This is a genomic window from Microbispora sp. ZYX-F-249 (genome assembly GCF_039649665.1).
Classification (GTDB): Bacteria; Actinomycetota; Actinomycetes; order Streptosporangiales; family Streptosporangiaceae; genus Microbispora; species Microbispora maris.
In genome coordinates this window covers 57,672-112,510 of sequence record NZ_JBDJAW010000017.1, presented here as the reverse complement: position 1 = coordinate 112,510, position 54,839 = coordinate 57,672, and the positions used below count along the sequence as shown (strand labels likewise).

The following is a 54,839-nucleotide window of genomic DNA, read 5'->3' as shown; positions in this document are numbered from 1 at the left end:
CGTCGGGCGACGCGGCGGCGCGCAGCAGCGGCAGGAAGCGGCGGGTGAGGAAGAACACGCCCTTGACGTTGATGTCCCAGAGCTTGTCGAAGGCGTGCTCGGGGTACTCCTCCAGCGGCGCGCCCCAGCTCGCCCCCGCGTTGTTGACGAGCACGTCGAGGCTGCTGTCCCGCTCCGACACGGCATGCGCCAGCGCCTCGACGCCGTCGGGGGTGGACAGGTCCGCCTGTACGGCGTGGCAGCCCAGCTCGGCGGCCGTGGCCTCCAGCTCGTCCTTCTTCCGTGAGGAGATGTAGACGGTGGCGCCCGCGTCGAGGAACCCCCGCGCGATCATCTTCCCGATGCCCCGGGACCCGCCCGTGACGACGACCGTCTTGCCTTCCACCGAGAACAGAGTCATGCGGGCAGCATACCGACCGGTCGGTTCCGGCGTCAGGAGCGGAACCCCCCGTACGCGCCCCGGAAGAACACCAGAGGGCCGCCGTCGTCGTGCCGGTCCAGTCCGGTGACCCGGGCGACGACGATCACGTGGTCGCCGGCGGGGTGCTCCACGTCCACGACGCAGTCGATCCAGGCGAGCGCGCCGTCCAGGACGGGGGCGCCGCCGGGGGACAGGGCCCACGACAGATTCGCGAACTTGTCCCCGCCCGGGGCGGCGAGCCGCTCGCACGCCTCCCGCTGCTGTTCGGCGAGCACGTTGACGCACACGCTCGCGGCGGCCCTCAGCCGCGGCCAGCTCGTGCTGTCGCCCGAGACGCAGAACGCCACCAGCGGCGGGTCGAGGCTCACCGACGTGAAGGAGTTGACGGCCAGGCCGCACGGTTCCCCGGTCAGCGTGTCGATCGCGGTGACGGCCACGACGCCCGTGGCGTACCTGCCGAGGACGTTCCTGAAGTGCTGGGCATTGACGGCCGGAATCCTCCTGGCGCCGTCATGGCCGACCCTCCGGGACACAGGGATGCTCATCGCGCGGGCGCCTCCTCAGCCGGAACTCCCCATGAGACTCAAGGAGGGCCGGAGGCGATGCATTCCCCTGAGCTAGGGGTTCGCGTAGCGGGCGGCCATCGTGTGGAAGACCTCTCTGGGCTTCCAGGTGGTCGGGTCCAGCATCTCGACGACGCCGTAGGAGCCGAGGGCGGCACGTCCCGTGCGGTTGTAGCCGGCGAAGGTGAACCAGAAGGAGGCGTCGACGCCCGCCTCCTCGAAGGCGTCCGTCAGCTCGGTGAAATAGCGGACCTGCTCGGTCTCGTCGCGGACGGCGCCCGCGGGGACCGTCCAGGCCATGCCGCCGAGGTCGCCGGCTCCCGCGTAGGGACAGGTGCCGAACTCCGTCACGGCCACCGGCTTGCCGTGGCTGAAGAGGCCGCGCAGCTCGTCGGTGAAGTGGGCGGCGTTGTACGCGGCGCGGTAGGCGTCCACGCCGACCAGATCGAACGGGGCCCAGTCGACGAACTCCCAGGGGCCCGCGGCATACGTCACCCGGCCGCCGAAGTGCCTCCTGGACACCGCGGCCGCCTCGCCCAGGAAGGCGTTGAAGCGCTCCATCACCGGGGCGATCGCCTGCCACCAGGTCAGGTCCGCGCCGGTCATGGCGGCGAGCCGGTCCTCGTAGGTGGCCCCGGGCAGGAACCCGTGGCCGAAGGCACTGGTCTCGCAGCCGGGAACGAAGACGACCTCGGCGCCGGCCCGCCGCACGGCCTCGGCCCGCTGGGCGCAGTCGGCGTACAGGGCGAGCATGTCGGAAGCGCCCAGGTCGACGGGGAAGGGCGAGAACCACACCTCGAGACCCGCCTCGGCGGCCAGTTCGGCGGCGAGCGAGAGCCGCTCGGGCGTGCCGCCGGTGATGCGCACGGCGGTGCAGTGCAGCTCGCCGGCGATGACCCGGATGTCGCGCTCGACCGCCTCCGGGTGCCACTGCGGCCGGCTGGCGTCGCCGGGCAGGAAGCCGGTGTCGTAGGTGACTCCTCGTACGCGCATCAGTTCTCCTCTCCGCCGAAGGCCCGCTCCAGCAGGTCGAACGCGAGATCGAGGTCACCGCCGACGAGCCTGCCCGCCGCCGGCGGGGGCATGCCGTCCGTCAGGCGCTGGAAGAACGTCTCCTGGACGGTGCCGACCGCGGTGACGATGTGCGCGGCCATCAGCCGGACGCGCATGTCGTCCGGTTCGCCGGCCTCTATGAGGGCCTTGACCAGGGCCGCCACCTGCTCGCCGCGGAAGCGGCTGACGCCGGCGATGAGCGCGGGGCTCTGCTGGATGACCCGCACCATGGTGCGCAGCCCGGGGACGTGGGAGTCCGCGGGCTCGGCGACGGCTTCGCGATAGTGCTCGCGCAGTGCGCGCAGCGGCGTGCGGTCCGGCGCGCGCTCGGCGACGACCCGCGCGAGGTCGTCGTCGAGCACGTGCAAGACCAGGGATTCCTTGGTCGGGAAGTAGTTGAACAGGGTCGCCTTAGCGACCCCGGCCGCCTCGGCGACCTCGTTGACGGTCACCGCGTCGAACCCCCGCTCGGCGAACAGCCGCATCGCCGCGTCCGCGATGTGGGCTCTGCGCCGGGCTCGTTTCTCTTCGGCGATCACATGGGGAGCATACATGGACCAGGTTCAGAAATGAACCCGGTTCAAAATTGCTGCCGGCGAGGTCGGCACGCCATCGCACCATCTAACGGTGGCGCGTCCTGGCGGGCGTGGGGGACCCGCCAGGACGCGCTCCGCCCCGGCGCGAGACCTCGACCCCGGCGAGGGTTGGGGTCGAGACCTCGTTCATTCGCACGGAGTCCGTGGGGAGCGGCCGTCCTCGTCCGGCCGCTCGGGGGTGCGGTGGTACCGCGCGTTCGGGCACGTCACGCCATTTCCGCGCAAGGCGGTCATGCCGGTGGATACCGACAGCTCTGACATGTCGTTCCCGTCGCTCTGATAGGTCTGGTCTCTGGCAGGTCCGGGCTCGGGGTCGCGGCAGAGCGAGTTCGGCGTTCTCGCACGGGCCGCCCTCACGGGCCCACCTCCATTGGATGGATTTGTACCAACGTTTGGATAATGCGCGGCTGGGTGGGCTCAGGTCAAGGGGTTGTTTCCCGGTAGACCGAGATCCTCTAGATTTGTTGGAACAAAAGGGTGGATTGAGGAAAGATGGCACGATCGTCGCTCTACCAGCAGGTGGCCGCTGAGGTGCGCAGGGCCATCTACGCGGGCGAACTCGCGCCGGGCGACCAGATCCCGACCGAGGCCGACCTCATGGAGGCGCACGGCGTCAGCCGCAACACCGTACGGCTGGCACTGGGCGAGCTGGAGAACGAGGGTCTCATCCTGCGGATGCGCCGGCGTGGAACGTTCGTACGCGAGCGCCGCCCCCTCCTCATGCGCCCCCAGGACGAGTTCCTCCCGTACGACCAGGAGGAGCCGCGGTTCGACACGTTCGTCCACGCGGTCCGCTCCGAGGGCCGTACGGCGGACCAGAGGATCGAGGTCTCGATCGTCGAGCCGCCCGAGGACGTGGCCACCCGCCTCGCCCTCGCCGACGGCGCCCTGGCCGTCGTGCGCCGGCGGCTGCGCTTCGTGGACGGCCAGCCGTACAACACGCTGGACTCCTACTTCCCCCTGGAGATCGTGGGGGACTCCGAGATCGCCCGGCCCGGCGACATCACGCGCGGGGCCAACCGGGTGCTGGAGGAGCTGGGACACCTCCAGGTCCGCGTGATCGACGACCTCTCGGCGCGCATGCCGACCTCGGACGAGTCGTCACGGCTCCAGCTGGAGCCCGGCACACCGGTCGTCGTCCACACCCGGGTCGGCTACGACGCCGACGACACGCCCGTACGCGTCGCCGTGTCCGTGCTGCCCGCAGACAAGCATCTGATCCGATACGAGCTGGAACGTCATTGACGAGGCCCGGACGCCCCCTCGGCTGAGCGGGTGTCCCAGGCCGCCGGGCCCTCCTCCGGGGGGCCGTTCCCGCGATTCCCGTCCTGACCCCGGCAGGGGACCGCGCCGGACCCGCGCGCCCTGACGCGGCCCGCCGTCTCCGGACGGACGCTGTACGGCATCCCGCCGTCACTCACAGTGATCGAATCGCCGCCGTCGGCACGAAAGGAATCAGGCATGCCCGCGAACACCCTGGATCTTGTTACGGAACTCACGCTGCGTCGCGCCGCCCCCGCCGATCTGCAGGGCGTCCTCACCCTGCTGGCGCGCACCGCCGGGTGGCTGAACGGCCTCGGCGTGCGACAGTGGCCCGCCGGGGGCTTCCCGGCCGGGCGCATCGAACCGCTCATCGGCGAGGGGGTCATGTACGTCCTGGACGCCGGTGAGGACGCCGAAGACGACTCCGGCGTCCGGGTGCCGGCGGCCACGATCGCCGTGGACGGCCACGCCGACCCGGAGTTCTGGGCCCCCGCGGACCGGCCCGGCGACGCGCTCTACGTCCACAAGCTCGCCGTGAGCAGGCTCTACTCGGGACAGGGCCTGGGGGAGGCGCTGCTCGACTGGGCCGCCCTGCGGGCCGCCGTCCACGGCCGGCCCTACCTCCGGCTCGACTGCGCCAAGGACAACGCCCGCCTGCAGTCGTACTACCGGAGGGCGGGCTTCCGGCACGTCCGCACCGTCGACCTGCCGCACCGCGCCTCAGGCGCGCTGTTCGAGCGGGACGCCCCCGGAACGCTCCCGGCGGAGTCGTCCCACTCCCGCACGCCGGCGGTGCCGGTGGTGCCGGCCCCCCGTGAGGGACATGCCGCACAAGCCCGGAGAGTTCTTGACATCACTGCCCACAACGAGTTGATCGAGTGCTGAACAGGGCGGATGCCGTGAGGCGCCGCAAAGGGACCGGATACTGTTCACTTCATGACGGGATCCCTCCTTGAAGTGATCGCGCTCGACCTGCGTGACGCCGTGGCCGCCGAGGAGGGCGGGGCGGACCGCCTGGAAATCGTGTCCGACATGGACGCGGGCGGGCTCACCCCCTCGGCGGACCTCGTCGCGGCGATCGCGCGCGAGTGCGGGCTGCCGCAGATGGTCATGCTCCGCTGCAACGCCGGGTTCACCGTGACTCCGGACGAGCTCGACCGGCTGCGCGGCCACGTCAAGGAGCTCGCCGAGGCCGGCGCGGCGGGCTTCGTCTTCGGGTTCCTGTCCGAGGACGGGTCGGTCGACCGGGACGCGACGGACGCGCTGATCCACGCGGTCTCGCCGCTGCCCTGGACCTTCCACCGCGCCGTGGACCACGCCGCCGACGTGCGGGCCGCCTGGCGTGCCGTACGGCTGCTGCCGAACCTGGCGACCGTCCTCACGTCCGGTTCGCCCGAGGGCGTCGGCAGCGGCCTGGGGGTGTTACGCGCGCGGGCCGAGGCGGGCGACGCCTCGCTGATGCTCGCGGGCGGCGGCCTGCGCGAGGAGCACGTCCCGGTGCTGCTCGACTACGGCGTCCGGGCCTTCCACGTGGGCACCGCCGTACGGGGCTCGTGGCGGGAGCCGGTCGACCCGGACCGGGTCAGGCGCTGGCGCGGCATCGTGGACCGGTTCTGACGCTCTTCACACGCGGCGGCGGGCGACGAGGACGGCGTCGCGGATCGTGACCTCGCGCCCCTCCTGGTCGGTGGCCGTGCGCGGCCGGGCGTCGGCCGCCGCGACCTCCCAATGGGCCGGGTCGAGCGAGGCCGCGACCTCCTCGGCGGTGAACATCATCTGCGGGAAGTGCATCCGCCGGGCCGTGGTCAGCAGGTCGGACGGGTGGTGCCCGACGATCAGCAGGGTGCCGCCCGGAGCCACCGCGGCGGCCAGCCGGGCGAACAGCTCCCGCCTGTCCTCGCCCGGCAGGTGCATGTACTGCGCCGAGACCAGGTCGTAGGCGCCCTCGGGAAGGGCGTGGTCGCGCAGGTCCGCGTGCAGCCACTCGACGCGGCCCGCCACGTCCGCACCCGCCTCGGCGGCGTGGGCGGCGGCCCGCTCCAGCGCCGTGGCGGAGATGTCGGCCCCCGTCACCCGCCAGCCCCTCGCGGCGAGCCAGACCGCGTCGGCGCCCTCGCCGCTGCCGACGTCGAGGGCCCGGCCCGGCGGCAGCCCGGCGGCCTCGGCGACGAGCTGGGGATTCGGCTGCCCGCTCCAGACCGCCGGCCGGGAGCGGTAGCGCTCCTCCCAGGCGGCCTCCTCGACCATCGTGCTCATCTGGTCCCGGTAGGCGTCGACGGCCTCCCGGGTCTCCTCCGCGATGAGATCCATGTTGATCGCCGCACCGGCGGCCAGGCCCGCCGCGGCGGACGCGACGACCACGGCACGCACGTCCGTCACGTTCCCCGCCACGTAGACGCCGGGTACGGCGGTCGCCCCGGTCGGCTCCGCGGCGATCCGGGTGCCGGCCACGTGTCCGCCGATCTCCACCTCGACCGGCTTGAGCCCGAGCGACTCCAGCACCCCGGATCGCGCGGTGAGCGGCGCGGCGACGACGAGCGCGTCGAGCGCGACGACCTCGCCCGAGGCCAGCCGCGCCCCGGTGAGCGCGTCGCCGGTCACCTCGATCGCCGTGACCGGGCCCTCGGCGACGGGGATCCGGCGCGCGGCGAGCCGCTCGGCCTCCTCGTCGGACAGCGCGGGGAGCCGGTGGGCCAGGAACACCACGTCCTGGCTCCACTGCCGCCACAGCAGCGCCTGTTCGACGGAGAGCGGCCCGGTGGCCAGCACCCCGATCCGCCGGTCGCGGACCTCCCAGCCGTGGCAGTACGGGCAGTGCAGCACGTCGCGGCCCCACCGCCCGGCCAGCCCGGGCACGCCGGGCAACTCGTCGACGGCTCCGGTCGCCACCAGTAGCCGCCGGGCCCGTACGGCGCGGCCGTCGTCCAGCGTCACGAGGAAGCCGTCGTCCTCCCGCGCAGCGGTCTCGGCCCGCCCCGCGACGACCTCGACGCCGTACCGGATCACCTCCTCCCGCCCGGCCGCCAGCAGCTCGGCGGGCGGCGTGCCGTCCCGGCCGAGGAAGTTGTGCATGTGCCCGGCAGGCGCGTTGCGCGGCTCTCCGGCGTCCACCACCAGCACCGACCGCCGTGCCCGCCCGAGCGCCAGGGCGCCGCTGAGCCCGGCGGCGCCGCCGCCCACCACGACCACGTCGTACTTCTCGCTCACCTGTGCCTCCCGTTTTCGGCTTGTGCGCAACAGTGCGGCACGGCCGGTGAACACGGCAAGCAATATTGCCGATACGGCAAATCTCAGCAGAGCGCCCGGTCGGCCCGGGCCAGCGCCGCGACGAGCGTCCTGATCGTCGCGGGCTCGTCGAGCACGCCCCCCGCGGCCGTACGCCGCTCCTGCCAGGCGCGCACCCGGTCGGCGTACTTCTCGTAGCAGGCGAGGTGGAACGCGTACACCGTCGTGAAGCGGCTGACGAGGTGCGCGGGATGCATGTCCCAGCCCTGGTAGAAGCCGTGAGCCAGCGAGTGCGACACCAGCGCCGAGTGCCTGCGCAGCAGGGCGTGCACGTCGGCAGCCGCGTCCGAGGCCGGGGCCGCGGCCAGGGAGCCGTCCGACAGCTCCACGCCCGTCCCCGACAGCGCCGTCTGCATGACGTGCCGCGCGTGGTCGCAGGCCGGATGGTCGAGCCGCTGCTCGTCCGGCGGCAGCCCGAGCGCGGCGGTGTAGTCGAACACCCCGAAGTGGGCGGCCGCCAGCCGCCCGCCCAGCGAGGGCACGAGGCCGGCCGAGCGCTGGAGCATGAGCACGGTCTGCGGAGCCTCCACCTGCATCTCGAAGCGCAGCGTGCCGGCGGGCAGGTGCAACGCCCGCTCCAGCGCCTCCAGGCAGCCGGCGAACTGGCGCAGGTAGTCCTCCATCAGGACCTTGGGGAACGTGACCGTGAACCCGCCGGGCAGTTCGCCGGCGCGCCGCACGACCCCGGTCAGGAACCCGTCGAGCGTGCGCACCGAGCGCAGGGGGTCGCCGTCGGCGAACGACTTCACCCGCAGCCCCCACCTGCGGGGCAGCGTGCCCGCCGCGTGCATCGCGGCCACCGCCGCCGCCGCCGACTCGGTGTGCCGGTCCTCCTCCTCCGGGGAGCGCGGGCCGTACCCGTCCTCGAAGTCGATCCGCAGGTCCTCGATGGGCTCGGCGTGCAGCTTCCTGCGTACGCGGTCGTGCACGGGCTGGGCCAGGTCGGGGTCGAGCCCGAACAACGCGGCCAGCTCGGCGGGGGTGAACAGGAGCCGGTGGAGCAGGTCGGTCGCGGCGTGCCGCCACTGCTGGACGATCTCCGCCGTCACCCGGTCCGCGGGCACGTACACGGTGTGCACCGGCTGCCACGCGGGTTCCCGTACGGGGAACCGGGCGAGCTGCTCGTCATAGGTGCCCGCGAAGCCGTCGAGCGGCCCGGCGAGCGATCCGTCTGGGCCGGTCAGCGTCGTCTCCATGGGGACGATCCTCGCAGACGCCTCCGCCACGGCGACGTCATCACGCAACGTCGCTGCACGACCACGTTCGGTTGGCTATTCTTTTCCTCGAACAGCCGATCGAACAGGTGAGCGGAAAAGAAACGGCCCCCTGCCGGGGGCCGTAGAGCCCTGGGACGTAACCCCGGGCGCGGTGACTCCATGTTAGGAGATGATGGCGGTGCGCGACAACCCCGTTCCCCAGGTCCTGCGTGTCGGGGTCTACGTGGACGGGTTCAACCTCTACTACGGGCTGCGCTCCCTGCGGGGACGCCGTTATCTCTGGCTCGATCTCCACGCGTTGGCGTGCCGGCTGCTGAGGCCCGGGCAGACGCTGGCGGCCGTCCGCTACTTCAGTGCGCACGTGCGCGGCGAACCGGCCGCGCTGCTACGGCAGAAGACCTACCTCGCGGTCCTGGAGACCCTCGGGGTCGAGGTGGTGCTCGGGCGTTTCCAGGAGCAGCGGGCCTCCTGCCGGGCCTGCGGCGTCTCCTGGAAGACCTACGAGGAGAAGCAGTCCGACGTCGCGCTGGCCGCCGCGATGGTCGGCGACGTCGCCCTCGACCGGGTGGACATGGTGCTGCTGCTGTCGGCCGACTCCGACCTGTGCGCGGCCATCGAGGCGGTGCGCCGGGTGGACGCCAGGCGCGGCGGCAAGACCAGGGTCGTCGCCGTCTTCCCGCCCGGCAGACGCTCCGACGGCCTGCGCCTCGCCAGTGACGCATGGTTCCCCCTCGGCGAGGCGCTCATCCGGCAGTCGCAGCTTCCCGAGCTCGTGCCCGGCCGCGACGGCGCGCGCTACCACCGGCCGGCCCACTGGTCCTGACCGGGACGACCGTCAGGAGGTGCTGCCCGGCCGGGCGAGCCTGCCGCACGCGCCCAGCATCGCGTCCCTGCCCACCAGCTTCACCCGCTCGCCTCTCCGCAGGCTGCCGGCCAGCGAGGTCTCCGCGGCCTCGATAGCGAGCCAGTCCTCGTACGTCACCGGGCTCAGCCCGCGCGCGGCGAGCAGATCGTCCAGCCGTGCGGTCGCGGTGCCCGGCACCGCCTCGGCGAGCAGCGTGCGCACGGTCTCGGCCGCGTCGGACTTGTTGGTCCCGATCACGCCCGTCGGCCCCCGCTTGAGCCAGCCCGCGACGTACTGCCGGTCCGCCACTCTGCCGGCGACGTTCGGCACCGTCATCGTCCCCGGGTCGAACGGCACCCCGGGCAGCGCCACGCTCTGGTAGCCCACCGAGCGCATCACCATGTCCGCCGGGATCGTCTCGTACTCGCCCGTCCCGACGACCCGGCCGTCCTCCAGCCGGGTCCGCTCCAGCCGTACGCCCTCGACCCGGGACACGCCGAGGATCTCCACCGGACGCAGCCAGAACCGCACCTCAAGGCGCCGGGGCCGGTCGGCCGGCTTGCGCTCCGACCACGACCGCAGGACGTCCACATTGCCCTTGACCTGCCGCGACAGCGTGGTCAGGTCGGCGACCGCGATCTCGTCGGGAAAGGTGAGGACGTCGGCGTTCAGCAGCTCGCCGAGCTCGCGCAGCTCCTTCAGGGTGAACTTCGCGTGCTCGGGGCCGCGCCGGCCGACCATGTGGATGCGCTTGACCCGCGAGGCGGCCAGCCGGTCGAGCACCTCCTCGGGCACATCGGTGCCGCGCAGCTCGTCCGCGCTCTTGGCCATGATCCGCACCACGTCCACGGCGACGTTGCCGACGCCGATGACGACGACGTCCTCCACGTCGAGGGAGAAGGCGTCCGGCGGCACGTCCGGGTGGCCGCAGTACCAGTTGACGAAGTCGGTCGCGGCGACGCTGCCCGGCAGCTCCTCGCCGGGGACGCCGAGGTGCCTGTCCACCATCGCCCCGGTGCAGTACACGACGGCGTCGTAGCAGGACAGCAGGTCGTCCGCGGACAGGTCCGCGCCCAGCTCGACGCCGCCGAGGAAGCGGACCCCCGGGGTCTCCAGCACCCTGCGCAGGTAGCCGGCGATCGACTTGATCGACGTGTGGTCGGGCGCGACGCCGTACCTGACGAGCCCGTACGGCGTGGGCAGGCGTTCGAGGACGTCCACCTCGACGGGATCGTGCGACTGCTTGACCAGCGCCTCGGCCGTGTAGATGCCGGCCGGGCCCGACCCGACGATCGCGACGCGCAGTGTCACCATGGCCTCCAGGCACAGGCGGAGCTTCTACCTGTGATTCTTTATCATCGCGAGCACGCCCTGCCAGGGGTACGCCATGCCGTGCACCTCATGCGGATCCGTGTTGTGATGATTCGCGGGGTTGCGGGGGAGCGGCGGCCGCGATCAAAGTGATGGCCGTGGGCTCTGGGGCTAAAAGACGGGGAAACCCGCGGACGAGAAGGCCGGGCGGTGGCACCCTCCCTGACATGAGGGGACTCCGCGGGGGGCGGGACGAGCCCGGGGCCTCACCGGCCACGGCCTACGGCCCGCAGAACGGTCATGACGACGACGGCGGCGACGCGCCGCCGTACGGCTCCGGCCCGGACGGGCTCAGGTACGAGGCGCTGGGACGGGTCATGGCCGCCCTGTCCGGGGAGGCCGAGACGCTCGAGGCGTGCCGCGACCTCACCTGGTGGCGGGGCACCGGCCTGTCCTGGCACATCGAGTGGCGGGACGGCCCGTACGCCGCCGAGGTGGCGGCGCTGCTCATGGAGCGGATCGGCGACCCGGGGCCGCAGAGCGTGCCGGCGGCCCCCGCGGGCCCGGCGACCACCTCGACGGCGATGCTGAACGTGATGGGCGTGACCTTCGTGCTGCGGGCCATCGACCCGTCCGGCATGGAACGGCACCGGACCAGGGCCGGTCTGTGGCGGCTGTCGGCGGCGCTGGACGGCGGCCCGGTCGGCACGGGAGGGCGGTCGCGCCGGCACTGGGAGGAACTGCTCGGAGGCTGAGCCGGCCCCGCCGTCGTTTACGTGAGGCGCTGAGGGTCCCGGAGTCGATAGCCTTGAGAGCACATCGTCTTCGTCTCGTCTCTCAGGTCGTCTCCGAGGATCCGCGAGGAGTTCCGCGTCGCGGGCCCCGAGGAGGCGCCCCCCGGCGAGACCTCTCACGAGCAAGGAGTAGCCGTGCTGCTGCGTATGTCGACCCTGTTCCTGCGCACCCTGCGTGAGGATCCGGCGGACGCGGAAGTGCCGAGCCACAAGCTGCTCGTCCGCGCCGGCTACATCCGCCGGGTCGCGCCCGGCATCTACTCCTGGCTGCCGCTCGGCAAGATCGTGCTCGAGAACGTCGCGCGGGTCGTGCGCGAGGAGATGGACCGGATGGGCGCGCAGGAGGTGCTCTTCCCCGCGCTGCTGCCCAGGGACTTCTACGAGCCCACGGGCCGCTGGACCGAGTACGGCGACACGCTGTTCCGGCTGAAGGACCGCAAGGGCGCCGACTATCTCCTGGGGCCGACCCACGAGGAGATGTTCACCGACATGGTGAAGGGGGAGTACTCCTCCTACAAGGACTATCCCGTCACCCTCTACCAGATCCAGACGAAGTACCGCGACGAGGCCCGGCCCCGGGCCGGCATCCTGCGGGGCCGCGAGTTCGTCATGAAGGACTCCTACTCCTTCGACCTCGACGACGACGGTCTCAAGCGGTCCTACGAGATGCACCGCGAGGCGTACATCCGCATCTTCGAGCGCCTCGGCATCGACTACAAGATCTGCTTCGCGATGTCGGGAGCCATGGGCGGGTCGGCCTCCGAGGAGTTCCTCGCCCCCTGCCCGACCGGTGAGGACACCTTCGTGGCCTGCCACAACTGCGGATACGCGGCCAACGCCGAAGCCGTCGTCACGCCCGCGCCGCCCGCCGTCACCGCCGCGCATCCGCCCATGCAGGTGCTGGACACGCCCGACACCCCGACGATCGAGTCGCTGGTGACGTACGTCAACGAGCACCACGGCCTCGGCATCACCGCCGCGGACACGCTGAAGAACCTCGTCGTCAAGGTCCGCACGCCGGGCTCCGACGAGGTCAAGACGGTGATCATCGGGGTGCCCGGCGACCGCGAGGTCGACTTCAAGCGCCTGGAGGCGGCGCTCTCACCCGGCGTGCCGGAGATCTTCGAAGCCGAGGACTTCGCCCGCCACCCCGGCCTGGTGCGCGGCTACATCGGCCCGCAGGTGCTCAGGGACCTCGGGATCACCTACCTGGTCGACCCGCGCGTGGTGGAGGGCTCGGCCTGGGTGACGGGCGCCAACGAGCCGGGCAGGCACGCCGCGCACGTGGTCGCGGGCCGCGACTTCCGGCCCGACGGCACGATCGAGGCCGCCGAGGTGCGGGCGGGCGACGCCTGCCCCCGCTGCGCCCAGCCGCTGTCGATCGACCGCGGAATCGAGATCGGCCACATCTTCCAGCTCGGCCGCAAGTACGCCGACGCCGCCCAGCTCGACGCGCTCGGGCCCGACGGCAAGCCGATCCGCATCACGATGGGCTCGTACGGCGTCGGCGTCTCCCGGGCGGTGGCCGTGCTCGCCGAGCAGCGCCACGACCAGCTGGGCCTGGTCTGGCCCAGGGAGGTGGCGCCCGCCGACGTGCACATCGTCGGCACCGGCAAGGAGAACCAGATCGAGGTCGCCAGCCGGCTCGCCGAGACCCTCGAGGCGCGGGGCCTGCGGGTGCTCGTGGACGACCGTCCCGGGGTGTCGCCCGGCGTCAAGTTCAAGGACTCCGAGCTGCTCGGCCTGCCCACCGTCCTGATCGTCGGCCGGGGGCTGGCCAACGGCGTGGTCGAGCTGCGCGACCGGGTCACCGGCACCAAGGAGGAGATCCCGCTGGACGAGGCCGTCGACCGGGTCCTGACCGCCTGCCACCCCCACCCCGCGTGATCTTGTAGTTTGTCGCAGTGAGCCTGCCTGAGCTGGCCATAGTGCCCCCGTGATCTTGCATAAGGTCACCTCTTCATGGGGTTTGCCTGCGGCTTCTTCTTCCGTGATCTTGCAATTGCAAGATCACGGAAGGGGTTTGCGCGGGCAGGAGGCTCGGGTGCGTGTTATCTGCATGATCACCGAGGCTGGACGCCCTGGTCAAAGGCTCGAGTGCGACAAACTGCAAGATCACGGGCCGGAGGGGGTGGGGGGGTCGGTTTCTGCGGAGCTGTCCGCCGCGGCGGATTCGGCCTCCTGTGTGGGGATGGCGGCGTCGAAGTCGGCGCCGTCCCTGCCCATGCCCGGGAACGGGTCGCCGATCTTCGGCTGCCAGCCGTACGCCCGGGTCGCGCACTCCTGCGCGGTCAGCGCGGCGATCCGCCGCAGGGCGGGGTCGGGCTCGGCGGCAAGCTCCAGGTAGGCCGTGATCATCCGCTGCTCCACGAGCACGGCCAGGCGCACCGCGTCGGCCGGTTTGCGCACCTCGAAGGGCAGGCGGTAGGTCGGGCCCGGTTCGGCGGGGGTGCCGCCCCGCTGGGTGATCAGCGCGCGGAGCTGGTCGCGCCGCGCCCGGTGGGCGTCGAACCCCGCCATGGCGCGCCTGAGCAGCGCACCGCTCGTCTTTCCGCCGATCACTCCGTACGCGAACACGGCGGCGTGCTCGGCGGACAGGACGCGGCCGAGCACGTCGCCGGCCGGCGGCCCGGTCGGGCTCTCAGTCACGCACCCTCCCCAGGGCGACGACGTGGACGGCCTCGCAGGCCCCGATGCTCGCCAGGAGCTGGGAGAGGGCGGGGGAGGCCGCGGCCATCTGCGCCGGGCGCCCCGACGCGGCGCGCCGCTCGGCGTCCCTCAGCGCCTTCACCGAGACCGCCGGCTGCCCTTCCGTCGGCGACCCGGAGGGCGAGGGCGAGGCCGGGGACGGCGGCGCGGAACTCGCGGGGAACGTTCCCGTGCCGTTCGCGGCGGGCAGGAGCACGCGCAGGGCCTGCAGATGGGCCACGTGGCGCTGACGGAACGGCTCCAGCGCCGCGGCCCGGTCCGGCAGAGCGGCGACCGCGCGCCCGTACAACGACACCAGCTGCTCCTTGCCGGCGATCAGCAAGGTGAGCAGCACGGCCTGCGGGTCCGGCGACGCCGGCGCTGCCGGTCGCCGCGGGCTCGACGAGCAGCCGGCCGCGGCCAGGCCCGCCGCGGCGGCGGAGCCCAGCAACACGCGTCTCGTCACCCGTGCCCCGCCGCTGTGTCTCACGACACAGCATCGTACGGCGCGCCGCCCAGTGGTCATCGCCCCGTGACCACGATGATCGTGCACGTGTCGGAGCGCCGCTCGGGTGTGGCGCTGTTTCCACCTCCCGGTGTCGATAGGCTGTTGGCACATCGGGCTAGGCACACGGTCACAGCCACACGGTCATTGGGAGGTCGGCATGGGCAGCGACGCTCGACGCGGCCGCCTGGTTGAGCTGCTCGGCCCGGTGGTCGCCGCCGAGGGTTTCGACCTGGAGGACGTGACGGTAACGCCGGCGGGCCGCCGGCGGCTGGTGCGCGTCGTGGTGGACCGGGACGGCGGCGTGAGCCTGGACGACGTGGCCGACGTGAGTCAGTCGGTCTCCAAGCGGCTCGACGAGGAGGACGTCCTCGGCGGCAGCCCGTACGTCCTCGAGGTCACCTCTCCCGGCGTCGACAGGCCGCTCACCGAGCCGCGTCACTGGCGCCGGGCGCGCGGGCGGCTGGTGAAGGCGGAGCTGCGGGACGGCACCTCCGCGGAGGGCCGCGTGACCGAGGCCGACGAGACCGGCGTGGAGCTGGACGGCACGCGCCGCCTCGCGTACGGCGAGCTGGTGCGCGGCCGGGTGCAGGTCGAGTTCAACCGGCGCGACGCCGGGCTCGACGACGAACTTGACGAGGACCTCGATGTCGACGAAGACATCGACGACGCCGACGACGAGGGCTAGGGGGAGCCTTGTGGACATTGACATGAGCGTCCTGCGCAGCCTGGAGCGGGAGAAGGACATCTCCTTCGACCTGGTCGTCAAGGCGATCGAGGACGCATTGCTCATCGCGTACTTCCGGACGGAGGGCGCGGCGCAGAAGGCGCGCGCCGAGCTGGACCGCGACACGGGCCACGTGATCATCTGGGCGGCCGAGCTGGACGAGAACGGCGACGTCGTGCGGGAGTACGACGACACCCCGTCCAACTTCAGCCGGATCGCCGCCACCACGGCCAAGCAGGTGATCCTGCAGCAGCTGCGCGACGCCGAGGACGAGATCAACTTCGGCGAGTTCGCCAGCCGTGAGGGCGAGCTGGTCGCGGGCGTCATCCAGCAGGGCAAGGACCCGCGGGTGGTGCTGGTCGACCTGGGCAAGATCGAGGCGATCCTGCCGCACAACGAGCAGGTCCCGGGCGAGGAGTACGCGCACGGCGAGCGCATCCGCTGCTACGTCGTGCAGGTGAAGAAGGGGCCCAAGGGCCCGTCGGTCACCCTGTCGCGCACTCATCCCAACCTCGTGAAGAAGCTCTTCGCGCTGGAGGTCCCGGAGATCGCCGACGGCACGGTGGAGATCGCGGCGATCGCGCGCGAGGCCGGGCACCGCACCAAGATCGCGGTGAGGTCGCGCAAGCCCGGCGTCAACGCCAAGGGCGCCTGCATCGGCCCGATGGGCTCGCGCGTGCGCAACGTCATGACGGAGTTGCACGGCGAGAAGATCGACATTATCGACTGGTCGGACGATCCGGCCGAGTTCGTCGGGAATGCCCTGTCGCCGGCGCGCGTTTCCCGTGTCGAGGTGGTCGACGCCGACAGCCGCACCGCGCGGGTGATCGTGCCCGACTACCAGTTGTCCCTGGCGATCGGCAAGGAAGGGCAGAACGCCCGCCTCGCCAACCGTCTGACGGGCTGGCGGATCGACATCCGGCCGGACACCGAGCAGGCACCTGCTGATCCCGCTGATGCGTCGGCAAGGTAAGCTGGAATATGGTTACCAGGCAGCCCCGCTGAGAACGTGTGTGGGCTGCCGGGTTCGCACGGTAAAGTCCGAGTTGCTCCGCCTGGTCGTGGCCGAGGGCGTGATCGTCCCCGACACGGCAGGACGGCTTCCGGGACGCGGTGCGTCGCTGCATCCGTCCCCGCGCTGTCTGGAGCTCGCCGAGCATCGCCGGGCGTTCCCTCGCGCGTTCCGCGCGGAGGGGCCGCTCGACACGTCGCTCTTGCGGGCTCACGTGGAGGGGTTGACGCCGGGGCGGTCCGGGTGAATGGTTACCGCTGGCCCTCGGTATCGGCTCCGGGAGCCAGGGCACGACGAAATTGTCATGTAGGACGCCGAGTTGATGGGCGGAGTCAGATTGCTATGAGCGCCTGATGAGCACGCGGCGATGAGTACGTTCAGGTAGCGACGGTCCGGCGGCACTGCAAGCCTCCCGGGCCGAGTTAGGGAGTGCAGTGGCGAAGGTCCGCGTATACGAGCTCGCCAAGGAGTTCGGGGTCGAGAGCAAGGTCGTCATGGCCAAGCTCACCGAAATGGGCGAGTTCGTGAGGTCGGCGTCCTCGACGATAGAGGCGCCGGTCGTCCGCAAACTGACCGAGGCGTTCAAGGGTGACGCCTCCAAGGGCGGGGGTAGGCCCGCCCGTCCGGCGCAGCCGAAGCCTGCGCCGAGGCCGGCTGAGAGCCAGGCCAACGGGGGCGCCCCGCAGGCGCCCGTTTCCCAGTCCACCGGCGCGGTGGCCAAGCCGGGCCCGAAGCCCGGCCCGCGGCCCGCTCCGCGTCCGGTCCCGATGCCTCACCCGCCGGTGTCCCAGCCGGACACGGCGCGCCCCGAGGCCGCCCGTCCGCAGACGCCGCGTCCGGAGGGTGGCGCGCGTCCGGAGGCCCCGCGTCCTGCGGCCGCGGGTCCCAGGCCGGGTGCTCCCGGCGCCGGCGCGCCGAAGCCCGGTCCCAGGCCGGCCTCGGCCCCGCGCCCGGGCGGCGCACCCGCCGGTCCCGGTGCGCCCACCGGCGGCGCTCCGCGTCCCGGCGGGCCCAAGCCGGGCCCGCGTGGCCCGCGTCCGGGCAACAACCCGTTCTCCTCGAACGCCAGCGGCATGGGCCAGCGCCCGGCGCGTCCCGGCGGTCGCGACGGCGGTCGTCCCGACCGCGGTGACCGTCCCGAGCGTGCGGACGGCGGTCCGCGTGAGCCGCGCCGTGACGGCGGCCGTGACGGCGCCATGCCGCGTCCGCCCGCCGCGCGTTCCGGCGCTCCGGGCGCCGGTGGTCCGCGTCCCGGGCCCGCGGGCCCGCGTCCCGGACCGGGCATGGGCGGTCCGCGCCCCGGCCCCGGCGCCGGTGGCCCGCGTCCGGGCGGTCCGCGTCCGAATCCGATGATGATGCCGCAGGGTCGTCCGGCCGCGCCGGGCGGCGGTGGTCGCCCCGGTGGTCCCGGTGGCGGCGGCGGTCGCCCCGGTGGCGGCGGCGGCCGTCCGGGTGGCGGCGGCGGTCGTCCCGGTGGCTTCGGCGGTCCGCGTCCCGGTGGCGCCACGGGCGCCGGTCGCCCCGGCGGTCCCGGTGGCGGTCCGGGCGGTGGCGGCGGCGGCTTCGCCGGCCGTCCGGGTGGCGGCGGCGGCCGTGGCCGCGGTGGCGGCACGGCGGGCGCGTTCGGGCGTCCTGGCGGCCGTCCGACCCGTGGCCGCAAGTCCAAGCGCCAGAGGCGCCAGGAGTTCGACAACATGCAGGCCCCGGCGATCGGTGGCGTGCAGGTTCCGCGCGGCGGCGGGCAGACCATCCGTCTTCCGCGGGGCGCGTCCCTGTCGGACTTCGCCGACCGGATCGGCGCCAACCCCGCGTCGCTGGTGCAGATCATGCTGCACCTCGGCGAGATGGTGACGGCGACGCAGTCGGTCAACGAGGAGACGCTGCAGCTTCTCGGCGCCGAGCTGGACTACGACGTCCAGGTCGTCAGCCCGGAGGAGGAGGACCGCGAGCTCCTCGAGTCCTTCAAGATCGAGTTCGGCGAGGACGAGGGCGACGAGGCCGACCTCGCGCCGCGTCCGCCGGTCGTGACCGTCATGGGTCACGTCGACCACGGTAAGACGAAGCTGCTCGACGCGATCCGTCACACCAACGTGGTGGCCCGCGAGGCCGGCGGCATCACCCAGCACATCGGCGCCTACCAGGTGGGCACGACGCACGAGGGTGAGCCGCGGAAGATCACCTTCATCGACACCCCGGGTCACGAGGCGTTCACCGCCATGCGTGCCCGTGGTGCGCAGGCCACCGACATCGCGGTGCTGGTGGTCGCGGCCGACGACGGTGTGAAGCCGCAGACCATCGAGGCGCTCAACCACGCCCAGGCGGCGAACGTCCCGGTCGTGGTGGCGGTCAACAAGATCGACAAGGAGGGTGCGGACCCGACCAAGGTGCGGGCCCAGCTCACCGAGTACGGCCTGGTGGCCGAGGAGTTCGGTGGCTCCACCCTGTTCGTCGACATCTCCGCCAAGCAGAGCCTGGGCATCGACAACCTGCTCGAGGCCATCCTGCTGACCGCCGACGCCGAGCTGGACCTGCGGGCCAACCCGGAGATGGACGCCCAGGGCCTCGCGATCGAGGCGCACCTCGACAAGGGCCGCGGCCCGGTCGCGACCGTGCTCGTGCAGCGCGGCACGCTCCGGGTGGGCGACTCGATCGTCTGTGGTGAGGCGTTCGGCCGCGTCCGCGCCATGCTGGACGACAACGGCGAGACGGTCGAAGAGGCCGACCCGTCGCGTCCGGTCCTGGTCCTCGGTCTGACGGCCGTCCCGCGCGCCGGTGACAACTTCATCGTCGTCACCGACGACCGGATGGCCCGCCAGATCGCCCAGCAGCGGGCGGCCAGGCAGCGGATCGCCGACATGGCGAAGTCCGGCCGCCGCCGCACTCTCGAGGAGCTGTTCAAGGACCTCGAGAAGGGTCAGGTCGACGAGCTCAAGCTCATCATCAAGGGTGACGTCTCCGGTTCCGTCGAGGCCCTGGAGGACGCGCTGCTCAAGATCGACGTCGGCGACGAGGTGCGCCTGCGGGTGCTCCACCGCGCGGTCGGCGCCATCACCGAGCACGACGTCAACCTGGCGATGGGCGACGACAACGCCGTCATCATCGGCTTCAACGTCCGGCCCGAGGTTCGGGCGCGGGACCTGGCCGAGCGCGAGGGCGTGGACATCCGGTACTACTCGGTCATCTACCAGGCGATCGAGGAGATCGAAGCGGCCCTCAAGGGCATGCTCAAGCCGGAGTTCGAGGAGGTCAGGACCGGCACCGCCGAGATCCGCGAGGTCTTCAAGGTTCCGAAGATCGGCAACGTCGCCGGTTCGATCGTCCGCTCGGGCGTCATCACCCGCAACAGCAAGGCCCGGCTCATCCGCGACGGTGTCGTGGTGGCCGACAACCTCACCGTCTCGTCGCTGCGCCGCTTCAAGGACGACGCGACCGAGGTCCGCGAGGGCTTCGAGTGCGGTATCGGTGTCGGTTACAGCGACATCAAGGTCGAGGACGTCATCGAGACGTTCGAGATGCAGGAGAAGCCGCGCGTCTGACGCATCGTGCCGCCGCCCCCGCCACGCGCGGGGGCGGCGGCCCGGCGTCCGGGACGTGGTGAGAACCCATGTTCATCGGTGCTCTTACTCTGGACATCCTGCTGGGCGACGTCCGTTCGCTGAAGCAGAAGCGCTCGCTGGTCCGGCCGCTCATCGCCGAGATCCAGCGCAAGTACCCCGCCATCGCCGTCGCGGAGGCGGGGCACCTCGACCTGCACCGGCGCGCCGAGATCGGCGTGGCCGTCGTGTCGGCGTCCGCGGCCAACTGCGACGAGGTGCTGGACGCCTGCGAACGCCTGGTCGCCTACCATCCCGAGATCGAGTTGCTGTCCGCGCGACGGCGGCTCTTCAACGACCACGAGGAATAGACGGCCCGGCCCGCGCGTCAGCCGTACAGATACGAGGGAGCGTGAGCATGGACGCAGCGCGTGCCAGAAAGCTGGCCGACCGCATCCAGCAGGTGGTCGCGGAGATGCTGGAGCGGCGGATCAAGGATCCGCGGCTGGGGTTCGTGACGGTGACCGACGCCAAGGTCACCGCGGATCTGAGCGACGCGACCGTCTACTACACGGTGTTCGGCTCCGAGGCGGAGCGGGCCGACACGGCCGCCGCCCTGGAGAGCGCGAAGGGCATCATCCGGTCCGAGGTCGGCCGGCAGACCGGCCTTCGGCACACCCCCAGCCTCACGTTCGTGCACGACCCCCTCCCCGACAACGCACGTCACATGGACGACTTGTTCGCGCTCGCCAAGGCCAAGGACGCCGAGGTCGCCCGTCAGGCGGAGGGCGCGAAGTTCGCCGGGGACGCCGACCCCTACCGCTTCGAAGAGGACCTCGACACCGAGGCGGCCGAGGAAGAGGGCGAGGACGAGCCCTCCGGCCGGGCGGGACGCCCCGCGCGGTGACCACGATCGACGAGACGGCGATCGGCGAGACGGACTGGCGGCGGGCGGCCGATCTGATCGACGCCGCCGGCTCCCTGGCCCTCGCCTGCCACGTGTCCCCGGACGGGGACGCCCTCGGCGCGATGCTCGGCCTGGGGCTGGCGCTCGCCCGCACCGGGAAGAAGGTCGTGGCGTCCTTCGGCGACCGGGTCTTCGCGGTGCCCCGGCTGCTGCGGTTCCTGCCCGGGCAGCGGCTGCTGGTGGAGCCGTCGGCCTATCCCGCCGAGCCCGACCTGATGGTCACCTTCGACGCCTCCACGATGGAGCGGCTGGGCCTGCTCGCGCCCCACGCGGGCAAGGCCGGCGAGCTCGTCGTGATCGACCACCACGTGTCGAACACCCGCTTCGGGACGGTCCACCTCGTGGATCCCACGGCGGCCTCGACCACGATGGTCGTCGAGGAGCTCATCCGCCGGCTCGGGCTCACGGTGGACCGGGAGGTCGCCACCTGCCTGTACGCCGGCCTGGTGACCGACACCGGCTCCTTCCGGCACTCCATCACCACTCCGGCCGCCCACGCCATGGCCGGCCGGCTGCTCGCCACGGGACTGCGCCCGGAGGAGATCGCCAGGGAGCTGTGGGACCGCTCGCCGTTCGCGTACCTGCGGGTGCTCGGCACGGCGCTCGGGCGGGCCGCTCTGGAGCCGGACGCCGCGGGCGGCCTGGGGCTGGTGTGGACGTACGTGAGCCGCGCCGACCGCGCCGCGGAGGGCCTGCCGTACGACGAGGTGGAAGGCATGATCGACGTCGTGCGCCGGGTCGACGAGGCGGAGGTCGCGGTCGTCCTCAAGGAGGACGACGAGGGCGGCTGGAACGTCTCGACCCGGTCGAAGGGCGCGGTGGACGTGGCGCGGGCCTGCGCCGCGCTCGGCGGCGGCGGCCACCCGCGTGCCGCCGGATTCTCCTCGGCGCTGTCGGTGGCGGACACGCTGGCCGCCCTGCGTCCTCACCTCGCCCCGGAAGGGAGCCGGCCGTGAGCCCGGCACAGCCAAGAAGGACACAGCCCAGAAGAACTCCTCCGCCGAGCGGCCTGATCATCGTGGACAAGCCGTCCGACTGGACGTCGCACGACGTGGTCGGCAAGATGCGCGGCGTCGCGGGCACCCGCAAGGTCGGCCACGCGGGCACCCTCGACCCGATGGCCACCGGCGTGCTGGTGATCGGGGTGGAGAAGGCGACCCGGCTCCTCGGGCACCTCGCGCTGACCGAGAAGGTCTACGAGGCGACGATCCGCCTCGGCGTGACGACGAACACCGACGACGCCGAGGGCGAGGTGGTCGCCGCCACCCCGGCCGGGCACGTGACCGACGAGCAGGTGCACAAGGGCGTCGCCGCGCTCACCGGTGAGATCATGCAGGTCCCGCCGCAGGTGAGCGCCATCAAGGTGGACGGCCAGCGGGCCTACAAACGGGCCCGCGCCGGCGAGGAGGTGGCGCTGGCCGCCCGGCCGGTCACGATCCACGCGTTCGAGGTCGGGGAGATCAGGCGGACCCCGGAGACGGTGGACCTGGACGCCGTGATCACCTGCTCCAGCGGCACCTACATCCGGGCGCTGGCCCGCGATCTCGGGGCGTCGCTCGGCGTCGGCGGCCACCTCACCCGGCTGCGCCGCACCCGGGTCGGGCCGTACGGCATCGAGGCGGCCCGCACGATCGAGGACCTCGCCCGGGAGTGCGTCATCATGCCCATGGCCGACGCGGTGGCGGCGGCCTTCCCCCGCAGGGACGTGGGCGAGGACGAGGCGCGGCTGGTCGCGCACGGCGGCAGGCTGCGCGCGGCGGGCCTCGGGCCCGGCCCGATCGGCGTCTTCGGGCCGGACGGAGCGCTGCTCGCGCTCGCGGAGGAGCGTGGCGGGACGGCCCGGCCTCTGGTCGTCTTCGTCTCCTGACGCCGGGGCTGGTTCCCCGGCAGCCCGCGGGGCATGGCAGTCTGTCTACTGCGCTTCCCACGCGAGGCAGGAAAGTGCGAGGGGCGCGGCCGGGTCTGGACTGAGGAGCGCGCGGAGCGAGGAACGAGCGAGCACGTACCGAGGGAAGACACGGCCTATGGGCGCCCCGAGGCGCCGCGCCGAAGGCGCGGCAGATGAACACAGAAGCGAGGTCGAGGTGCAGAGCTGGCACGGGCTGGACGAGGTCCCACAGGACTGGGGCAGGTCCGTCGTCACCATCGGCGTGTTCGACGGCGTGCATCTCGGTCACCAGCGGATGGTGACCCGCACGGTGGACATGGCCCGCGGTCTGGGGCTGCCGGCCGTGGCCGTCACCTTCGACCCGCACCCCGACGAGGTCGTACGGCCCGGCAGCCACCCGCCGCGGCTCACCTCCACCGCCCGCCGGGCCGAACTGCTCTTCGCGCTCGGCGTGGACGCGGTGTGCGTGCTGCCGTTCACGCTGGAGTTCTCCCGGATGTCGCCGGACGAGTTCGTCCAGACGGCTCTGGTCGACCGGTTGCACGCGGCGGGGGTCGTGGTGGGAGAGAACTTCCGCTTCGGCCATAAGGCGTCGGGCGACCTGGAGACGCTGCGGACGCTGGGGGAGAAGTACGACTTCACGGCCGAGGGAGTGCCTCTGGTCAGCGACGGCGACGCCATCTCCTCCACGTTGATCCGTGAGCGCCTGGCCGACGGCGACGTCGCGGGCGCGGCCGCCCTGCTGGACCGCCCCCACCGGGTGGAGGGCGTGGTGGTCCGCGGACACCAGCGCGGCCGGGCGCTCGGCTTCCCCACCGCCAACGTCGAGTCGCCGCCGCACACGGCCATCCCCGCCGAGGGCGTGTACGCCGGCTGGCTGCAGTGCGTGCAGAGCCCCTCGCCGTACGAGGGGGAGCGCTGGCCGGCCGCGATCTCGATCGGGACCAACCCCACGTTCGACGGAGTGGAGCGCACGGTCGAGGCGTACGCGCTGGACCGCGACGACCTGGACCTGTACGGCGCGCACGTGGCGGTGGACTTCGGCGAGCGGCTGCGCGACACGCTGAGGTTCGACTCGATCGAGGCGCTGATCGAGCAGATGCACGCCGACGTGGCCCGGGCCCGGGAGCTCACATCCTGAAGGGCCGGCGTGACGCGGTGTGTCCTACGGGCTGGTAGGGTTGTATGTCAGCCATGTTCAGGTGGCGTTAGCCACCCGGCTGTCCTGTCACGGCGACTGTAGGCACGCACGGTCGTTCGCGGGCTGGGAACCGTTGCGCGTGCCACTTCATCAGAACGGAGAAGCAGTGTCGCTTGACGCCGCTACCACCAAGTCCATCATCGGCGAGTACGGCACCAGCGAGGGTGACACCGGGTCGCCGGAGGTCCAGATCGCGCTTCTGAGCAAGCGGATCAGCGACCTCACCGAGCACCTGAAGACGCACAAGCACGACCACCACAGCCGTCGTGGTCTGCTCCTGCTGGTGGGCCGCCGTCGCCGGCTGCTGAAGTACCTGCAGGCCAAGGACATCACCCGCTACCGCTCCCTCATTGAGCGGCTGGGCCTTCGCCGATAAGGTGAGGAAGGAGCGGCGATTCTTCGCCGCTCCTTTTCCATAACGGGCCACAATGGCCTGAGCGAAACAACTGAATAGCCGAGACCAACTGCCCCGCGTCCGCAAGCAAGCCGCAGCGCGATCCCGCGGCGTGAGAGGGCCGGTCCTCGGTAGTGGCCCCCGGTCGGCACGGCGACAGCCGTTTGTACGGACCGGGCGCTTCGATCGAAGACCGGCACTGCACCTGAACGGGGAGCCCGGCGACCGAGGACGCGGGAGACCGACCCGAAAGAGGAGGTCCCCCGTGGAGGGTGTCCACAGCACAGAGGCCGTCATCGACAACGGCCCCTTCGGCACGCGCACGATCAGGTTCGAGACCGGGCGGCTCGCCCGGCAGGCGGCGGGAAGCGCCGTCGCGTACCTGGACGACGAGACGATGATCCTGTCCGCGACCACCGCGTCGAAGCATCCCAAGGAGAACCTGGACTTCTTCCCGCTCACGGTCGACGTCGAGGAGCGGATGTACGCGGCCGGCCGCATCCCCGGCTCGTTCTTCCGCCGGGAGGGCAGGCCGTCCGAGGACGCGATCCTCACCTGCCGCCTCATCGACCGGCCGCTGCGCCCGTCGTTCGTCAAGGGCCTGCGCAACGAGATCCAGATCGTCGCGACGATCATGGCCCTGCACCCCGAGCACCTGTACGACGTGATCGCGATCAACGCCGCGAGCATGTCCACGCAGCTCGCCGGGCTGCCGTTCTCCGGCCCGATCGGCGGCGTCCGCGTCGCGCTGATCGACGGCCAGTGGGTGGCGTTCCCGACCCACACCGAGCTCGAGCGCGCCACGTTCGACATGGTCGTCGCCGGGCGCGTCCTGGCCGACGGCGACGTCGCGATCATGATGGTCGAGGCCGAGTCGACCCGCGACACGCTCAAGCTGGTCGCCGAGGGCGCGGTCGCCCCGACCGAGGAGGCCGTGGCCCAGGGCCTGGATGCCGCCAAGCCGTTCATCAAGGTGCTCTGCGAGGCCCAGTCGAAGCTGGCCGAGGTCGCCGCCAAGCCGACCGCCGAGTACCCGATCTTCCTCGACTACCAGGACGACGTCCTGGAGGCCGTCGCCGCCGCCGTCAAGAGCGAGCTCGCCTCCGCCCTGACGATCGCGGGCAAGCAGGAGCGCGAGCTGGAGATCGACCGCGTCAAGCTGCTGGCGGCCGAGAAGCTGCTGCCGGACTTCGAGGGCCGTGAGAAGGAGATCGGCGCCGCGTTCCGGTCGCTCACCAAGAAGCTGATGCGCGAGCGCGTCATCAGCGAGGGCGTCCGCATCGACGGCCGCGGCCCGAAGGACATCCGGCAGCTCAACGCCGAGGTCCACGTGGTGCCGCGGGTGCACGGGTCGGCCCTGTTCGAGCGGGGTGAGACGCAGATCCTCGGCATCACGACGCTGAACATGCTGCGCATGGAGCAGATGATCGACACGCTCAATCCCGAGCGGACCAAGCGCTACATGCACAACTACAACTTCCCGCCGTACTCCACGGGCGAGACGGGCCGCGTGGGCTCGCCGAAGCGCCGCGAGATCGGCCACGGCGCGCTGGCCGAGCGGGCGCTGATCCCCGTGCTGCCGTCGCGCGAGGAGTTCCCGTACGCCATCCGGCAGGTGTCGGAGGCGCTCGGGTCGAACGGCTCGACCTCCATGGGGTCGGTCTGCGCCTCCACGATGGCCCTGCTCGACGCGGGCGTGCCGCTCAAGGAGATGGTCGCCGGCATCGCGATGGGCCTCATCGGCGAGGGTGACACCTACGTCACGCTGACCGACATCCTCGGCGCCGAGGACGCCATGGGCGACATGGACTTCAAGGTCGCCGGCACCAAGGACCTGATCACCGCGCTCCAGCTCGACACCAAGCTGGACGGCATTCCGGCCCACGTGCTCGCCGCGGCCCTGAAGCAGGCGAGGGGCGCCCGGCTGGCGATCCTCGACGTGATGCAGGAGGCCATCGACTCTCCGGCGGAGATGAACCCGACCGCGCCGCGCATCATCACGATCAAGGTGCCGGTCGACAAGATCGGCGAGGTCATCGGCCCCAAGGGCAAGATGATCAACCAGATCCAGGACGACACGGGCGCCGAGATCACCATCGAGGACGACGGCACGATCTACATCGGCGCCACCGACGGCCCGTCCGCCGAGGCCGCCCGTACGCTGATCAACGGCATCGCGAACCCGCACATGCCGGAGGTCGGCGAGCGTTACCTGGGCACGGTCGTCAAGATCGCCGCCTTCGGCGCGTTCGTCTCGCTGCTGCCGGGCAAGGACGGCCTGCTGCACGTCTCGCAGATCCGCAAGCTGCACGGCGGCCGGCGTATCGAGAACGTCGAGGACGTCATGAACGTCGGCGAGAAGATCCAGGTGGAGATCGCCGAGATCGACTCGCGCGGCAAGCTCTCGCTGGTGCCGGTCGAGGTGGTCGAGAAGGAGGCCGCCGAGAAGGAGGCCGCGGCCGAGAACGGCGAGGCCGCGCCCGCCGCTCCCGCCGAGGCCGCCGACGCTCCGGTGGAGGAGGAGCAGCCGCGGACGCCGCGCCGCAGCCGCAGCCGCACCCGTGGCGGACGTGACGAGCGCAACTCGTGACGACCGAGACGCTGTTCCCGGGCAAGGACGGTGCGGGGGTCATCCGCCGCACCGTCCTGCCCGGCGGCCTGCGGGTCGTGACCGAGACGATGCCGACCGTGCGAAGCGTGGCGGTCGGCCTGTGGGTGGGCATCGGTTCGCGTGACGAGGCCCCCGAGCACATGGGGGCCACCCACTTCCTGGAGCACCTGCTCTTCAAGGGCACGCCCACGCGTGACGCCATGGAGATCTCGGCGTCCATCGAGGGCATCGGCGGTGAGATCAACGCGTTCACCGCCAAGGAGTACACCTGCTACTACGCCCGGGTGCTCGACGAGGACCTGCCGCTGGCGATCGACGTGCTCGCCGACGTGGTGACCTCCTCGCTGATCACCGAGGAGGACGTGGAGTCGGAGCGCGGCGTGATCCTGGAGGAGATCGCCATGCACGACGACGATCCCTCGGACGTGGTGCACGAGCAGTTCTCCGCCGAGTTGTACGGCGACACGCCGGTGGGCCGCCCGATCCTCGGCAACGAGGAGTCGATCAACGCGCTCACCCGTGACCGCATCCACGAGTACTACCAGCGGTTCTACATCCCGCCCCGCACGGTCGTGTCGGTGGCGGGCAACATCGACCACGAGCGGGTGGTCGCGCTGGTCGCGGCGGCGTACGAGCGGGCGGGCGCCCTCGGCGGCTCCGCCGAGCCCGCGCCCCCGCGGCTCGGCGGTCCCGGCGTGGACGTCCGCAGCGGCGTCCGGGTGCTCGACCGGCCCACCGAGCAGGCCAACCTGGTGCTCGGCATGACCGCCGTCCACCGCAACGACGACCGGCGCTTCGCCCTCGGCGTCCTGAACGCGGCGCTCGGCGGCGGCATGTCGTCGCGGCTGTTCCAGGAGATCCGGGAGAAGCGCGGCCTGGCCTACAGCGCCTACAGCTACACCTCCCAGTACGCCGACACCGGGCAGTTCGGCATCTACGTGGGCTGCCTGCCCTCGAAGGTGGACGACGTGCTCAAGATCTGCCGCGACGAGGTGGCCCGGGTCGTGGCCGAGGGCATCACTCCCGAGGAGATCGCCCGCGGCAAGGGCCAGATGCGTGGCGGACTGGTGCTCGGCCTGGAGGACACCGGATCGCGCATGTCCAGGATCGGCAAGAGCGAGCTCGTGTACGAACGGCTCATGACGGTCGACGAGGTGCTCGGGCGGATCGAAGGGGTCACCCCCGAGGAGATCGCGGCGGTCGCCGGGGACATCCTCAACCGGCCGCTGACGCTCGCGGTGATCGGGCCCTACTCCGACAAGGACTTCGGCTTCGCCATCGCCTGACCGTGCCGCTGGAGGCCGCGCCGGCGCCGTCGCGCGTCGCGCGGCCTCTCGCGTCTTCGTGACGTGCGGGCCGCCCGCTCGTCGCGGGCCGCCACGCGTCCGCCCGTTACGGCTCTCGCCACGGCGGCGCCTCCCGCCGTCGCGGGCACGGGCGCGCCGGGCCGCTCCTCGCCGTCCCGGCTCCCGCCGTCACGTATAGCCTTGGGCGCGTGATTAAGGTCGGTGTTCTTGGCGCCCGAGGGCGCGTGGGTGTGGAAGTGTGCAAGGCCGTCCAGGCGGCCGACGACCTGGAGCTCGTGGCGGAGGTCGACAAGGACGACCCGCTCGACGCGCTGACCGGCGCCGAGGTGGTGGTGGACTTCACCCACCCCGACGTCGTCATGGGCAACCTCGAGTGGTGCATCTCCCACGGCATCCACACGGTCGTGGGCACGACGGGCTTCGACGCCGGACGGCTGGACACCGTGCGGGGCTGGCTGGCCGCCAACCCGGGGACCAACGCGCTGATCGCCCCCAACTTCGGCATCGCCGCCGTGCTGATGATGCACTTCGCGGCGCAGGCGGCCAAGCACTTCGAGTCGGTCGAGATCGTCGAGCTGCACCACCCGCACAAGGCCGACGCGCCCTCCGGCACCGCCCGCCGCACGGCGGAACTGGTGGCGCAGGCGCGGCACGAGGCCGGGCTCGGTCCGTCTCCCGACGCGACGACCACCGCCCTCGACGGCGCCCGGGGTGCGACCGTGGGCGACGTCCACGTGCACGCCGTACGGCTCGCCGGGCTGATCGCCCACCAGGAGGTCATCCTCGGCGGTGAGGGGGAGACCCTCACGATCCGGCACGACACGATGAGCCGGGCGTCGTTCACGCCGGGCGTCCTGCTGGGCGTACGCCGCGTGCCGGAGCTCGACGGCCTCACCGTGGGCCTGGAGCGCCTCCTCGACCTGTAGAGCGGTCACAGCGGCCCCGCCGCCCGGCCTGTCGTCGTAGGGGACGGGCCCGGGCGGCGCCCGTTCACGATCTGCTCAGCGTGATGAACGGGCCGCCGCCCTCGGGCGGGTGATAGCGGTCCACCTCGGTGAAGCCGTGTGCTTCGGCGAAGCGCAGACCGTCGGTGTTGGACGCCAGCACGACCGTCTCGATCACGCTCGCGCCGAGCGAGCGCGCGTGAGCCATCGACCGCGCGTACATCTCCTCGCCGTAACCCCGCCGCCGGTAGGCGGGAAGCACACGCACGATCACGGTCGCGACCGGCGAGCCGTTCCCGGGCGGACGCACGGTGGAGCAGCCGACCAGCTCGCCGCCGGCGTAGGCCACCTCCAGGTGGTTGCGTCCTGCGCGTTCGCGTACCTCGTCGAGGGTCAGCGGGTCATCGGGAATGATCACATTGTGGGCGTGCCGCCAGTCCTCGAGGGTGGCGTCGGTCACGGAGTCGATCCGCAGGGTGGGCATGGGAGACATGCAAGCGACGCCCCGCGTTCCGCGACAAGCGATTTTCGCATTGCGGGCATGAGCGGGCGCCTTCGGTGTTTCGGCGGTATCTTCCCAGTTCACGCGGCAAGAGGCCGCTCAGGGAGCGCCAGTCGTCCATCCGGTGCGGCAAACATCATCCATGCGGTTCAGGTCCTTCTCCAGAACGGTTTTCGGTGGTCCGAAGCGGTCCGAAGTCCCTTCCGCCCTGCGGCAAGGTTGTCCCCCGGACCGCCGCCCGGCGATCCGTGCGGAACGACGACCCCCCGGAGAAAGGCATGACCACCATGGCGGAGATGGACCTGGACATCCAGCACGCACAGGGCGCGAACGTCCGTCTGTCCAGGCGGCGCGCGACGACGCGATGGAGTTCCGCGCGCGCATGGACTCGCGCTTCGCGGAGATGAGGGCCAGGTTCGACCTCGCCGACGAACGGTTCACCGCGATGGAGGACCGCTTCATCGGCGTCGGGACCCGGCTCGAAGTCGTCGGCCACCGCCTCGACGGCCTGGACGCGCGTATGGATCGCGTGGAGACCCGGCTCGACGGCATCGACCGGCGACTGGACGGCATGGATGCCCGGTTCGACGCCGTGGACCGGCGGCTCGACACCATGGATGAGCGGTTCGACGAGGTGATCGCGCTCATCAAGGACCGGCTCGTGGGCCAGGGCTGACCGCCTCAAGGGCGACCCGCTCCTCCATGGGAACCTCCGGATGCGGCCCGGGTGCCAGTACGGCCTGCCGCATCCGGAAGTGTCCGAGCACCAAGCGCAACCGCCGCTCAGCGCAGCTGGACGGTGACGCCTGCCCGGGCGAACATGCCGAGCAAATCGTCCATCGTGACGGCCGGGCCCCAGGACCGCAGGTCGTACGGGGGCCTGTCGTAGCCGGGGACGAGATGGTCGCGGGCCACCTCCGCGTGGTGCCAGACGAGCCGGAAGGGCCGGGCGGCGCCCCATCCGCCGCGCAGACAGTCGTCGAACGCGTCGAGGTTCCAGCCGAAGTAGCCGCCGGGACCGTTGACGGCCTCGCCGACGGCGCAGTAGAAGCCCTCGATGTCGGTGACGAAACGGCCGTCGAGATCGTAGGTGAGACCCGGCGGCCGGTCCGGCTGATGGGGGCGGTGGAACAGCGCCGCACCGGCCCACTCGTGCCGCAGTCCGCGGTCGTACCCGGCCCAGAGGTTACGCCGGGAGGGCCGCCCCGCGTACCAGAGGTCGTAGATCTCGCGAGCGCCGTCGGGGAACGGCTCGTCGAAACCGCCGTGGAGGGTGATGTCGAGGAGCCCGGCGTCCAGCCGGGAGGGGGCCGATCCGATGACGACGGCGGACAGCACCTTGTACGTCCTCGCCGCGCGACCGGCGGCGTCGACGGCGTGGACCGTCGCCTGAAGGTGCCGGTTCCTGGCGGACCGCCGCCGCATCAGCGTGAGGAGCGGTTCCTCCGGGCGGCAGCCGACGAGGGTCACCGGCTGCTCCACGGGGAACGGCCGGTCGTGGAAGACCCCGATCGTGCTGCGGCAACTGCCCAGCGGCTCGTTCCCCTGGCCGTGGAGAAGGAAGCCCCGCGCCTCCGGCGGGTGCGCGGGCGGCCAGTGCATCTCCGGCAGGATGCGCAGGCGCCCGCGCAGCTCGGCGTCCACGAGGCCGTCGCCCGCGATCGAGGGCCGATGGCCGAGCACCTCCACGTCGAACAGCTCTTCCATACAGGAGCAGCCGACGTCGTAGCGCTGGCAGCCCCCCGGCACGGGGTCGCTGTGCACCGGGTCGAGCATGACGGCCGGCAGCCACGCTCGGGCCTGAACGTCACCGGAAGGCGCTGACGCGGCCTGCAGAGCCTCGCGCAGGGGACCGGCCGGGTCGCAGCCGACCAGGGTGAAGCGCTCCGGTTCCGGCGGCGGCTCGGGTTCGGCGAACAACCCGTCGATGCCGGCGCACACCCCCAGCGCGGCGCCGGTGTCGCCGGTGTACTCGTCGACCAGCAGCCACCGCAGTGGCGGGTCCTGATCCCAGGTCCACGGATGCTCCATCGGGCCTCCTGCGGTGCCGGTCAGAACAGGGCCAGGCCGAGGGTGAACAGGGCGCCGAAGACGAGTTGCAGGCGGCCGGTCTGCTGGAGCGTCGCGATGAGCGCGGGGCCGGTCGCGCCGGAGCGGACCGTCCTGATCGGAGCCACCACGAGGGGGAGCGCCAGCACGGTCAGCGCGGCGAAGGGCCTGAACGGCACCAGGGCGAGCGCGCACACGAAAGGCAGCACCAGGGTCGCCGAGTAGGCCAGGCGCGTGCGGGCGTCACCCAGCACCACGGCCAGCGTGCGCTTGCCGGAGGGGCCGTCGGTCACGATGTCGCGCAGATTGTTGACCATGAGGAGCGCGCAGGCGAGCAGCCCTACGGGCACGGCCGCGGCCAGCGAGAGCCAGGTCAGCCGCTCCACCTGGACGTACGTCGTCCCCGCGACGGCCACGAGGCCGAAGAACACGAAGACCGAGATCTCCCCGAGCGCGCGGTAGCCGTACGGGCGGGAGCCTCCGGTGTAGAACCAGGCGGCCAGGATGGAGGCGAGGCCGACGAGCAGCAGCCACCAGGCGCGGGTGGCCACCACCAGGACGAGACCGGCCACCGCAGCGGCGAGGAAACAGCCGAGAGCGGCGGCGAGCACCTGCTTCGGGGCAGCGACGCCCGAGCCGACCAGCCGCAGCGGGCCCACCCGGTCCTTGTCCGTGCCCTTCACGCCGTCGCTGTAGTCGTTGGCGTAGTTGACCCCGACCTGCAACGCCAGGGCGACGAACAGCGCGAGCGCCGCTCGCCACCAGACCGCGCCGCCCTCCGCGACGGCGGCTCCGGTGCCGACGGCGACCGGGACGACGGCGGCGGGCAGCGTACGGGGGCGTGCGCCCGCTAACCATTGAGCTGGGGTGGCCACGTGACTCCCTTTTCCTACCTGTGCGTAGCCGGTGAAGGCGTACCTAGTCTGGCCAATCCCCCGTCATCCCTTGACAGCGGGGTTGGCGGACGCGACGCCGCCGGAGGCGGAACGCCCTGCGGACGGGCAGGAGGGGAGCGGTGGATCGTGGTCCGGTACGGGTTCGAGGTGCGGTGTGGGCGCGCTCGGCGGATGGCCGTGGTCAGGACGACCGTCTCCGCGGCGAGCTCTCAGCTGATGTCGGTGGTGAGGCGGATCATCCTGATCGGCCGGCCCATGTCGAGGACGCGCTCGGCCTCGTCCTCGCCCCATCCGGCCGACTCGAGAAAGCCCAGCATCGGGTGGTTGTCGGCGAAGACCCAGGTGACCACCGTGCTGTAGCCGTCCTCGCGCAGGTGGTCCACCGTGGCGTTGAGCAGTCTGCTGCCGTGTCCGCGCCTGATGTGGTTGGGATCGACGAGCAACGTCATCAGCTCGGCCGTCCTGGCGGGGTGGAGATCCGGGTCCTCGGCGGGTCCGTGCGACGCCAGCCCCACGACCCGGTCGGATGCGCGCTGCGCCGCGGTCGCCAGGATGCCGCCGGGCCCGAGCGCGGTGAACGCGTCGGTGTCGGGCACCACCCGCTCGACGGCGACGAGCAGGCGGTGACGCGGCGAGGGCGGGGAGAGGATCGCCTCCTCCCACTGGCGGCGCCACATCTTCTCCGCCGCCGGCCCGGTCATCTGCTCCAGCGGGATCGGTGGCAGGAAGTCGCGATAGACAGCCTTCCACGCCCGGATCTGGGTGCTGGTCACCGCGTCGACGTCCTCGAGGCGGGCAGCTCTAACACCCATTCGGCGGGCTCCTTTCTTAGCCTGTAACACCGTACTGGTCAGGAGGGCCTCGGCGTACCTTCCGCCTGGCGTCGTGCCCGATATGCCCGGGTTTTTGTGCGGTTTCCGCAGACGCGCATGGAGCACCAGGAGCGAGACCGGTTTTTCGAGGAGTCGATGAACGCCCATTGACAGGTGCTCTCGGCGCAGACCTTCAGCCGCGGCCAGGTGCCGTCGGCGTGGGCGGCCGGGATCAGCGCCGCGAGCCGCGCGAGGCCGCCCGCCACTCCGGGCACCGCCGGCTCCAGGACCGGCGTGCCCGCCGAGAGCGTCACCCGCACCGGCAGCCCCGCCAGCGCCGCGTCCAGCCCTTCCGGCATCTCGTACGAACCCCCGTCGTGGTTGCCGCGCAGCGCGGTCCGCAGCCCTTCGCGCAGCTGGGTCGCCACGGCGAGATCCTCGTCGGCGGCGCGGTCGTCGTCGCCGATCAGCCCCCGTTCGCGCAGCCAGACGGACAGCTCGGCCGGCGAGGCCAGCTCGTCGGCGTCTCCCTCGACGTCGTAGGTGTTCACGAAGTCGCGGAGCAGCTCCGCCGGGCCCGTCATGATCGATCACCCCTCGTGACCACTGTACGACAGTCGGAGGTCGTGGAATAACAACACCTTCGTAAGCGTTTTGGTGGTGTTGACCATTCCGAGGAGGATTCCATGCGAATCAGCTACCTGGCCTATCTGGCCCTGCGGAACAGCGAGCGTCGCGAGCGCCTGTCGCGGGCCGATCGCCGTGGGGAGCGCGGAGAAGAACCCCGATCCGGCCGCGAGCGCCACTGAGCTCGAAGGCCGAGCCGCCGCACGGCGGCCCGCCGGTTCTTGGCGATCGCCTGCTGCGCCTTGGCGAGGGGCACCTCGCCCCGGCAGACCGCCCGCCACAGGGTGAGCTCCACCGCGTCCTTGGCGGCCGGGGACTTGTACCCGGCCGCGCGGATCGACTTTCGGGAGCACGTCGGCCCCGCGGGCTCGGGACACGGCGCAGGACGCGATCGACAGTAAGCGGACGCGCACGGTGTCTCCTCTGTGCGGGGGCGGAAGGGCGACAGAGATGAGACGGTTCGCGCGGGGCGAAGGTTGTCTCCTGAGGCCGGTGTGACTAACGGAAGTGGCCGGCCACAGGTGAAGCGAGAATCGGGCCGAGGCGGCGGACGCCCTCGTCGAGCTCGGGCAGGCCCGCCGCGGCCGTGTGGGTCAGCCGGAGCCGGGGACCCGGGGGCTCGGAGGGGTAGTAGATGCGCCCCGGGCTCACCAGCACGCCCTGTGCCTGTGCCGCCTCGACCACCTCGGCCTCGTCGGTGCCGGGCGGGAGCCGTACCCAGACGTGCAGGCCGCCGGCGGGCACCAGATGCACCTCGGCTTCGGGCGCGTGACGGGCGAGCCCGGCCAGCAGCGCGGCCTGCCGCACGCCGATCTCCTGGCGGACGGTGCCGAGGTGGCGCCGCCAGGCGGGGGAGCCGACGAACTCCACCGCCGTCTCCTGCAGGGGCCGGGCGACGAAGAACGACTCCACCACCTGGCAGGCCCGCAGCCGGCGCGCGGCCGGGCCCCGCGCGATCAGCCCCGCCACCCGCAGGCTCGGTGAGGTGATCTTGCTCAGCGACAGGACGTGGACCGCTGTGCCGTGGGCGTCCACGCTGACCATGGGCGGCGGGACCGGGCCGGTCGCCAGGTATCGCGCGTAGTCGTCCTCGATCACGAACGCCCCCGCGGCCCGGGCCACGGCCAGCACCTGCTCCCTGCGCTCGCGGGTCAGGGTCGCCCCGGTCGGGTTGTGCAGCGTCGGCTGGCAGTAGAACACCCGCGCCCCCGTCATCGCGAACGCCTCGGCCAGCAGGTCGGGCCGTACGCCGTCCCGGTCGAGGGGCACCGCGCTCGCCCGCAGTCCGGCGGCCTTGGCCGCCGCGAGCGCTCCCGGGTAGGTGGGGGTCTCGACGAGGATCGGCGAGCCGGGGGCCGCCAGCGCGCGGAACGCGAGGGTGAGTGCCGACTGGCCGCCGCTCACGACGAGCACGTCGTTCTGCGTCACCGCGCCGCCGACCTCGGTGGCGAACCAGCGGCGCAGCTCCGGCAGGCCGTTCAGCGGGGGCATGCTCCACGCCTCCGGCCGGCGTACGGCTCGCGCGGCCGCCGCGGCCAGCGCCTTGACCGGGCGCAGCTCGGGGTTGAGATAACCGCCGGTGAGCGGCACGACGCCGTCGGCGGGCTGGGCCAGCAGGCTCGCCGTCGCCGAGTCGTCCACCACCCGGTCGCCCAGGGCGACGGTCTGCCACGACAGATCGGGCGCCTCCGCGACCGGCCGCCGGGCCGGGACCACGAACACCCCCGCGCCGGGCCGGGTGACGACCCGCCCCTCCGCCGCGAGCTGCGCGATCGCCCGCGAGACCGTCACCGGGCCCACGCCGTGGCGGCGCATGATCTCCCTGCTCGACGGCAGCCGCTCGCCCGGCCGCGCCCGTTCCGTCTCCTCCCGGAGGATCGCGGCGAGACGGGCGATACTGCTATCGTCATTCATGAAAATTGACAATAGCGCTATCGATGTTCTCCCGATAGCGGCCTCCCCTCGCCGTTCCGCGTGGCGGGGCAGCCTCATGGCCGGTGTGGGCGTGCTGTCGTTCTCGGGGTCGTTTCCCGCGACCGTGTTCGCGATGCGGGGGTTCGATCCGTACCTGGTCGCGATCGGGCGCGCGGCGATCGCGGCGCTCGCCGCCGTGATCTGCCTCAAGGCCGCCGGTGCGCCGCTCCTGCCGCCCCGCGCCCATCTGCGGTCGTACGTGATGATCGTGCTGGGCGTGGTCGTCGGCTTCCCGCTGTTCAGCGGTCTGGCCCTCGACGGCGGCGCGAGCACGGCCCACTCCGCCGTCGTCACCGGCCTCCTCCCGGCCGCCACCGCCGCCTTCGCGGTGCTGCGGGCGGGGGAGCGGCCGCGGCCCCTGTTCTGGGCGGCCTGCGCGGCGGGGGCGTTGTCGATCACCGTGTTCACCCTGACCCGGGGGACCGGCCGCTTCGCCGGGGCGGACCTGCTCCTCGTGCTCGCGCTGCTGTCGGCCGCCCTCGGCTACACAGAGGGCGGGCGCCTGGCGCGGGAGACGCCCGGCTGGCGGGTCATCTCGTACGCCCTGGTGCTGGCGGCCCCGCTCACCGTGCCCGTGACGGTGGTGCTGGCGGTCACCACCCCCGTGGAGCCCTCGGCCGTGTCGCTCGCCGGGTTCGCGTACGTCGCCCTGGTGTCGATGTTCCTCGGGTTCATCCCGTGGTACGCCGGGCTCGCGATGGGCGGGATCGCGCGTGCCGGGCAGATCCAGCTCGCGCAACCGCTGCTCACGCTGGTGTGGGCATGGCTGCTGCTCAACGAGGAGATCGGCGCCGCGACGATCGTGGCGGCTCTGGCCGTGCTCGTCTGCGTCGCCCTCACACAGGCCGGCCGCCGGCGGCACAGCGTGGGCACTTGATTGGTGTGACGGCACGGCGCAGGATGAGGCTGACACTGTTACATGGTGACGTGAGTCACAGGCGCGGGGATGGTGAGACGATGTCGGACGTCGTGGTTCCCGAGGGCGGTTTCTGGCCGGCTCCCGAGATCCCGCAGCCCAACATCTACCCGATGGAGTGGCGGGTGGAGACCGGGAAGCTCGCGGCGATCTACGAGAAGTCCAAGCGCATGGTCTGGAACCCCGCCGACCTGCCGTGGAACCTGCTCGACCCCGGCGAGTTCACGGCCGAGCAGCGGCTGGGGATCATGTACTGGTTCTCCGTGCTGGCCAATTTCGACGCCTCCGGCCCCGCCGTCTTCGCCCGCGCCACGATCCAGGCGTTCGAGAAGCACGAGGAGGATCCCGTACGCAAGTGCTTCTTCTCGATCACCCGTGACGAGATGAACCACGAGGAGTGCTGCCAGCGGGCGATCGCGCGGCTGTGGCCCGGCGGCCCGCTGGACTGGCAGCCCTCCACCGACCTGGAGCGAGCGGCGCACAACAACATCGGCTGGCTCTACCACAACGGCGGGCGCTACTGGAACGGCTACAACGCGGCCGTGGGCAAGTATTCGCTCGCCGTGCTGTTCACGAGCTTCATGATGGGGGAGATGGCGGCCTCGACGCTGTTCCGCGGGATGGCCTCCGGCACCGAGCACCCCCTGTTCTCGGACATGTTCCACAAGATCGGCCGGGACGAGTCGCGTCACCTCCAGATCTGCATGACGATCCTGGAGAACGAGTGGCCGGGGCTCACCGACGACGTGCGCGGCCTGATCACGCGCCAGTTGCGCGCCGGGTTCGTGTTCCTGTCGATGATCCTGTGGGAGCCGCCCGAGGGCTTCTGGGAGCTTCCGCCGTACTTCCTGCACAACCACCGCGTGCTCATGGACCACGCGCGGGAGGGCGGCCTCGGGGTGCTGTCGTACGAGGAGCAGGCCGACAACTGGCGGCTGGCCATGGCCCGGGTGCGCGCCATCGTCGAGCGGTGGGGCATCGAGTTCCCCGCGATCCCCGAGCTCGACATCGACGGCGTGGAGGTCGACGTCATCGACCCGGAGGACATCATCCCGGTCTTCTGACCCCTATCGGACGGCCGAACGCAGGGCCGCGATCAGGGCGACGACGGCGGGGTGACCGCCGGCGCCCCGGCGGAAGGCGACGCGGGTGCGGCGGCGCATGGACAGCGCGGTCAGCGTGACGCCTCCGGGCGGGTCGGCGGCTCCCAGCTCCGGCACGAGCGCCACGCCCTGCCCGACGGCGACCATCGCCAGCACCGTGGCGAAGTCGTCGATGTGGTGACGTACCCGGGGGGAGAACCCCGCCGCCTGGCAGGCCCGTACGGTCATCGCGTGGCAGAGCGTGCCGGGAGTGGAGGCGATCCAGGGCACGTCGCGGCAGGCGAGGAGCGTGGCCGCGTCGCCCTCGCCGCCGACGGTGTGCGGGGTGGCCAGGTACATGAACTCGTCGAGGAGGGGGACGGCGTCCAGCGCGAGGTCGGGCTCGGCCGGGACGAAGTCGTACTCGTGGACCAGGGCGACGTCGAGCTCGCCGGTGCGCAGCCTGGGCGCGACCTCGGCGGGATCGACCTCGTCCACCATCGGCGCGAGGCCGGGGTGGCTCCGCGCGAGCGCCGCCAGGGCCGAGGGGAGGATGGCGCGGGTCGCCGTGGGAAAGGCGCCGATCCGCAGTATCCCGGACAGATCGCTCCTGGCCGCGGCCAGTTCCGCCGCCGCCTGCTCCAGCCGTTCGAGCACGGCCTCCGCGTGCCGCACCAGCGCCACTCCGGCGGGGGTGAGGACGACGCGCCGTCCGGTGCGCTCCAGCAGGGCGACCCCCGCTTCGCGTTCCAGCGCGGCGAGCTGCTGGGAGACGGCCGAGGGAGTGAACGTCAGCGCCTCGGCCACCGCCGCGATCGTGCCCCGGTGGGCGAGTTCACGAAGCAGGCGGAGCCTGCGGACGTCGAGCATCAGCGCGGGCCGGGGCGGTGAGTGCCGAGCATCAGTTCAGCTTAACGGTTTCGACAGAAACGCGAACTGGACCTACACGGTTGCTCGCCGGAAGGATCGTGGCATGGCTCTTTCCGGTGTTCATGTCCCTTTGATCACTCCGTTCGGCGAGGACGGCGAGATCGCTGTCGACGCGCTCGAAGCCCTGGCGCACGCCGTGCTCGACGACGGCGCGTCGGGGCTCGTCGCGCTCGGCACCACGGCGGAGGTCGCCACGCTGGCCGAGGAGGAACGGCGCGCGGTGATCGAGATCTGCGGCCGGGTCTGCCGCGAACGAGGCGCCACGCTCACGGTCGGCGCGGGGTCGGCCGACACGCGGAGCACGGCCGAGGCGCTGCGCGCTCTCAAGGGGGAGGCGGACGCGGCGCTGGTGACGGTCCCGGCGTTCGTCCGGCCGTCCGAGGCGGGCGTGCTCGCCCACTTCACCGCGCTGGCCGAGCAGACCCCGGTGCCGCTGATCGTCTACAACATCCCCTATCGAACCGGGCAGTCCGTGGGCGCGGGCACGCTGCGCCGGCTGGGTGAGCTGCCCATGGTGGCCGGGGTCAAGCACGCGGTCGGCGGCGTCGACTCTGACACGATCGCCCTGCTCGCCGACCCGCCGGCCGATTTCGCGGTGCTCGCCGGAGACGACCCGTTCCTGTCCGCGCTGCTCGCGCTGGGCGCCTCCGGCGGCATCCTCGCCTCCGCCCACCTGCGTACCGGCGATTTCGCGGAGCTCGTCCGGGCCTGGCACGCCGGGGAGGTGGACCATGCCCGCTCTCTCGGTCACCGGCTGTCGCTCATGTCGGCGGCCATGTTCGCCGAGCCCAACCCGACCGTCCTGAAGGGTGTCCTGCACGCCCAGGGCCGGATTCCCACCGCCGCCGTACGGCTCCCGCTCGTCCCGGCGGGTCGGGCGTCGATCGAGGCCGCCCTGCGCGCACTGTGACCTTTGGAGATAATCCGCAATCGGACGAATTGGTAGCCTGGGCGCATGACGGCCATGGCACCCTCGCGTAACGAGCCCGACCTGTCCTTCCTGCTCGATCACACCAGCCACGTGCTGCGTACGCGGATGGCGGCGGCCCTCGCCGAGATCGGCCTGACGGCGCGCATGCACTGCGTGCTCGTCCACGCGATGGAGGAGGAGCGTACGCAGATCCAGCTCGCCGAGCTCGGTGACATGGACAAGACCACGATGGTGGTCACCCTCGACGCCCTGGAGGAGGCAGGCCTCGCCGAGCGGCGCCCGTCCAGCACGGACCGGCGCGCCCGGATCGTCGCGGTCACCGAGAAGGGCGCGGAGGTGGCGAAGCGGAGCCAGGAGATCGTCGACGGGGTGCACCGGGCCGCTCTCGGGTCGCTGCCGCAGGAGGAGGCGGAGGTGCTCCTCCGGGCACTGAACCGCCTGGTCACTGGCCATCTGGCCACTCCTGTGGAGGCGCCCCGGCCGGTCCGGAGGGCGCGTCAACGCGGCTGATGGGTCCGTAAGGGATCGTCTACAACAAAACTATCTGCTACGGTCGTGCCTGTTCCTCATGAACAGGAGGCGACCCCATGTCGCGCATACCTCGATCCCGTTGGCTCGTGCTGGGCGTGCTGTCCGCCACGATGCTGATGACGGTTCTCGACGGCAGCATCGTGACCGTGGCCATGCCCGCCATCCAGCGGGATCTCGGCTTCGCGCCCGCCGAGCTGAGCTGGACCGTCAACGCCTACCTCATCGCGTACGGCGGCCTGCTCCTGCTGGCCGGCCGGCTGGGCGACCTGGTCGGCCGCCGGGCCATGTTCCTGGCGGGCAACGCCGTCTTCGCCGCCGCGTCCCTGCTGGCCGGAGCCGCCTCCGGGCCGGGGATGCTGATCGGCGCCCGGTTCCTCCAGGGGGTCGGCAGCGCCATGGCCTCGGCGGTCGTCCTCGGCATCCTGGTGACGACCTTCACCGACGCGGGGGAGCGGGCCAAGGCCATCGGCGTTTTCAGCTTCACCGGCGCCGCGGGAGCGTCGCTGGGCCAGGTCCTCGGCGGGGTGCTCACCGACACGCTGGGCTGGAACTACATCTTCCTGATCAACGTGCCGATCGGCGTCGTCACGATCGCGCTGGCGGTCCGGGCGCTGCCGGCCGATCGAGGGCTCGGCCTGTCGGCGGGCGCGGACGCCCTGGGCGCCCTGCTCGTCACCGCCGGTCTCATGCTGGGCATCTACGGTGTGGTCCAGATCGAGCGGTTCGGCCCGCGCTCCCTGTGGTTCGGCGTGGTGGCGCTCGTGCTGCTGGCCGCGTTCGCCGTCCGGCAGGCGACCGCCCGCACCCCGCTCATGCCGCTGCGGATCCTCCGCTCGCGCACCGTCGCCGGCGCCAACCTCGTGCAGATCCTGACGCTGGGCGCGATGTTCGCCTTCCAGGTCGTCGTCGCGCTGTTCATGCAGCAGGTGCTCCGGTATGACGCGCTCGGCACCGGCCTGGCCATGCTCCCGGCGGCGCTGTCCATCGCGATCATGTCGCTGTTCGTGTCCCCGCGGCTCAGCACCCGGTTCGGCGCGCGTGCCGTACTGCTGGGCGGCCTGGTGCTCCTGATCGGCGCGATGGCCTGGCTCACCCGCGTTCCCGTCGACGCCCGCTACGTGACCGACCTGCTCCCCGTGATGGTGCTCATCATGGGCGGGGGACTGGTGCTTCCGGCGCTGACCTCGCTCGGCATGTCCGACGCCCGCTCCGACGACGCCGGCCTGGTCTCGGGGGTGTTCAACACCACCCAGCAGGTCGGGATGGCCGCCGGCGTCGCCCTGCTGTCCACGCTGGCCGCCACCCGTACGGAGGGGCTGCTGGCGGGTGGGGCGGGCGAGGCGGTCGCGCTGACCGGCGGCTACCGCCTGGCCTTCACGGTCTCCCTCGCCCTGCTGATCTCCGCCTTCGCGGTGGCGCTCGTCGTCCTGCGGCGCCCCCGGGCCGACGTGCGGCAGGCCGCAGCGCTTCAGCCCGAGCGGGTCTGAGGGCCGCGACCCGGGGACCTGTGACTTCAACGAAGCGGGGCCCGGCTGTCACCGGCCGGGGGCCGCCCGGCGTCCTCTCCCGTGCGACCGGTGCCGACGGGAGGCGGGCGATGCGAGTTCCCTCGCCGCCGCGGGTGAGGTGGCCGAATGTCCCAAGTGCAAGGGCAGCGGGACGCTCAAGGCCACCTGGTGGTCCGGGCGATACCGCCCCTGCCCGCGCTGCGGACGCAAGGGAGAGGTCCCGCACGCCTTTCGGCCCCAAGAGCTGACCCGGGAACGAGGGTGCGGGAAACATCGCTTACCGGATGATCTATTGTCAGGCTGCTCCTGACGGGACTAGTCTCGGTGTCGATCGTCAGGAACAGCCTGACATTACATCCCGTGGAGGCGACATGTCCGCTCCTTCTGTGGCGGAACAGGACATCCGCTGCTCGTTCTGTTCCAAGCCGAAGACCGCCGTGGCCAAGATGATCGCCGGTGCCGGCGTCCACATCTGCAACGAGTGCGTCGGGCTCTGCGCCGAGATCCTGGCGGCTCAGCCCGTCGAGACGCCGGAGATCTCCTACACCGAGAGCATGACGGTCGAGCAGATCCTGGAGTTCCTGCCGCGGATCGCCGCGGTGAGCGCGCAGGTCGAGGACAACCTGCGGGTCTGGGTGCAGCGGGCGCGTGACCGCGGCGCCACCTGGGCCAGGATCGGCGCCGCGCTCGGCATGACCCGCCAGTCCGCCTGGGAGCGGTTCTCCGGCGAGGAGTGACGCTCGCTCAGGCGGAATTGTCGGTACGGCCTGCCACCCTGGCCCGCATGACGACGACCGATCCCTTGGCCCCGTTCCAGTGGCTCGACGTGCCCGAGAGCGGGGGCGGCGGCCCGTTGGGCGTGATCTTCAGCGTGGCCTTCTTCCGCGGGCTCGACCCCGCGGAGGTCGTGCGCCGCTTCAGCCGAGGCGAGGACTCCGGCCGGGAGTCCGGCTTCGCCGAGCTCGACGACAAGGTGTACGAGTTCGTCGAGGACACGGACGGCGGAGACGGCGGCGGCCACGTGGGCGTCTTCCAGGCCGGCGAGTGGTGCGTGGCCATCGAGCCCTCCGGCTGGATGGTCACGCTCCACGAGGTGCTGCCCAGGCTGTCACGGGGCTGCGAGGTGGTGGCGGTCACCCGGCACGACTACGCCGCCGACCACGGCTTCGAGTACGCGATCGACGGCACGATCGTCACCTGCTATCGGCCGCGGCACCCGTACGAGCGCTACGGCTCCGACCCCGACCGGCTCAACGGCCACATGCGCGAGCTGGGGATGGGACTGGACACGCCGGAGGACGAGGCCGCGTGGGACGCCGCCTGGGAGGACAACCACGGCACCGCCCTGACGAGGGGGTTCGCCCTGGCGGCGAAGATCACCGGGGTGCCGTTCACGGAGGACATGCTCGCCCGCCCGATGCTCGTGGGGCCCATCGTGGACCCTTTCGGGGACGTCCACGGCGCATGACCGGCTCCCGGCCGACCGCCGGAATGTCGGAGGCGCCAACTAGGGTGCGGCCCATGACCACGGATGACGCTCTCTTCTCCGCGATCGGCCGGGTGGTGGTGCTCGTCGACGACGCCGACGAGGCGCTGGCCTTCTACCGCGACGTGCTCGGCTTCGCCGTCCTGCACGACTACGTGGCGGGCGGCTACCGCTTCCTGCACATCGGGCTGCCCGGACAGGAGGGAGTGGGGCTGTGGCTGATGCCGATCACCTCCGCGCGGCAGCGTGAGCTCGTGGGCAGGCAGACGGGCGGGCAGCCGCTGCTCGTCCTCTACACCGCCGATCTCGACGTGGTCGCCAAGCGGCTGCGCGAGCACGGCGTACGGGTCTGGGACGAGCGTGAGGACCCCGACAGCCGCTCGCTGCACTTCGCCGACCTCTACGGCAACGTCATCGTCGTGGCCCAGTTGCTCGCCGCCTGAGGCTGGGCCCCGGTGCCCGCCGGCGTCGGGCCGGCTCGCCGGAGACACCGTGGGGGACACCGCACGTCAGGTGTCCATCACGCCGTTCGGGGCGGGCGACTCGGTTGCGCCGAGCCTGCGTCGCAGGTGGGCCCGTTCGGGTTCGGTGCCGGCCAGCTCGAGGGCGCGGCGGTAGGCCGCCGCGGCCTCGTCGAGTCGTCCGAGGCGCTGCAGCAGGTCCGCCCGGGCGGCGTGGTACGGGTGGTAGCCGCGCAGCCGCTCCTCGTCGGCCAGTTCGTCGAGCAATGCCAGGCCCGCGTGCGGGCCGTCGCGCATCGCCACGGCCGCCGCCCGGTTTAGCGCGATGACGGGTGACGGGTCCAGTGCGAGCATTACTTCGTAAAGGGCCACGATCTGGGGCCAATCGGTGGTCTCCAGATCTGCCGCCTCGTCGTGCAGAGCGGCGATCGCGGCCTGCACTCCGTACAGCCCGGGCGGACCGCCGGTCAGTGCGACGGGCACCAGCGCGAGGCCCTCCTCGATCATGGCGCGGTCCCAGCGGCCGCGGTCCTGGTCCTCCAGCAGCACGAGCTCTCCGTCCGGGCCGGTGCGGGCCTCGCGCCGGGCGTGGACCAGCAGCATCAGCGCCAGCAGCCCGGTGACCTCTCGCTCGGCGGGCAACAGCCGCCGCAGGATCCGCGCCAGCCGGATGGCCTCCTCGGCGAGATCAGGCCGCTGCAGATCAGGCCCCGAACTGGCCGCGTACCCCTCCGTGAAGACCGAGTACAGGACCTGGAGCACCCCCGGCAGACGCACCGGCAGCTCGTCGGTCCCGGGCACCCTGAACGGGATCCGGGCCGCACGGATCTTCTTCTTCGCCCGTACGATCCGCTGGGCCATCGTGGCCGGCGGGACGAGATACGCCCGCGCGACCTCCGGGGTGGTCAACCCGGCGAGGCAGCGCAGCATCAGAGCCCCGCGCGCCTCATCCGGCAGAGCCGGGTGGGCGCAGGTGAAGAACAGTTGCAGCCGTTCGTCGGGAAGATCGGCGTCGGCGTCCGCGGGCGGAGCGGGATCGGCCCGGTCCGCCTCCACCTGCAGCACGGCGAGCCGGGCGGCATAGGTCTGGTCCCGGCGCAACCGGTCGACAGCCTTGCGCCGGGCCGTCGTCAGGAGCCAGGCTCCGGGTTTGACGGGGACGCCCTGCGCCGGCCAGTGCACCAGTGCCGCCTCGATCGCCTCGGAGGCGACCTCTTCGGCCAGGTCCAGGTCGCCGAACCTCTGCACGAGAGAGGCCAGCAGGCGCCCGTGTTCCTCCCGGAACACCGACTCCACCGCCCTGCCGGTGCCGGACGCCTGCTCCCGCACCGCGCTCAGGCCCCGAAGTCGGCGACCGGCCGCACCACGACCGAACCGCTGCCGCGTGCCCCCGGGCAGCGGGCCGCCCAGTCCAGCGCGACGTCCAGGTTCGGGACGTCGATGACGTAGAAACCGCCGAGGACCTCACGGGTCTCCGCGAACGGGCCGTCGACGACGGACCGCTGCCCGTCCGGGCCGACCCGGACCGTCGTGGCGGTCACCAGGTCCGCCAGCGACTCACCCGAGACCCAGATTCCCGCGTCCCGTACGGCCTTGTCGTAGTTCACCCATTCCTGGAAGTCGCCCTCGGAGCCCTCGGAGCCCTCGGAGCCCTCGGAGCCCTCGGCGCCCGCGCCGTTCGCGTCGGCCGCACCGGCGTTGATCAACAGCATGTACTTCACAGCCCGAACTCCTGTCAGTCCTGTCGTCACCTCGCGCGGCGAGGCGCCGCACATGATGACGACGAACGAGAGGCGACCATATCGACAGCGCCCCCAGATCGTCTCGGGCGGGCCGGTTGTCATGGCGTGATGTGCAATCTCTGTGTCGTTGACGCCATGAGGCCGTGCTCGCGAGCATTGAGGCATGCAGCGACGCGTGGTCATCGTGATCTTCAATGGCTTCCAGATGTTCGATCTCGCCGGGCCGGCCGACGTCTTCACCACGGCGAACCTGCTCGTGCCCGAGCCCGGTTACCGGGTCGAGGTGACGGCCGTGCGCGCCGGTGCCGTACCCGCCCAGAACGGGATCGCGACCCTCGCGGAGACGCCGCTGGGCGAGGTCGCGGGGCCGATCGACACGCTGATGGTCGTGGGTGGGCTGTCGGTGCCGGAGCACCTGCGCGACCGGAAGCTGGTCGCGGGCGTCGCCCGGCTGGCGGCCGGGGCCCGGCGGGTCGCCTCGGTGTGCAACGGCGGCTTCCTCCTCGCGGAGGCGGGGCTGCTGGGCGGCAGGCGCGCGACCACCCACTGGCTGGTCGCGGGTGAGATGGCCGACCGCTATCCGGACGTCGAGGTGGACGCCGATCCCATCTACATCCGCGACGGGAACGTCTGGACCTCGGCCGGGGTCAGCTCGGGCGTCGACCTCGCGCTCGCGCTCGTGGCCGACGACCACGGTCACAAGGTCGCCCGCGACGTCGCCCGCGGGCTCGTGGTGTATCTGCACCGCCCGGGCGGGCAGAGCCAGTTCAGCGCCCCCATGCGGGCCGCCGTCCCCCGCGCCGAGCCGCTGCGGGAGATCCAGGCGTTCATCGACGCCAACCCCGCCGAGGACCTGAGCGTTCCCGCGCTCGCCCGGCGGGCGGGAATGAGCGAGCGGCACTTCTCCCGGGTCTTCACCGAGCAAACCGGGGTCTCACCCGGCAGGTACGTCGAACGCAGCAGGGCCGACGCGGCGCGGCGGCTGCTGGAGACCACCGCTCATCCCCTGGACCGGGTGGCCAGGGAGGCCGGGCTCGGCGTTCCCGAGACCCTCTACCGGGTCTTCCGCCGGCATTGGCGCGTCTCACCCGGCGACTACCGCCGCCGGTTCCGATCGAAGGAAGGCAGCAGATCATGAACATCGCGATCCCCCTCTATCCCCGGTTCACCGCGCTCGACGCCGTCGGGCCGTACACCGTGCTGGCCTTCGCGCCGGGCTGTACGGTCACGTTCGTCGCGGCCGAGCCCGGGCCGGTGCTCGACGACCGGGGAAGCCTCAGCCTCGCGGCGACCGCGTCGTACGAGGACCTGCCCGCGCCGGACGTGGTCGTCGTGCCCGGGGGACCCGGGACGATCGAGGCGTTGTCCGACGCGGAGTTGCTGGGCTGGATCGCGCGGGCCCATGAGCGGACGCGGTGGACCACCTCGGTGTGCAGCGGCTCGTTCCTGCTGGGCGCGGCGGGGCTGCTGAAGGGCCGCAGGGCGACCACCCACTGGGGATGGCTCGCCCAGCTCGCCGGGTTCGGCGCCGAGCCGGTCAGCGAGCGCGTGGTGGTCGACGGCAAGGTCGTGACGGCGGCGGGCGTCTCGTCCGGGATCGACATGGCCCTGACCCTGCTGGCCGCGATGCGCGACGAGGAGACGGCGCAGGCCGTTCAGCTCGCGATCGAGTACGATCCGCGGCCGCCCTTCGACGCCGGCAGCCCGAAGACCGCCCCGGCGGGCCTGACCGACAGGGCCATGGCCCTCATCGATTGAGCAGTTTCATTTTGCGGGCTTCTTCGGACAGGCGCCTCCTGATGATGGTTTCGACCAGGACCAGGTTGACGATCCAGCCCAGCGTCTGACCGATCGGGATCATCGAGGTCGCGAGATCTCCTATCGCTTCGGCTCTGCGGAAGGGGATCTGCACCAGCAGGAGGAGGGGAACGAGGACGCGCGCGGTGACCGCGAGGAACGTCAGGGCGTAGTTGCGCATCATCCAGTCGCGGTGGGCGGTGAAGTCGCGTCGGCGGGCTGCCCGGTACGCGAGGCCACCGGTGAGCAGCCACAGGACGGCCGCGGTCGTGAGGCCGATCTGCGTCATGAGGCGGCCCGACCACAGCGCGACCGGGATCGTGGCCACCGCGGACGGCAGAACGCCGAGGAGGAGATAGAGCCGGCCGAGTGTCCGGTGGACCCGCCTGCGCGCCCGGATCTTGGGCATGAACTGCAAGGGACCGAGCACGAGCGCGACCCCGGCGGTCCAGATATGACCGACCAGAACGTAGTAGTGCAGTCCGTCGCGCACATCGAGGCGGCTGTCGTCGGCATCAAGGCCCAGGTATGGATAGACGAGCACCGAAGTCGTGATGACCGCGACGATGAAGATCACCCATGCTGTTCGCCTGCGCATGCCCCGGAGCCTCGCAGGCACAGGCTGCCGCGGCATCCGCCCGCGGATGGCCATGCCCGTACGTAAATCGATGTACGGACCCCGTCGCCTGAACGTCCCGTCTGCCCTTTTCGCCGGCGGCAGAGCCGGTGGAACGTGGCCTCGTCAGGCGACTCCCCTGATGCCCAAGGAAGCGCGGAGGGGAATTGGGGGAGTCGCCTGACGAACGCGGCTACGCGTCGATGCCCTCACTCTTGGCGATCACACGAGCGAGCTTGTCGGAGAACTCCTCCCGCCACGCTTTCTGCTGCCGGATCTCATCGAGCACGACGGCGAACGCGGAGCGGAACTCCTCCAATGTCTCGCGGATCTCCTCCTGACCGGCACGTAGCTCGGCTGTGATGGCGTAAAGCTCTTCCTGGCCCTTCCGTAGCTCGTGCTGACCCGTGCGCAGATCGCTCATCTGCTCACCGCACTTGATCAGCATGGCGTTCTGCAGCCGGACATCGCTCCTGATGCCGGTGATCTCCCGCTCTATGGCGTCGATGCGCTCCTCGGTTACTGGCATGCCCGACAGGATAGGGACGCCAGGTCGATCACGCACGGTGAAACCGCCATCTCTCTACGTCCGGATTCTGTCGCTCGTCAGAGCAGGAGGTCGGCCAGCTCCTCCAGCAACTCGGTCGCCCGGCGGGCCCGAGCGGGGTCGGTGACGGTGTGGCCGATCACCTGGTTGATGTCGCGGGCCGCACGGCGGCTGATCGCCTGTAGGGCTTCGTCGGCGATGGCGACGCGGGTGCGCCGCCCGTCGTCCGGGTCGGTCGTGGCTTTCACCAGCCCGCGAGCTTTGAGACGCGACACCGACGCGGACACATGACTCTGTACGAATCCTGTCCGCTGGTGGATCTCGCTGATCGAGCTGGCGGGGTGCTTGATCACATCCTCCAGGACGGCTGCCTCGCCAGGGGTCAGCGACAGGTCACCGGCCTCGCCGGTGACCTGTGAGGACAGTTCGATGAGGCGCTTGCCCAGCCGGTGCAGTCGTCCGCCGTCCATGCGCCACAGGTTACATCGTCAGCGAAACATCTCTAACGATGTATCGTTGGCGATATGAGGAGGTGGACCATGGAGCCGCAAGGTGCACTGGAGGGCGTGGCGAAGACGGCCCTGGGGATGGCGATGGTGAGGGCTCGCGAGAGCCTCAAAGATGACCGCCTGTTCGACGACCCGTACGCACAGAGATTCCTGGACGCTGTGCCGGGCGCGTTCCCCGGGCCGCCCGTCTCAGAAGACCTCGCCAAAGGGGGGCCGCAGGCATCCCTGGGGGCGGTGTTCGCCTTTCACGGGGTCCTGCGGACGCGGTTTTTCGATGACTACCTGCTCGCCGCGACGGCCGCCGGTTGCACCCAGGTGGTCCTGCTCGCCGCAGGGCTCGACACACGTGCTTTCCGGCTGCCGTGGCCGCGCGGAGTGCGGGTTTTCGAGCTCGACCTCCCCGAGGTGTTCGCGTTCAAGGAGACGGTGCTGGACGGAGCGGGCGCACTGCCCGTGTGCGAGCGCAGGGTCGTTCCGGCCGACCTGCGCGAGAGCGGGGTGGGCGAGCTGGTCGCGGCCGGGTTCGCCCATGCCGTACCGACCGCGTGGCTCGCCGAAGGACTGCTGCTCTACCTGACGGCCGACGAGGTGACACGTCTACTGACCGAGATCGGCGAGCTCTCCAGGCCGGGCAGTCGGCTCGCCTTCGAGCACGGCGGCATCGCCGATTCCGCCGTCCTTGCCCGGACTCGCGGCCTGACGACGATGGACGAGTTCACCTCGCTGTGGAGGGGAGGGCTGCGCGAGGACGCCCCCGGCTGGCTCGGCCGGCACGGCTGGCGGCCGCAGATCCACGATCGCGCCGACGTCGCCTCCTCCTACGGCCGTCCCGTCCCCGGCCCGTCGGGCGGTGGGTTCCTCACCGCCATCCGTACGGGCCGCTGACCATTCCCGAGGCTCGGCCGCTCCGCCTCGTGCCCGCCGCACTCACCGTGCTCGTCCGCTCGCGGATCCTTAATCCTGCGGCCAGTCCTCGGGCGGCGACACATAGGTCCCGCGTTGGGGAACGGTGTAGACCCAGCCTGCCTCTCGAAGTACGGCCATGGCTCGTCGCACGGTTTCGCGGGCCACGCCATGTCGTTGCGCCAGGGTCGCCTCGCTCGGTACCGGACGGCGGGGCGCCAGGCTGCCCTGTCGTATCAGCTCGACGATTCCCTGGGCGATCTGCCGGTAAGCAGGGGTCGAACGAGGTGCCGCCACAGCTTCTGCGTCGGAGTTGCCGGCGAACGTCCCCCCGGCCGTGGACTGTGTATACGAGACCCTCATCCCGAAGTAGCCGCAGGGTCCGGTGTGCGGTTGTCCGCGCGACACCGAACTCGCTCTGAACGGCCGCCTAGCTGGGGACGGGCGAGCCGGGCGCGAGGTCTTCGATCCGCCGACGCAGGATCTCGCTCACCTGAAGGTAGAGATGCGTGTCGCCGTCGTGGTCAAGCACGCCACCACGTTAGGAGCCGCACGCGCCGGTGCGACGCGTTTCCTTGAATCGCGGGTCAGTCCTGCGGCCAGTTATCCGGAGATGACACATAAGTGCCGCGGTGGGGGACGGTGAAGACGTAGCCCTGGTCCCGGAGGAAGCCGACGGCCAGTCGCACGGTCACCTTGGCCACGCCGTACTGCTTCATGAGTGCCTTTTCGCTGGGAATGGCGCGGTTCGGCTTGAATTCCTGTCGTCGGATGCGCTGTGCGACCTCTTCGGCGATCTCCTGGTAGAGGGGTTTCTTCCGGCGCACACGCGGAGCGGCCTGATCGCCGACAAAGGTGCCCTCGCCCTGAACCGTGTAGACGAGACCCTGCTCGCGTAGCTCCCGGGCAACCCGGCGCGCCGTCGTCCTCGCTATGCCGTACTCGGCCTCCAGTTGCGCCTCGCTCGGCATGGGATTGCCGGGGGCCAGCTCGCCGCTGTCGATGCGATCTCGGAGGATCTCGGCGATCTGCTTGTAGACAGGTACGGGTCCATCTCGGTCGAGCACGATCAAACGATAGACCGAAACAGACATCATCGCACAAAATGCTACAGCTCAAGGCGCTGGCAGATACGGGCTATAGACCAGTAGTAACGTCGGTACTTATAGTTATGACCTCGCTACTCATTGTGTGGGACGCGGCGCCAGGCGGTGTCGGTGACGATCACGTGGTCGAGGAAGCGGAGGCCGACGGTGTCGGCGGCCTCGTGGAGGCGGGCCGTGACCTCGACGTCGGCGGGGCTGGGGTCGAGCGATCCGCTCGGGTGGTTGTGGGCGAGGCCGAAGGCGGCCCCGCCGGAGAGGAGGACGGTGGTGACGATGTCGCGGACGGGCGCGGGGGTGTGGTCGCTGCCGCCCTCGGTGACCACGGTCCGGCGCAGCACCGCGCCGCGGCCGTCGCACACCACCACGACGAGCCGCTCGCGCGGCTGCCCGTGGAGCAGGGGAGCGGCAGCCGAAGCGATGTCGGCCGAGCAGGTGATCCGGCTTCGCTCCGGCTCCGCCTGGGCCCGCCGTACGAGATGGAACGCGGCCGCCACGCGGGCGGCCTTCGCGGGACCCACGCCGGGGACGGCGAGCAGCCGATGGGCCTCGGATCTGGCCAGCTCGCCGAGGTCGCCGCAGTGGGCGATGAGCTGGGAGGCCAGTTCGACGGCGCTCACGCCCCTGCTGCCCGAGCCGAGCAGCAGGGCGAGCAACTCCCTGTCGGCGAGCGCCGCGGCTCCGGAGGTCATCAGCCGCTCACGCGGCTGGTCGGCCAGGGGCATGTCCTTGACGCGCATCGGCACCTCCGGATGGGGGATCCGGATCGGTTGTACCAGTGGGCACCGACAGTCAGAGGGGGCTGGGAATGCCGTAGACCAGGCGGAACCTGTCGCCGGGCACCACGGCGTCGCTCGTCTCCACCGGCCGCTCGCCGGCCCAGTACGTGCGCTCGATCTGGAGCACCTGGACGCCCGCGGGCAGCTCCAGCAGGTCGCTCTCGGTCGGCTGGGGAACGCGGACGTGCACGGTCTCGCTGATCTCGGTGAGCGGCATGCCGCTCGCCGCGAGACGGAAGGCCGCGCTCCTGCGCTCGTACGTGCCCTCCTCGGGCGCCTGACTCTGCCCCGGCTCGACCGGTTCGTACGTCGTGAGCAGCTGCACCGGACGCCCGTCGCCGCGGAAGACGTATCGGGTCCGGATCACCGGGCTGCACTCGCCGATACGCAGCCGACGGGCGATGTCGGGTGGGGCGTCGGCGAGCTCGCTGCGCCAGCTCCAGCTGGGTTGCCGCCCGCCCGCCTGCATGTCGCCGACGAAGGCGGCGTGCGGCTCGGGGAGGCGGCTGCGGTGGAGCGGGAGCAGGATCGGTTTCTCCCGCACCCGGTGCCCGGAGCCCACGCGGCCGATGATGAGGCCCTCCTGCGCGAGCACGCGCAGCGCGTGGCGGGCGGCCGTCTCTCCGACGCTGTATTTACGGGTGATCTGGTGCCGCGAGGGGATCGGTGCGCCCGGGGGGAGCGTGCCGTCGACGATCTGGCGGCGAATGTCCTCGACTACACGCAGGTAGACCGGATCAGAGTTTGCCATCAATCCATCCCTGAGGGGGTGACGGGTCTTCCAAATCTTGGCGTATTCGCCGGGCCACCGAGAGTGACGGGGATGGCCTGTGACTCCAACTTTGCCTGGTGAAAGGGCTGCTAATGGGTGATATAGCCGCTAAGCGGCCAGGTGCCGATATTCCCCTCCCGCCGCCCTATCACGGCATCCATGCCAGCCCTCCGAGGGACAGGCACCAGAAAATCGCGTGGTCGAAACCCACCAACCGCAGTGACCGCGTGCGGGTCCACAGGCACACGTGTGAGTGCAAGGCGACGATCTACGAGCTGTGCTCGGCCGGCGGGCTGATGTTCATCCGGCGGACGACGCGGGGCGTGAAGATGGAGATCCGCGAGAGCGAACGGCTCGTCTCCGCGCGGATGCAGGTGCTGTGGGTGCGGTTGCTCTCGGGGGAGGCCCATTGATCTCCGAGCCGCCCCGGCACGCCGAGCCGCTCCGGCACGCTGATTCGCCCGCGCTCCGCCGGGCCGGAGCCGCGACGGGCTCACGGATTCGACCCGCCGCCTGCCGATCCGCCCGCGGCCAAGGCCTGACGGCCTGGGTATCTTCCGCCCGTAGGGCGCATGGCCGGTCGTACACGGCCTTCCGGAAAAATTTCGCCAGCGGCATGTAACGTCCGCGTAAGGCGCGGCGATTCCCGGTTAGAGGTCGCTGATGTGTGTACCCCCGAGCACATATCGGCGGCCTCTTCCGCTGTCGGATGGCACCGCGGGACGGTACTGGACATAACGGGGTGGCGAGGTCCATCACCCCTGCGGATCCGGGTACCGTTCGGTCTATGGCATCGCCTACTGGAACTTCCGACGCCCCCTTCGGCCGCACGCTGACCGCGATGGTCACACCGTTCGACTCGAACGGCGCCGTCGACTATGAGGGCGTCCAGCGGCTCGCCGCCTATCTCGTGGACGAGCAGCGCAACGACGGACTGGTCGTGAGCGGTACCACCGGGGAGTCCCCCACCACCTCCGACGAGGAGAAGGACCGCATCCTCCGCGCGGTCGTCGAGGCCGTGGGCGACCGGGCCACGGTCGTGGCCGGCGTCGGCACCAACGACACCCGGCACAGCGTCGAGCTGGCCCGGGCCGCGGAGCGCGCGGGTGCGCACGGTCTCCTGGTGGTGACCCCGTACTACAACAAACCGCCGCAGGAGGGCCTGCTCCGGCACTTCACGGCCGTCGCGGACGCGACCGGCCTTGCGGTGATGCTGTACGACATTCCCGGCCGTGCCGGGGTGCCCATCACGACCGAGACCCTGTTCCGGCTGGCCGAGCATCCGCGCATCGCCGCCGTCAAGGACGCCAAGGGCGATCTGTTCGCGGCCTCGCAGGTGATGTCCTCCACCGACCTCGTCTTCTACTCCGGCGACGACCTGCTGAACCTGCCGTGGCTGTCCGTCGGCGCGGCCGGGTACGTCAGCGTCGTGGGCCATGTGGCGGGCGCGGAGCTGGCCTCGATGGTCGACTCCTACCGGTCGGGCGATGTCGGGAACGCACTTGCCGTCCACCGCCGGCTCCTCCCGGTGGTCTCGGCGATCATGACGCGCACCCAGGGCGCGATCATGGTCAAGGCGGCGCTCACACTGGTGGGCCAGGACGCCGGGTACGTCCGGCCGCCGCTCGTGGACGCCACCCGGGAACAGATCGCGGCGCTTCGCGAGGACCTCATCACGGGGGGTCTCAAGCTTGTGGATTAGATCAGCAGATGGAGTCGAATGAGCGACGTGTACAGAGAAAACGAACATAGGGAACGACGCGTGGGCGCCGACGGCGGACGGCGCGGGGCGAGGGGGGCGGCATGAGTCATCCGCATCCCGAGCTCGGGCCGCCTCCGCCGCTGCCGGAGAACGGCCTGCGCGTCGTCGCGCTGGGCGGTCTCGGTGAGATCGGCCGCAACATGGCGGTCTTCGAGTACGACGGCCGCCTGCTCGTGGTGGACTGCGGCGTGCTGTTCCCCGAGCCGGACCAGCCGGGCGTGGATCTCATCCTGCCCGACTTCGACTACATACGGGGGCGCCTCGACGACATCGAGGCACTGGTGCTCACGCACGCCCACGAAGACCACATCGGCGCGGTGCCGTACCTGCTGCGGGAGCGGCGCGACATCCCGATCGTCGGCTCGCGGCTGACGCTCGGGCTGATCGAGAGCAAGCTGACCGAGCACCGGATGCAGCCGGTCAAGGTCGAGGTGGTCGAGGGCGAGCGGCGCTCGTTCGGGCCGTTCGAGTGCGAGTTCG

Annotated in this window: 60 protein-coding genes (2 of these 60 cut by a window edge); 35 read left to right on the top strand and 25 right to left on the bottom strand. The window is 71.5% G+C overall.

All coding sequences use genetic code 11. The features are described 5' to 3' along the window. From AAH991_RS21365 to AAH991_RS21350, 4 genes are all read right to left on the bottom strand, one after another. Positions 1–400 carry the 5' portion of an SDR family oxidoreductase gene (locus tag AAH991_RS21365; protein ID WP_346227638.1) on the bottom strand. It extends 362 nt beyond the left edge of the window, so only the first 400 of its 762 coding nucleotides appear in the window; its start codon is at positions 398–400; the stop codon falls past the left edge of the window. A gap of 32 nt (positions 401–432) precedes the next feature. Then, positions 433–966, bottom strand: a complete 534-nt coding sequence (locus tag AAH991_RS21360; protein ID WP_346227637.1) for a flavin reductase family protein — start codon at positions 964–966, stop codon at positions 433–435. Between the two features lie 72 nt (positions 967–1,038). Then, positions 1,039–1,977, bottom strand: a complete 939-nt coding sequence (locus AAH991_RS21355) for a glycoside hydrolase family 113 protein (protein WP_346227636.1) — start codon at positions 1,975–1,977, stop codon at positions 1,039–1,041. Beyond that, complete coding sequence (locus tag AAH991_RS21350) at positions 1,977–2,576, bottom strand: TetR/AcrR family transcriptional regulator (RefSeq protein ID WP_346227635.1); 600 nt, start codon at positions 2,574–2,576, stop codon at positions 1,977–1,979. The genes AAH991_RS21355 and AAH991_RS21350 overlap by 1 nt, the downstream gene beginning before the upstream one ends. Before the next feature lie 549 nt (positions 2,577–3,125). Here AAH991_RS21350 and AAH991_RS21345 point away from each other — a divergent pair. The 3 genes from AAH991_RS21345 (at position 3,126) to AAH991_RS21335 (ending at position 5,513) form a co-directional block, all read left to right on the top strand. Continuing rightward, a complete protein-coding gene (locus AAH991_RS21345; protein WP_346227634.1) occupies positions 3,126–3,878 on the top strand; it encodes a GntR family transcriptional regulator in 753 nt (250 codons plus the stop codon). A 216-nt stretch (positions 3,879–4,094) separates the two neighbouring features. Next, the gene (locus AAH991_RS21340) at positions 4,095–4,781 is read left to right on the top strand and encodes a GNAT family N-acetyltransferase (protein ID WP_346227633.1); all 687 of its coding nucleotides are present in this window, start codon (positions 4,095–4,097) and stop codon (positions 4,779–4,781) included. A gap of 51 nt (positions 4,782–4,832) precedes the next feature. Continuing rightward, positions 4,833–5,513, top strand: coding sequence for a copper homeostasis protein CutC (locus tag AAH991_RS21335; protein WP_346227632.1), 681 nt, complete (start codon positions 4,833–4,835; stop codon positions 5,511–5,513). 6 nt (positions 5,514–5,519) lie between these two features. Here the strand turns inward: AAH991_RS21335 and AAH991_RS21330 are convergent, their stop codons facing one another. After that, a complete protein-coding gene (locus AAH991_RS21330; protein WP_346227631.1) occupies positions 5,520–7,103 on the bottom strand; it encodes an FAD-dependent oxidoreductase in 1,584 nt (527 codons plus the stop codon). An 83-nt stretch (positions 7,104–7,186) separates the two neighbouring features. Beyond that, on the bottom strand, positions 7,187–8,377 hold the full coding sequence (locus AAH991_RS21325; RefSeq protein WP_346227630.1) for a DUF6986 family protein: 1,191 nt from the start codon (positions 8,375–8,377) through the stop codon (positions 7,187–7,189). 199 nt (positions 8,378–8,576) lie between these two features. Between AAH991_RS21325 and AAH991_RS21320 the strand changes: the two genes are divergently transcribed. After that, entirely contained in the window at positions 8,577–9,221 is a 645-nt protein-coding gene (locus tag AAH991_RS21320) for an NYN domain-containing protein (protein WP_346227629.1), read from the top strand. A gap of 12 nt (positions 9,222–9,233) precedes the next feature. On the opposite strand, the gene AAH991_RS21315 is transcribed toward AAH991_RS21320, so the two are convergent. Continuing rightward, positions 9,234–10,556 carry an FAD-dependent oxidoreductase gene (locus tag AAH991_RS21315; protein WP_346227628.1) on the bottom strand — a complete coding sequence of 441 codons (1,323 nt, stop codon included), beginning with the start codon at positions 10,554–10,556 and terminating at the stop codon, positions 9,234–9,236. Between the two features lie 224 nt (positions 10,557–10,780). On the opposite strand from AAH991_RS21315, the gene AAH991_RS21310 reads away from it, so the two are divergent. Both AAH991_RS21310 and AAH991_RS21305 read left to right on the top strand, forming a co-directional pair. Beyond that, positions 10,781–11,308 (top strand): hypothetical protein, encoded by a 528-nt coding sequence (locus tag AAH991_RS21310; RefSeq protein ID WP_346227627.1) that lies wholly within the window; start codon positions 10,781–10,783, stop codon positions 11,306–11,308. Between the two features lie 174 nt (positions 11,309–11,482). Next, entirely contained in the window at positions 11,483–13,234 is a 1,752-nt protein-coding gene (locus AAH991_RS21305) for a proline--tRNA ligase (RefSeq protein ID WP_346227626.1), read from the top strand. Positions 13,235–13,462: 228 nt separating this feature from the next. Here the strand turns inward: AAH991_RS21305 and AAH991_RS21300 are convergent, their stop codons facing one another. After that, complete coding sequence (locus AAH991_RS21300; protein ID WP_346227625.1) at positions 13,463–13,996, bottom strand: ferritin-like domain-containing protein; 534 nt, start codon at positions 13,994–13,996, stop codon at positions 13,463–13,465. After that, a complete protein-coding gene (locus tag AAH991_RS21295) occupies positions 13,989–14,525 on the bottom strand; it encodes a hypothetical protein (RefSeq protein ID WP_346227624.1) in 537 nt (178 codons plus the stop codon). The genes AAH991_RS21300 and AAH991_RS21295 overlap by 8 nt, the downstream gene beginning before the upstream one ends. A 175-nt stretch (positions 14,526–14,700) precedes the next feature. On the opposite strand from AAH991_RS21295, the gene rimP reads away from it, so the two are divergent. From rimP to dapB, 13 genes are all read left to right on the top strand, one after another. Further along, positions 14,701–15,228 carry a ribosome maturation factor RimP gene (gene rimP / locus AAH991_RS21290; protein WP_346227623.1) on the top strand — a complete coding sequence of 176 codons (528 nt, stop codon included), beginning with the start codon at positions 14,701–14,703 and terminating at the stop codon, positions 15,226–15,228. A gap of 22 nt (positions 15,229–15,250) precedes the next feature. Beyond that, complete coding sequence (gene nusA / locus AAH991_RS21285; protein ID WP_346227622.1) at positions 15,251–16,240, top strand: transcription termination factor NusA; 990 nt, start codon at positions 15,251–15,253, stop codon at positions 16,238–16,240. Then, positions 16,224–16,526 (top strand): YlxR family protein, encoded by a 303-nt coding sequence (locus AAH991_RS21280; RefSeq protein ID WP_346227621.1) that lies wholly within the window; start codon positions 16,224–16,226, stop codon positions 16,524–16,526. The genes nusA and AAH991_RS21280 overlap by 17 nt, the downstream gene beginning before the upstream one ends. Before the next feature lie 187 nt (positions 16,527–16,713). After that, positions 16,714–19,815 (top strand): translation initiation factor IF-2, encoded by a 3,102-nt coding sequence (gene infB / locus AAH991_RS21275; protein WP_346227620.1) that lies wholly within the window; start codon positions 16,714–16,716, stop codon positions 19,813–19,815. A gap of 68 nt (positions 19,816–19,883) precedes the next feature. Continuing rightward, positions 19,884–20,183 (top strand): DUF503 domain-containing protein, encoded by a 300-nt coding sequence (locus tag AAH991_RS21270; RefSeq protein WP_346227619.1) that lies wholly within the window; start codon positions 19,884–19,886, stop codon positions 20,181–20,183. A 47-nt stretch (positions 20,184–20,230) separates the two neighbouring features. Then, positions 20,231–20,719: a 30S ribosome-binding factor RbfA gene (gene rbfA, locus AAH991_RS21265; RefSeq protein WP_346227618.1), complete on the top strand. Its 489-nt coding sequence runs from the start codon at positions 20,231–20,233 to the stop codon at positions 20,717–20,719. Then, entirely contained in the window at positions 20,716–21,735 is a 1,020-nt protein-coding gene (locus tag AAH991_RS21260) for a DHH family phosphoesterase (RefSeq protein ID WP_346227617.1), read from the top strand. Before rbfA ends, AAH991_RS21260 begins: the two co-directional genes overlap by 4 nt. Continuing rightward, positions 21,732–22,646 carry a tRNA pseudouridine(55) synthase TruB gene (truB, locus tag AAH991_RS21255; RefSeq protein WP_346227616.1) on the top strand — a complete coding sequence of 305 codons (915 nt, stop codon included), beginning with the start codon at positions 21,732–21,734 and terminating at the stop codon, positions 22,644–22,646. Before AAH991_RS21260 ends, truB begins: the two co-directional genes overlap by 4 nt. A 217-nt stretch (positions 22,647–22,863) precedes the next feature. After that, on the top strand, positions 22,864–23,808 hold the full coding sequence (locus AAH991_RS21250; protein ID WP_346227687.1) for a bifunctional riboflavin kinase/FAD synthetase: 945 nt from the start codon (positions 22,864–22,866) through the stop codon (positions 23,806–23,808). 166 nt (positions 23,809–23,974) lie between these two features. Next, complete coding sequence (gene rpsO / locus AAH991_RS21245; protein WP_030510715.1) at positions 23,975–24,244, top strand: 30S ribosomal protein S15; 270 nt, start codon at positions 23,975–23,977, stop codon at positions 24,242–24,244. A 283-nt stretch (positions 24,245–24,527) separates the two neighbouring features. After that, positions 24,528–26,852 (top strand): polyribonucleotide nucleotidyltransferase, encoded by a 2,325-nt coding sequence (locus tag AAH991_RS21240; RefSeq protein ID WP_346227615.1) that lies wholly within the window; start codon positions 24,528–24,530, stop codon positions 26,850–26,852. Beyond that, positions 26,849–28,159, top strand: coding sequence for a M16 family metallopeptidase (locus AAH991_RS21235; RefSeq protein WP_346227614.1), 1,311 nt, complete (start codon positions 26,849–26,851; stop codon positions 28,157–28,159). The genes AAH991_RS21240 and AAH991_RS21235 overlap by 4 nt, the downstream gene beginning before the upstream one ends. 209 nt (positions 28,160–28,368) lie before the next feature. Continuing rightward, positions 28,369–29,106 carry a 4-hydroxy-tetrahydrodipicolinate reductase gene (gene dapB, locus AAH991_RS21230; RefSeq protein ID WP_346227613.1) on the top strand — a complete coding sequence of 246 codons (738 nt, stop codon included), beginning with the start codon at positions 28,369–28,371 and terminating at the stop codon, positions 29,104–29,106. Positions 29,107–29,170: 64 nt separating this feature from the next. Here the strand turns inward: dapB and AAH991_RS21225 are convergent, their stop codons facing one another. Then, the gene (locus tag AAH991_RS21225; RefSeq protein ID WP_346227612.1) at positions 29,171–29,608 is read right to left on the bottom strand and encodes a GNAT family N-acetyltransferase; all 438 of its coding nucleotides are present in this window, start codon (positions 29,606–29,608) and stop codon (positions 29,171–29,173) included. Positions 29,609–30,008: 400 nt separating this feature from the next. Here AAH991_RS21225 and AAH991_RS21220 point away from each other — a divergent pair, with 400 nt between their 5' ends. Then, on the top strand, positions 30,009–30,302 hold the full coding sequence (locus AAH991_RS21220; protein WP_346227611.1) for a hypothetical protein: 294 nt from the start codon (positions 30,009–30,011) through the stop codon (positions 30,300–30,302). Between the two features lie 107 nt (positions 30,303–30,409). On the opposite strand, the gene AAH991_RS21215 is transcribed toward AAH991_RS21220, so the two are convergent. The 4 genes from AAH991_RS21215 to AAH991_RS21200 form a co-directional block, all read right to left on the bottom strand. Beyond that, on the bottom strand, positions 30,410–31,657 hold the full coding sequence (locus tag AAH991_RS21215) for a barstar family protein (RefSeq protein WP_346227610.1): 1,248 nt from the start codon (positions 31,655–31,657) through the stop codon (positions 30,410–30,412). A 20-nt stretch (positions 31,658–31,677) separates the two neighbouring features. Then, entirely contained in the window at positions 31,678–32,550 is an 873-nt protein-coding gene (locus AAH991_RS21210) for a 1,4-dihydroxy-2-naphthoate polyprenyltransferase (protein ID WP_346227609.1), read from the bottom strand. Between the two features lie 230 nt (positions 32,551–32,780). Beyond that, positions 32,781–33,383 (bottom strand): GNAT family N-acetyltransferase, encoded by a 603-nt coding sequence (locus AAH991_RS21205; RefSeq protein ID WP_346227608.1) that lies wholly within the window; start codon positions 33,381–33,383, stop codon positions 32,781–32,783. A gap of 38 nt (positions 33,384–33,421) precedes the next feature. Further along, positions 33,422–33,967 carry a CGNR zinc finger domain-containing protein gene (locus tag AAH991_RS21200; protein WP_346227607.1) on the bottom strand — a complete coding sequence of 182 codons (546 nt, stop codon included), beginning with the start codon at positions 33,965–33,967 and terminating at the stop codon, positions 33,422–33,424. 102 nt (positions 33,968–34,069) lie between these two features. On the opposite strand from AAH991_RS21200, the gene AAH991_RS21195 reads away from it, so the two are divergent. After that, a complete protein-coding gene (locus AAH991_RS21195) occupies positions 34,070–34,192 on the top strand; it encodes a hypothetical protein (protein WP_346227606.1) in 123 nt (40 codons plus the stop codon). Positions 34,193–34,508: 316 nt separating this feature from the next. Here AAH991_RS21195 and AAH991_RS21190 read toward each other — a convergent pair whose 3' ends face one another. Beyond that, a complete protein-coding gene (locus AAH991_RS21190; RefSeq protein WP_346227605.1) occupies positions 34,509–35,924 on the bottom strand; it encodes an aminotransferase-like domain-containing protein in 1,416 nt (471 codons plus the stop codon). Between the two features lie 76 nt (positions 35,925–36,000). Between AAH991_RS21190 and AAH991_RS21185 the strand changes: the two genes are divergently transcribed. Both AAH991_RS21185 and AAH991_RS21180 read left to right on the top strand, forming a co-directional pair. Next, positions 36,001–36,861 (top strand): DMT family transporter, encoded by an 861-nt coding sequence (locus AAH991_RS21185; protein ID WP_346227604.1) that lies wholly within the window; start codon positions 36,001–36,003, stop codon positions 36,859–36,861. An 80-nt stretch (positions 36,862–36,941) separates the two neighbouring features. Next, positions 36,942–37,964 carry a hypothetical protein gene (locus tag AAH991_RS21180; RefSeq protein ID WP_346227603.1) on the top strand — a complete coding sequence of 341 codons (1,023 nt, stop codon included), beginning with the start codon at positions 36,942–36,944 and terminating at the stop codon, positions 37,962–37,964. A 3-nt stretch (positions 37,965–37,967) separates the two neighbouring features. On the opposite strand, the gene AAH991_RS21175 is transcribed toward AAH991_RS21180, so the two are convergent. Next, positions 37,968–38,852 carry a LysR family transcriptional regulator gene (locus tag AAH991_RS21175; RefSeq protein WP_346227602.1) on the bottom strand — a complete coding sequence of 295 codons (885 nt, stop codon included), beginning with the start codon at positions 38,850–38,852 and terminating at the stop codon, positions 37,968–37,970. Positions 38,853–38,955: 103 nt separating this feature from the next. Here AAH991_RS21175 and AAH991_RS21170 point away from each other — a divergent pair, with 103 nt between their 5' ends. The 6 genes from AAH991_RS21170 to AAH991_RS21145 all read left to right on the top strand — a co-directional run bounded on the left by AAH991_RS21170 (position 38,956) and on the right by AAH991_RS21145 (position 43,811). Beyond that, positions 38,956–39,822, top strand: a complete 867-nt coding sequence (locus AAH991_RS21170) for a 4-hydroxy-tetrahydrodipicolinate synthase family protein (protein ID WP_346227601.1) — start codon at positions 38,956–38,958, stop codon at positions 39,820–39,822. A gap of 45 nt (positions 39,823–39,867) precedes the next feature. Continuing rightward, positions 39,868–40,353, top strand: a complete 486-nt coding sequence (locus AAH991_RS21165) for a MarR family winged helix-turn-helix transcriptional regulator (protein ID WP_346227600.1) — start codon at positions 39,868–39,870, stop codon at positions 40,351–40,353. A gap of 77 nt (positions 40,354–40,430) precedes the next feature. Beyond that, positions 40,431–41,861 (top strand): MFS transporter, encoded by a 1,431-nt coding sequence (locus tag AAH991_RS21160; protein ID WP_346227599.1) that lies wholly within the window; start codon positions 40,431–40,433, stop codon positions 41,859–41,861. A gap of 392 nt (positions 41,862–42,253) precedes the next feature. Further along, positions 42,254–42,619, top strand: a complete 366-nt coding sequence (locus AAH991_RS21155) for a ClpX C4-type zinc finger protein (protein ID WP_346227598.1) — start codon at positions 42,254–42,256, stop codon at positions 42,617–42,619. A 47-nt stretch (positions 42,620–42,666) separates the two neighbouring features. Then, positions 42,667–43,350, top strand: coding sequence for a DUF6461 domain-containing protein (locus tag AAH991_RS21150; protein WP_346227597.1), 684 nt, complete (start codon positions 42,667–42,669; stop codon positions 43,348–43,350). Between the two features lie 53 nt (positions 43,351–43,403). Next, positions 43,404–43,811, top strand: a complete 408-nt coding sequence (locus AAH991_RS21145) for a VOC family protein (protein ID WP_346227596.1) — start codon at positions 43,404–43,406, stop codon at positions 43,809–43,811. Between the two features lie 66 nt (positions 43,812–43,877). On the opposite strand, the gene AAH991_RS21140 is transcribed toward AAH991_RS21145, so the two are convergent. Both AAH991_RS21140 and AAH991_RS21135 read right to left on the bottom strand, forming a co-directional pair. Next, positions 43,878–45,158 (bottom strand): RNA polymerase sigma factor, encoded by a 1,281-nt coding sequence (locus tag AAH991_RS21140; protein WP_346227595.1) that lies wholly within the window; start codon positions 45,156–45,158, stop codon positions 43,878–43,880. 5 nt (positions 45,159–45,163) lie between these two features. Beyond that, a complete protein-coding gene (locus AAH991_RS21135; RefSeq protein WP_346227686.1) occupies positions 45,164–45,541 on the bottom strand; it encodes a YciI family protein in 378 nt (125 codons plus the stop codon). 193 nt (positions 45,542–45,734) lie between these two features. On the opposite strand from AAH991_RS21135, the gene AAH991_RS21130 reads away from it, so the two are divergent. Together AAH991_RS21130 and AAH991_RS21125 are read left to right on the top strand one after the other, a co-directional pair. Continuing rightward, positions 45,735–46,709: a GlxA family transcriptional regulator gene (locus AAH991_RS21130; protein WP_346227594.1), complete on the top strand. Its 975-nt coding sequence runs from the start codon at positions 45,735–45,737 to the stop codon at positions 46,707–46,709. Further along, positions 46,706–47,329 carry a DJ-1/PfpI family protein gene (locus tag AAH991_RS21125; RefSeq protein ID WP_346227593.1) on the top strand — a complete coding sequence of 208 codons (624 nt, stop codon included), beginning with the start codon at positions 46,706–46,708 and terminating at the stop codon, positions 47,327–47,329. Before AAH991_RS21130 ends, AAH991_RS21125 begins: the two co-directional genes overlap by 4 nt. Here the strand turns inward: AAH991_RS21125 and AAH991_RS21120 are convergent. From AAH991_RS21120 to AAH991_RS21110, 3 genes are all read right to left on the bottom strand, one after another. Continuing rightward, entirely contained in the window at positions 47,319–47,945 is a 627-nt protein-coding gene (locus AAH991_RS21120) for a DUF2306 domain-containing protein (protein ID WP_346227592.1), read from the bottom strand. The genes AAH991_RS21125 and AAH991_RS21120 overlap by 11 nt on opposite strands. 232 nt (positions 47,946–48,177) lie before the next feature. Beyond that, positions 48,178–48,513, bottom strand: a complete 336-nt coding sequence (locus AAH991_RS21115) for a hypothetical protein (RefSeq protein ID WP_346227591.1) — start codon at positions 48,511–48,513, stop codon at positions 48,178–48,180. A gap of 77 nt (positions 48,514–48,590) precedes the next feature. Continuing rightward, the gene (locus AAH991_RS21110) at positions 48,591–49,001 is read right to left on the bottom strand and encodes a helix-turn-helix domain-containing protein (protein WP_346227590.1); all 411 of its coding nucleotides are present in this window, start codon (positions 48,999–49,001) and stop codon (positions 48,591–48,593) included. 69 nt (positions 49,002–49,070) lie between these two features. Between AAH991_RS21110 and AAH991_RS21105 the strand changes: the two genes are divergently transcribed. Continuing rightward, positions 49,071–49,925, top strand: a complete 855-nt coding sequence (locus tag AAH991_RS21105; RefSeq protein WP_346227589.1) for a class I SAM-dependent methyltransferase — start codon at positions 49,071–49,073, stop codon at positions 49,923–49,925. Between the two features lie 69 nt (positions 49,926–49,994). Here the strand turns inward: AAH991_RS21105 and AAH991_RS21100 are convergent, their stop codons facing one another. The 4 genes from AAH991_RS21100 to AAH991_RS21085 form a co-directional block, all read right to left on the bottom strand. Further along, positions 49,995–50,306: a winged helix-turn-helix domain-containing protein gene (locus AAH991_RS21100; protein WP_346227588.1), complete on the bottom strand. Its 312-nt coding sequence runs from the start codon at positions 50,304–50,306 to the stop codon at positions 49,995–49,997. A 224-nt stretch (positions 50,307–50,530) separates the two neighbouring features. Then, positions 50,531–51,040: a GntR family transcriptional regulator gene (locus tag AAH991_RS21095; RefSeq protein WP_346227587.1), complete on the bottom strand. Its 510-nt coding sequence runs from the start codon at positions 51,038–51,040 to the stop codon at positions 50,531–50,533. A gap of 83 nt (positions 51,041–51,123) precedes the next feature. Next, complete coding sequence (locus AAH991_RS21090; RefSeq protein WP_346227586.1) at positions 51,124–51,786, bottom strand: JAB domain-containing protein; 663 nt, start codon at positions 51,784–51,786, stop codon at positions 51,124–51,126. A gap of 52 nt (positions 51,787–51,838) precedes the next feature. Next, entirely contained in the window at positions 51,839–52,576 is a 738-nt protein-coding gene (locus AAH991_RS21085; protein ID WP_346227585.1) for a GntR family transcriptional regulator, read from the bottom strand. Positions 52,577–52,824: 248 nt separating this feature from the next. On the opposite strand from AAH991_RS21085, the gene AAH991_RS21080 reads away from it, so the two are divergent. The 3 genes from AAH991_RS21080 to AAH991_RS21070 all read left to right on the top strand — a co-directional run. Further along, complete coding sequence (locus AAH991_RS21080; protein ID WP_346227584.1) at positions 52,825–53,010, top strand: hypothetical protein; 186 nt, start codon at positions 52,825–52,827, stop codon at positions 53,008–53,010. Positions 53,011–53,384: 374 nt separating this feature from the next. Then, entirely contained in the window at positions 53,385–54,299 is a 915-nt protein-coding gene (gene dapA / locus AAH991_RS21075; RefSeq protein WP_346227583.1) for a 4-hydroxy-tetrahydrodipicolinate synthase, read from the top strand. 101 nt (positions 54,300–54,400) lie between these two features. Beyond that, a protein-coding gene (locus AAH991_RS21070; RefSeq protein WP_346227582.1) for a ribonuclease J crosses the window boundary here: on the top strand, positions 54,401–54,839 show its 5' end (the start). 1,247 nt of this gene lie beyond the right edge of the window; only the first 439 of its 1,686 coding nucleotides appear in the window; its start codon is at positions 54,401–54,403; its stop codon lies off the right edge, out of view.

Excerpts from the sequence above, each read along its gene's own strand:
- AAH991_RS21360 (WP_346227637.1), bottom strand. The coding sequence starts at position 966 with ATGAGCATCCCTGTGTCCCGGAGGGTCGGCCATGACGGCGCCAGGAGG.
- AAH991_RS21355 (WP_346227636.1), bottom strand. The coding sequence starts at position 1,977 with ATGCGCGTACGAGGAGTCACCTACGACACCGGCTTCCTGCCCGGCGAC.
- AAH991_RS21345 (WP_346227634.1), top strand. The coding sequence starts at position 3,126 with ATGGCACGATCGTCGCTCTACCAGCAGGTGGCCGCTGAGGTGCGCAGG.
- AAH991_RS21340 (WP_346227633.1), top strand. The coding sequence starts at position 4,095 with ATGCCCGCGAACACCCTGGATCTTGTTACGGAACTCACGCTGCGTCGC.
- AAH991_RS21335 (WP_346227632.1), top strand. The coding sequence starts at position 4,833 with ATGACGGGATCCCTCCTTGAAGTGATCGCGCTCGACCTGCGTGACGCC.
- AAH991_RS21325 (WP_346227630.1), bottom strand. The coding sequence starts at position 8,377 with ATGGAGACGACGCTGACCGGCCCAGACGGATCGCTCGCCGGGCCGCTC.
- AAH991_RS21315 (WP_346227628.1), bottom strand. The coding sequence starts at position 10,556 with ATGGTGACACTGCGCGTCGCGATCGTCGGGTCGGGCCCGGCCGGCATC.
- AAH991_RS21310 (WP_346227627.1), top strand. The coding sequence starts at position 10,781 with ATGAGGGGACTCCGCGGGGGGCGGGACGAGCCCGGGGCCTCACCGGCC.
- rimP (WP_346227623.1), top strand. The coding sequence starts at position 14,701 with ATGGGCAGCGACGCTCGACGCGGCCGCCTGGTTGAGCTGCTCGGCCCG.
- nusA (WP_346227622.1), top strand. The coding sequence starts at position 15,251 with ATGAGCGTCCTGCGCAGCCTGGAGCGGGAGAAGGACATCTCCTTCGAC.
- AAH991_RS21280 (WP_346227621.1), top strand. The coding sequence starts at position 16,224 with ATGCGTCGGCAAGGTAAGCTGGAATATGGTTACCAGGCAGCCCCGCTG.
- AAH991_RS21270 (WP_346227619.1), top strand. The coding sequence starts at position 19,884 with ATGTTCATCGGTGCTCTTACTCTGGACATCCTGCTGGGCGACGTCCGT.
- rbfA (WP_346227618.1), top strand. The coding sequence starts at position 20,231 with ATGGACGCAGCGCGTGCCAGAAAGCTGGCCGACCGCATCCAGCAGGTG.
- AAH991_RS21225 (WP_346227612.1), bottom strand. The coding sequence starts at position 29,608 with ATGCCCACCCTGCGGATCGACTCCGTGACCGACGCCACCCTCGAGGAC.
- AAH991_RS21220 (WP_346227611.1), top strand. The coding sequence starts at position 30,009 with ATGGACTCGCGCTTCGCGGAGATGAGGGCCAGGTTCGACCTCGCCGAC.
- AAH991_RS21215 (WP_346227610.1), bottom strand. The coding sequence starts at position 31,657 with ATGGAGCATCCGTGGACCTGGGATCAGGACCCGCCACTGCGGTGGCTG.
- AAH991_RS21205 (WP_346227608.1), bottom strand. The coding sequence starts at position 33,383 with ATGGGTGTTAGAGCTGCCCGCCTCGAGGACGTCGACGCGGTGACCAGC.
- AAH991_RS21200 (WP_346227607.1), bottom strand. The coding sequence starts at position 33,967 with ATGACGGGCCCGGCGGAGCTGCTCCGCGACTTCGTGAACACCTACGAC.
- AAH991_RS21195 (WP_346227606.1), top strand. The coding sequence starts at position 34,070 with ATGCGAATCAGCTACCTGGCCTATCTGGCCCTGCGGAACAGCGAGCGT.
- AAH991_RS21190 (WP_346227605.1), bottom strand. The coding sequence starts at position 35,924 with ATGAATGACGATAGCAGTATCGCCCGTCTCGCCGCGATCCTCCGGGAG.
- AAH991_RS21185 (WP_346227604.1), top strand. The coding sequence starts at position 36,001 with ATGGCCGGTGTGGGCGTGCTGTCGTTCTCGGGGTCGTTTCCCGCGACC.
- AAH991_RS21180 (WP_346227603.1), top strand. The coding sequence starts at position 36,942 with ATGTCGGACGTCGTGGTTCCCGAGGGCGGTTTCTGGCCGGCTCCCGAG.
- AAH991_RS21175 (WP_346227602.1), bottom strand. The coding sequence starts at position 38,852 with ATGCTCGACGTCCGCAGGCTCCGCCTGCTTCGTGAACTCGCCCACCGG.
- AAH991_RS21170 (WP_346227601.1), top strand. The coding sequence starts at position 38,956 with ATGGCTCTTTCCGGTGTTCATGTCCCTTTGATCACTCCGTTCGGCGAG.
- AAH991_RS21165 (WP_346227600.1), top strand. The coding sequence starts at position 39,868 with ATGACGGCCATGGCACCCTCGCGTAACGAGCCCGACCTGTCCTTCCTG.
- AAH991_RS21160 (WP_346227599.1), top strand. The coding sequence starts at position 40,431 with ATGTCGCGCATACCTCGATCCCGTTGGCTCGTGCTGGGCGTGCTGTCC.
- AAH991_RS21155 (WP_346227598.1), top strand. The coding sequence starts at position 42,254 with ATGTCCGCTCCTTCTGTGGCGGAACAGGACATCCGCTGCTCGTTCTGT.
- AAH991_RS21150 (WP_346227597.1), top strand. The coding sequence starts at position 42,667 with ATGACGACGACCGATCCCTTGGCCCCGTTCCAGTGGCTCGACGTGCCC.
- AAH991_RS21145 (WP_346227596.1), top strand. The coding sequence starts at position 43,404 with ATGACCACGGATGACGCTCTCTTCTCCGCGATCGGCCGGGTGGTGGTG.
- AAH991_RS21135 (WP_346227686.1), bottom strand. The coding sequence starts at position 45,541 with ATGCTGTTGATCAACGCCGGTGCGGCCGACGCGAACGGCGCGGGCGCC.
- AAH991_RS21130 (WP_346227594.1), top strand. The coding sequence starts at position 45,735 with ATGCAGCGACGCGTGGTCATCGTGATCTTCAATGGCTTCCAGATGTTC.
- AAH991_RS21125 (WP_346227593.1), top strand. The coding sequence starts at position 46,706 with ATGAACATCGCGATCCCCCTCTATCCCCGGTTCACCGCGCTCGACGCC.
- AAH991_RS21115 (WP_346227591.1), bottom strand. The coding sequence starts at position 48,513 with ATGCCAGTAACCGAGGAGCGCATCGACGCCATAGAGCGGGAGATCACC.
- AAH991_RS21110 (WP_346227590.1), bottom strand. The coding sequence starts at position 49,001 with ATGGACGGCGGACGACTGCACCGGCTGGGCAAGCGCCTCATCGAACTG.
- AAH991_RS21105 (WP_346227589.1), top strand. The coding sequence starts at position 49,071 with ATGGAGCCGCAAGGTGCACTGGAGGGCGTGGCGAAGACGGCCCTGGGG.
- AAH991_RS21100 (WP_346227588.1), bottom strand. The coding sequence starts at position 50,306 with ATGAGGGTCTCGTATACACAGTCCACGGCCGGGGGGACGTTCGCCGGC.
- AAH991_RS21095 (WP_346227587.1), bottom strand. The coding sequence starts at position 51,040 with ATGATGTCTGTTTCGGTCTATCGTTTGATCGTGCTCGACCGAGATGGA.
- AAH991_RS21090 (WP_346227586.1), bottom strand. The coding sequence starts at position 51,786 with ATGCGCGTCAAGGACATGCCCCTGGCCGACCAGCCGCGTGAGCGGCTG.
- AAH991_RS21085 (WP_346227585.1), bottom strand. The coding sequence starts at position 52,576 with ATGGCAAACTCTGATCCGGTCTACCTGCGTGTAGTCGAGGACATTCGC.
- dapA (WP_346227583.1), top strand. The coding sequence starts at position 53,385 with ATGGCATCGCCTACTGGAACTTCCGACGCCCCCTTCGGCCGCACGCTG.